Genomic DNA, 57671 nt, shown 5'->3' on the forward strand with positions numbered 1-57671 from the left:
CGGTCGAAGGGCGGGCTGGAGGCATTGGTGGTGTTGCCCGTGCATCCGGCCCAGGTGTTCATTTGAAAAACAGGGAATGACAGATGATTGATTTCAACAACAAAGGCTTCTTCAAACTCAAGCAGAACGACGAGTACGCCGAACGCGTTACTGCGCTGCTACTGGATGGGGAGCAGGTGATCGACTCCTACAAATCCATGCGCGATGGCGTGGTGTTTACCAACAAGCGGATCATCGCGGTCAACGTCCAGGGCCTCACCGGTAGCAAGAAAGACTTCACCTCGTTGCCGTACAAAAACATCGTGGCGTATTCGGTGGAAACGTCGGGGACGTTTGACCTGGATTCCGAGTTAGAGATTTATTTTTCGTCGTTGGGGAAGGTGAAGTTCGAGTTCACCGGGAAGACATCGATGGTGGAAATCTCGAAACTGATTTCCAAGCACCTACTCTGAACACACAACCCCAGTGGGAGCGAGCTTGCTCGCGATGAGGGCAGTACATTCAGCATGAGTGCTGACTGGACTGACGCTATCGCGAGCAAGCTCGCCCCACAGGTTTTTTAGCCAATCTCTAGATCGTGTGAAGCTAAGCCTCCCAACCCGCGCCACTGACCGCCGCCTGCGCCAACGGGTGCAAATCCGCCCCTTGATGTTCCGTCTGCCAGGCCAGCAATTCCTTGCGCATGCCCGGCGTCCAGTACATCTGCAGATGATTACGCACACCGAGCACGGCCGCTTGCTGGTCCGGTTCGGTGGCGAAGTACTGGGCGATCTGATTGACCATCTTGATCAGGTTCTCGGTACTCATCGGCGCACCTCTGCTTTAGCGCCACGGGCATGCCGGCGTTCCTTGAGCAAACGGTCCTGTTCGTCGCTGAACTCTTGGTAGCGCTTTTGCCACTCGGAAGGGTGGTAGACGCGGCTGACTTCCACGGCGGTGACCTTGTACTCCGGACAGTTGGTGGCCCAGTCGGAGTTGTCGGTGGTGATGACGTTGGCCCCCGATTCCGGGAAGTGGAATGTCGTGTACACCACGCCTGGGGCGACCCGTTCGGTGACCCGCGCACGCAATACGGTCTGGCCGGCGCGGCTGCCGATGCCGACCCAATCGCCTTCGTTGATGCCACGGCTCTCGGCGTCGGTCGGGTGGATTTCCAGGCGATCTTCATCGTGCCAGGCGACGTTTTCGGTTCGCCGTGTCTGAGCGCCGACGTTGTACTGACTGAGGATGCGTCCGGTGGTCAGCAGCAGCGGATAACGATTGTTGACCTTCTCCTCGGTCGGCACGTACCCGGTGAGCATGAAGCGCCCCTTGCCGCGCACGAATTGATCGATGTGCATGGTCGGCGTGCCGTCCGGCGCCGCAGCGTTGCACGGCCATTGCAGGCTGCCGTGGCTGTCCAGTGCGGCGTAGCTGACGTTGGTGAAGGTCGGCGTCAGGCTGGCGATTTCATCCATGATTTGCGACGGATGCGTGTAGTTCATCGGGTAGCCCAAGGCGTTGGCCAGGGCCACCGTGCCTTCCCAGTCGGCCTTGCCGCCCAGCGGTTCCATAACCTTGCGCACCCGCGAGATGCGCCGCTCGGCGTTGGTGAAGGTGCCGTCCTTTTCCAGGAACGAGCTGCCCGGCAGGAACACGTGGGCGAACCGGGCAGTTTCGTTGAGGAAAATGTCCTGCACCACCACGCATTCCATGGCCGACAGGGCCGCGGTGACATGCTGGGTATTCGGGTCGCTCTGGGCGATGTCTTCGCCTTGGCAATACAAGCCCTTGAAACTGCCGGCCAGCGCAGACTCGAACATGTTGGGAATGCGCAGACCCGGATCGGGTTGCAAGGTCACATTCCACGCTTGTTCGAATTGCGCCCGAACGACCTCATTGGAGATGTGCCGGTAACCGGGCAACTCGTGAGGGAAGGAACCCATGTCGCAGGAGCCCTGAACGTTGTTCTGTCCACGCAGCGGATTCACACCGACGCCTTCACGGCCGATGTTGCCGGTGGCCATGGCGAGGTTGGCGATGCCCATGACCGCGGTGCTGCCCTGGCTGTGTTCGGTGATGCCCAGGCCGTAGTAGATCGCAGCATTGTCGGCGTCGGCATACAACCGGGCGGCGGCACGGATGTCGGCAGCGGCGACGCCGCAGATCGGGCCCAGGACTTCCGGCGAGTTTTCCGCACGACTGACGAACTCGCTCCAGCGGGCGAAATCGCTGCCCTCGCAACGGGCGTCGATAAAGGCCTGGTCGAGCAAGCCTTCGGTGACGATCACATGGGCCAGCGCATTGAGCATGGCGACGTTGGTGCCCGGGCGCAGGGCCAGGTGCAGTTCGGCGCGGGCATGCACCGAGTCCACCAGATCAATGCGGCGTGGGTCGATGACGATCAGCCGCGCACCTTCACGCAGGCGGCGTTTGAGTTGGGAGGCGAAAACCGGGTGGGCGTCGCTGGGGTTGGCGCCCATCACCAGGATCACGTCGGCCTGCATCACCGAATCGAAACTCTGGGTACCGGCAGACTCGCCCAGGGTTTGTTTCAGGCCATAACCCGTCGGCGAGTGGCAGACCCGCGCACAGGTGTCGACGTTGTTGTTGCCGAACGCGGCGCGCACCAGTTTCTGCACCAGGTAGGTTTCTTCGTTGGTGCAACGGCTGGAGGTGATGCCACCAATGGAATCGCGACCGTATTTTTGCTGCAATCGGCGGAATTCGCTGGCGGCATAGGTCACCGCTTCATCCCAGCTGACTTCCTGCCACGGATCGTTGATGTGCTGGCGGATCATCGGCTTGGTGATGCGATCCGGGTGAGTGGCGTAGCCCCAGGCAAAGCGCCCTTTGACGCACGAGTGACCGTGGTTGGCCTGGCCGTTCTTGTCCGGAACCATGCGCACCAACTGGTCGCCTTTCATCTCGGCGCGGAACGAGCAGCCCACGCCGCAATAGGCGCAGGTGGTGATCACGCTGCGCTCGGGCTGACCCAGTTCGACCACGCTTTTTTCCATCAGCGTCGCGGTAGGGCAGGCCTGCACGCAGGCACCGCAGGACACGCATTCCGAATCGAGGAAATTATCACCGCCAGCAGCGGCCACCCGGGATTCAAAACCGCGCCCGGTAATCGTCAGGGCAAAGGTGCCTTGGGTTTCTTCGCAGGCGCGCACGCAGCGGTTGCAGACGATGCACTTGCTCGGGTCATAGTCGAAATACGGGTTGGAGGTGTCCTTCACGTCGGCCAGATGGTTTTCGCCTTCATAGCCGTAACGCACTTCCCGCAGACCAACTTGGCCAGCGACGGTTTGCAGCTCGCAGTTGCCGTTGGCCGAGCAGGTCAGGCAGTCCAGCGGGTGATCGGAGATGTACAACTCCATGACATTGCGGCGCAGGGTCGCGAGCTTCGGCGTCTGGGTGTGCACGGTCATGCCTTCGGTGACCGGCGTGGTGCAAGACGCGGGGTAGCCGCGCATTCCGTCGATTTCTACAAGGCACATGCGGCACGAGCCGAAGGCTTCGAGGCTGTCGGTGGCACACAGTTTGGGAATGGTGGTGCCCAGCAGCGCAGCGGCGCGCATCACCGAGGTGCCTTCGGGCACGCTGATGCTGCGGCCGTCGATGTTCAGGGTCACCTGCACGTCGCTGTCCCGGGCCGGCGTTCCAAGATCAATATCGGTTTTCGGGTCGAAGAGGGTGATCATTGGTCGGCCTCCGAGGCTTGCAGACCGAAGTCGGCGGGGAAGTACTTGAGGGCGCTGGCCACCGGAAAGGGGGCCATGCCGCCCAACGCGCACAGCGAACCGTATTGCATCGTGTCGCACAGGTCCTTGAGGATGATGACCTGCTCATCGCGACCGCTCTGGTCCGGCGCGGCCAACAGGCGGTCGATCACCTCCACACCCCGGGTCGAGCCGATGCGGCAGGGCGTGCATTTGCCGCAGGATTCCTCGGCGCAGAACTGCAGCGCGAAACGCGCCATTTGCGCCATGTCCAGGCTGTCGTCCGCGACCACCACGCCACCATGACCGAGCATCGCGCCGATGCCGGCAAAGGCCTCGTAATCCAGCGGCGTGTCGAATTGCGACGGCGGTACCCAAGCGCCGAGCGGGCCGCCCACCTGCGCGGCTTTCAGCGGCCGGCCACTGGCGGTCCCGCCGCCGTAGTCTTCCACCAGTTCGCGCAGGGTCAGGCCAAAGGCCCGTTCCACCAGACCTCCGTGACGAATATTGCCCGCCAGTTGGAAAGGCATCGTGCCCAACGAGCGGCCCATGCCGTAATCGCGATAGAACTGCGCGCCCTTGGCCAGAATCAGCGGCACCGAGGCCAGGGTCAAAACGTTGTGCACCAAGGTCGGCAGACCGAACAGCCCCTTCAGCGCCGGGATCGGCGGCTTGGCGCGCACGACCCCGCGTTTGCCTTCAAGCGAGTCCAGCAACGCGGTTTCTTCACCGCAGATGTAAGCGCCGGCACCGACTCGCACTTCCATATCGAAAGCTTGGCCGCTGCCGCCGACATTGGCGCCAAGGTAACCGGCAGCCCGAGCCAGATTCAGCGCCTGGCGCAGCGTGGCCACGGCGTCTGGATATTCCGAGCGCACATAGATGTAGCCGTAAGTGGCACCGACGGTGATGCCGGCAATGGCCATGCCTTCGATCAGCAGGAAGGGGTCGCCTTCCATCAACATGCGGTCGGCAAAGGTGCCGGAGTCGCCTTCGTCGGCGTTGCACACAATGTACTTCTGCGCCGCCTCGGTAGCGCGCACCGTGCGCCATTTGATCCCCGCCGGGAACGCCGCGCCGCCACGGCCACGCAGGCCTGAATCGAACACTTCCGTCGCCGTCTGCTCACCACCCACTGCGACGGCGCGGGTCAAACCCTCGAAACCGCCATGGGCCCGGTAATCATCCAGCGACAGCGGCCGGGTAATACCGGCGCGGGCAAACAGCAAGCGTTGTTGAGTCTTCAGATACGGCAATTCCTCCACCAGCCCAAAAGCCAGTGGATGCGCGGACGGATCACCTTGCAGGGCTTCGAGCACGGACGGCACATCGGCAGCGGTCAACGGCCCGAAGCCGATCCGGCCTTGCGGGCTGTCCACTTCCAGCAGAGGTTCCAGCCAGTACAGGCCGCGCGAACTGGTGCGCTGCAACTCCAGCGGCAGATTGCGTTCCCGGGCCTGAGTGATAAGCGCCACCGCCACCTCATCGGCCCCCACCGCACGGGCCAGCGAATCACTGGGCAAATAGAGCGACGGCATCATGCGTCCTCCCGGCAAGCGTCGAGCAAGGCATCGAGACGCTCAGCGCTGAGCCGCGCATGCACCCGGCCATCCAGCTCCAGAGCGGGCGAACAGGCGCAGGCACCAAGGCAATACACCGGACGCAAACTGATGCTGCCGTCGGCGCTACTGCCGTGATCGTCCAGTTGCAGACGTTCGCGCAACTGCGCCGCAAGCTCCTCGGCGCCGCGACTCTTGCACGACTCGGCGCGGCACAGCCGCAGAATATGCCGGGCCGGCGGCGCGGTACGGAAGTCATGGTAAAAGCTGATCACCCCGCGAATCTCCGCCTGACTCTGATTGAGGGCGTGGGCAATCTCGGGGATAGCCGCATCGGGGATGTAACCGATGCGTTCCTGAATATCATGAAGAATGGGCAACAGAGCACCCGCAGAGCCCTTGTGGCGCTCCAGCAGGCTGTTGACCAACGGCAGTTGCAACATCTCATCAGGCATTCAGCAATCCTCACGGTCACGGACAAACCAGAAGGTTGTCGGTCGTCCGAAAGTGTCGGCTGCGGCACTCACACCACGTCACGGAATCGTGGCAATTTCAGGCCGTTGGCCAGGGCACCCTTGGCGGGCATCTTGTTGTGCCCGACGCGGTCTTCGCCGCACCTGTACTGGGCATAAAGGGCAGCTTGCCACGCCGCTATTGATCGAACTGCACCAAAGCGACGTGTTCGGTTCTGCCTACGACTATCCATTAAGTCTAGATGAGAGCCGCACGGGGCGTTTACTCACCGGCCTAATGCCCTGAGGGCTTGTCGATGGGGGATGTATAGCAAGCATTACGGGGAAGAAACAGCATCAGATTCGTGGGCAATTCAGGGAGCAGATGGTTGATCTATCCCGCTGTAAACCTACGGCCATTCACCCTGAGCCAAACAATAAAAAGCCCCGAAAACCCTCGAGGCAAATCCAATATCCCAACCACCCCACAAAACCCCTGTAGGAGCGAGCTTGCTCGCGATAGCGCCAGACCAGCCACCACAAATGCTGAAGATGCACCGCAATGACAACCCAACCGGCTAGTCGGGCAAAACAATGCCCTTAAGCTCACCACAATCCCTGTGGGAGCGGGCTTGCCCGCGAAGGCGTCAGCCCAACCAACATAAATGCTGAATCAGCTACCACCCTCGCAAGCCACCCACACCCCCCCAGGTCTCAAAGACTAAACGTCAGCCTTTGCCGCCGCCCGCTTAGACGCCTGCTCATTATCCCGATCCCGATTCAGCACCTTCGCCACATCATCAACCACCGCCTTACCCATCGCCGTCAAATAATGCGCAGCCCAGGCATGGCGGTCAGTGTCTGTGGCATAGGCAGCATCTTCATTCAGCTTCTTGGCGAGAAACAGAAAGTCAGAAGCCATGGATAACGCATCGCCGAGGGGAACGCCGCGAGTGACGTGGAAGAGTGGTTGATCCGCGCAGTAGATGGCGGGTGTCAGGCCAATGGTTTGGAGTTCTGGTTGATCAGTCATTTGCCACCTCCGATGACGGAGAGGCGGTGGGAGAGGGTGGACAGTGGGGCATTACGCAACTGGGAGTCGCGTTGAGGGAAAAGCCAGATTTTGTACGTATCCATACAGCGCATTGAGAAGCTCCTTAATTTTTAAGAGCTGCCACAATTCGTTACCAAGCGAATGGGTGGCAGCTGTGCGCAGGTTGGTAAACCGGGAAATCAAGGAAACCGGCACGTCCGAAGACGTCCCACGCACAGCCGCCATAACGCAGATCGCAGGCGAAAAAAAAGCGCCTGCGAACGCATGGCACTGTTGCGCAGTGATTTACCTCGGGTTACCAAGCCCGGTCGCTGAATTGGCAGCGACGGCGGAAGGGTAACGCTCAAATCCCTTCCTTGCAACCTCTCCAAAAGCCCTTGGTTAAGGCCCTTTCCGCCTACTTTGTAGCGTAAACCGTTAGCGAAAATATTCTTACCGTCATTTCGGTACCGTCTGACTTTCATTCCACCCTTAAAGGCTCGTTGCACCCAGCAAAGATGCGACACAATCCCTCCGACGGCATCACATGAGGCGAGCATGTCGCGCACTCTATCGGAGCGAGACGGAGGCGCTGATGGTAGTCGTTTGTGAGGTGCGGTAGCGCGACTCTGATACTTGCTTCGCTGCTGCTAGGTTCCCTTGTCTTTCTGATCAATGCGGTTTACGATCAGTTCATGTCAGTGACTAGGAGTATCTCCAGTCGCAAGCTGACCTCTAAAGGCCTGTATCCGATTTACTTTTGTGTGAAGCCCCCTCTGTCTAGCTTTGGCTAACGGTTGGGGGACACACAAATAGTAAACTTAAGTCTTAATCCGAAATCTCTTGTCTGAAATATATCTGTCTAGTGGTCGATCAGCTATTCTGCTGATGAGGCTGTTTTTCTGTGCGCTGTAATAAAAGCTATTATCTGGTTTTAGAGAGTGGCGTATATTTAGTTTTTTGCAGTAAGACAGGATAATATGTTTAAGCATTGAATGGCGTGCTGGATTTAGATAGTGATGCCAGAAGGGATTTGCTTAGTGCTGTCGGTGTGGTGAGGGTGGGTTATGGCGAAGAAAAGTCTGAGTTTGTTGTTTGATGCGATGTATCATGGTAAGCATGATTTTTTGGATTTTATTGAAGGAGATGTCGCTGATAAGTACAAAGTGGCAATAGTCAAAGGGATGGAAGTGTGCAAGCCTGATGATAAGTTAAAGGTTTATCATAAGTTTTTAATTTTGTTTGTTTTTGAGTTTTTGCGTGTCAATCAAGACGTTGTATTTTCATATCGCAAAGGGGTCAACGTTGCAAGTGCTGTTCAAAAGCACGCTGGCAGTCGCCACTTTTTTCAAACCGACTTAAGAAGTTTTTTTCGAAGTATTAGTCGTTCGCTCGTCAAACAGACGCTGCTGAACAATTTGGATAGTATTCCTGTTGCCGATTTGCAAGAGAATCTAGAACGTATATTAGATCTGGTTACGGTAAATGGTGGCGTTCCTATTGGGTTTTCTACATCTCCAATTATTAGTAATGCATGTCTGTATGATTTTGATAATCAGCTGGAGTTATATTGTAAAGCGCATGATTTGGTTTATACGCGTTACTCTGATGATATTATAATTTCGGGAGTGGAGAATAAGCTTTATGGGGTTGATGGTGTAGTAGGGGAAGTGCTTGGGAAATGTTTTGGTGAGATGTTGAGTGTTAATGTTAGCAAAACTAAATTTTCGTCCGTTGGTAATAAGATTAAGATTTTGGGAATGGTGATTCTTCCCAATGGTGTTATTACAATAGACTCGAAGTTAAAAAACACGATAGAGGTGTTGCTTCATTTTTATTCTAGCGACAAAGTCAAATTTAACGATAGGCTTGAAACAGAAAGTGCGAAACTCAAGGGTGATAATTCTCTAGGTCTTCTACAGATTTCTGGTTATCTGAATTACGTAAATACTACGGATCCTGCATATTTGAATAAGCTTCGGAAGAAGTATGGGGCTGCGGTGGTTGATTCCTTTATTCGTGGCTCGGTAAAATAATTATGAAGCTTGAAGTTCAGATTTTAAATATTCAGCATATAAAAAGGATGGTTGTTGATTTGGATCTGGACTCATGTAAGTTGACATGTGTCGTCGGTAGGAATGGTGTAGGTAAAACCACCCTTGTCAAGGCAATGCAGAATCTTCAATTTGCAGATACGTTTGCTCAAACATCTCCTGCAAGCATCTTTAATGAGCAGAGTTCTTTGGTGTATCTCACGGAGGATGCGGAGTATAAATTTTATTATGAGCCATCCATTCGTGCGCTTAACTCAAAAGATATCATTCCTGATAGTGTGAAAAGAAATATCGATGTTGAATTGCCGATGCCTCACGGACAGCGTTTTAATTTTTATCAGAACATTGTTTTGGCTGACTTGGATATTCGTCGCTCGATTGTTTTGGAGCATTACGAATGCCCCCAAGAACTTATCGATATGCTTAATGATATTTACGCGACATCTAGGTTTGATAATTTGGTGAAAATTAAGGTTAAGAAAACGGATTATTATTGTGTGCTACTTGATGATAGTAAGTATATTCGTGAAGATTATTTAAGTTCAGGTGAGTTTTTTCTTATAAGTTTGTATCGTAAGATAAAGCGCGGTGCGAAGTTAATTGTTATTGATGAAATTGATATATCGTTGGATGCTGCTGCGCAAACAAAGCTGGCTGCTAAACTGCGTGGGTTTTGCGATAACTATAGAGTGAATATTTTGTTTACTACCCATTCTCTTCCTTTGATGAAGACGCTCAATTACGGGGAGTTGTTTCATTTGCAAGAGGTGGATGGGGTTGTCAGCCCGTACCCGGTTTCTTACAATTTTATTAAAAGTTTGCTGTTTGGATTTGAGGGGTGGGATAAATATATTCTAACCGAGGATGATGTGCTTCAAAGGTTTTTAGAGTTTATTATTGCTAGATTTTGTGTGGGTGTTTTCTTCAAATATAAAATTATTTATATTGGTGGTGCGACAAATGTCGTTAATCTCATGTGCCGGAATGTAGTGGAAGAGTTTCTTTCCAGCGAGAAGAATGTAATATCAGTGTTAGATGGGGATCAGATTGGGCAAAAGCACGTAGTTAATTTCAAGAATGTTCATTGCATTCCATTGGATAGTGTTGAAAAGAAAATTTATCAAGATTACAGGGCTGGTGTGCCTGAGTTAGTTGATGTTGTGGGTGATCTTCAGGTGAATGACGATAAAGACATGTATAAAAAGCTGACCGGAAGGAAGCTGATGTCTGAAGATCAGATGTTTGATTATCTTTGTCGGGTATATCATGGCGAGTTGTTGCAATTTTCAGAGGTTTTAAAGGTATTCTTGGATGATCCTGTTTGAAAATGTAAAAAATTTATAGAACAGCACACATCTATCTGCATGGTGGATAAAGCTGCCATCCCCAATCATCACAACGATTTATTTAGATTTTGTGGATGTAACGTGAAAAGGTGACAGATTCATTTTCGACAAAACTAGTCGGCCAGGCGTGGTGCATGGATGAGATGTTCCCCTCTTCGGGCAGCATCATTACTCACTGAATATCCTTCAGGTAATCCCTAAGCGCAACAAGCGGCGCATCAAGCTGCTCCATCGTCCGCGCATTACCAAACTCAACAGACAACCTATGCAACTCCCGCCCCAGTGGCGTCTCAACCCCACCCAAAGCCTCCATCGCCAAACCCATACAATGCGCCACTCGCAACTGAATCCCCTCAACATCCCCTCTACGCACCAGCAAGCCAAATACCTCCCGCTCATAATCACTCATGATCGGATCATCCCGCAGGATCGGACTTTCCCCCTCCCTCTCATAAGCCAGCTTGAGGGCGAAAAGGGCAATGGTTTCCAGTGGCAATTCCATTATGTGAATCCTTGATTCGTTGCTGGGCGGGTTTGGGGTTTGACGCCTTGAAAGCAAGATCAAAAGATCGCAGCCTTCGGCAGCTCCTACAGGTTGGTGGGGTGACGGTCACTTTTCTGTAGGCGAAAAAAAAGGCCTTGCAAAGCAAGACCTTTCTTAATTTTGGTGCCCGAGGGAGACTCGAACTTTGGCTTGCAGGCGCCATATTAAGCTGTGAGAGGGGTGGTGTTGCTAAAATCTACTCACATTTCTACTCACAACAGTTGCCGCTGCTTTCTAACCTATGGAGGGTATTCTCTGTTCGTTTACACAACAGCGGCCGATCAGCGCCTGGTTTTTAGCCTAAACAAGCTTGGTCAGCTCATAACCAAGCAGTCCGCCGATGCATATCAGGCCGATGGCCAATGCAAGGGGATAAAACAAAATCATGATCCTGCTCCGTGGGGGAGGATTGTACGCAGAGTTTAAACCTTCATGGCCGTTCCGGCTGGAGGAATAAGCGATGGGAGCGGTTGACCTCTTTCGACCCAGGCTATGTGAAAACGTTTTTGAACAAGTTTGACAGTCGAGTTCGGGGCGAAAATTCCATTTCTACGTAAATTGCGGGTCTGTTGACCAAACAAACGCAAATTTTACGTAGCAACGCAGACTTCAAAACGGTGCCTGCGTTTTCACACAGCCTGGACCCAAAGCTGCCTTTCAGGTGACTAGATCCCATTTTGCAAGTATGGCATTTCCTAAACATTTCGATCTTCGAGCCGCAGGTCTCTTCGCCGTACCAACGGCAAAATGAGCTTTTGAATCGAGGCTTCTGTGAGGCCATGCGTTTATCCCGATTCAAACGCCCAGCCGTGTGATCATATGGCAGATTGCCACGCGACGGGCCAGCGCGTTGGGGATGCATCCGCTAGACTGCGGCTCCGGCCCTCGGATACTGAAGTGAATAATGGGTGAGCGTAGATCAGGAAAAACCTCCAGCGATCGCTTATAAATTCTAATAGAGAGAAAAAATGGATAGCGTACAGCCAAATGAACAAGTTTCAGAAGATAACTTATTTTATTGCAAAGTTGATACATTTCGGGCTAGCAAGGATTATTTGCAGGGAGGATTATGCATAAGATTTGTAGGTATAGAAGCTAAAAACAAGAAATCGAAAGGCGAAGATGAAGGCATTGAAACTTTTATCATTGATATTGATCTCTGGAAGTTCGCGGAGTTACTTTACAATCGGCCACCTAATAGAGATACTCGAAATTTTATTTATCGCTTTGAGGATGACTTTGAGCAAAGCAATCAGTGGTATGCATTGCGCATAAAGCCGCGCCATCATGAGCTTAACTACTTTTATCCTACTTTTTCAGAAAATCCGCCTAGCTTTTTCGAAATAAAAGATATTAGCAAGGTTGATAGCCGAGATCTAGAAAGTCAACCGCCTAGTCCCGTAGTTTCTTTCATGCAAAAATCTTTGGTTTCTTCCGGAGATTGGTTCCAGGAAAGCAATAGTGCTGCGCAATTTACACTCTGTTTAGAAGACACCTATTTCGGCGGTAATTTTGTATTAGAGTCATTCCATGTAGGACAAGGTATGTGCTCAATTGTGCATAACGGAACTTGGGGGGTGCTTCTAGATATGGGCGCTGGTAAACCGGTGGTTCGACCAAGATACCCAACACTGAATAATGATCTGCATACCGTGACTGACACCTTGAAGTCACTACATCTGATAATTTCTCACTTCGATTCGGATCACTGGAGGATCCTGGCATGGGATAGAAAACTGAGGACAAAAATTAAAAATATTTACGTCCCGTCAGGAGTTCGGCCGCCTGCATTTAATGACAAAAGTATAAAAAATAAGATTGTTGAAATAAGTGATACTGTTATAAATCTGGCTGCCAATACTTCGCTCCGAATATATCGCAGTGCTCCTAGTAAGCCCGACAGTAATGGTCAGTGTTTAGTGACTACGTTTCATAAGAGCGGCAAAATTGCGTTAGCGCCTGGCGACTACGCCTATCAACGATTCGCCACTGACTCAAACACCAGTATAAGTAACTTACTCAGCGAGACTTATAGCGCAGTCATTGTTCCACATCATGGGGACTATGCAAGTTCGAAGTCTATTGTGGACTGCGCGCCAGATTCTCCGGCTTTTTTCTCAGCAGGAACACACCAAGGGTACAATCATCCGACAATTGAGTCTGTAGATGAGCACCGTGCAAAAAAATTTCATGCTATTGAGAATAGGACGGAGGAAAACATTGTAAGGAAACTCTTGATGTAAAGGGCAATTGACTGAATGCCTCCGTGCAATAAGTGCCTACTATCCTGACAAGTCTGCTTGAATTGACCTTGTTTTAATATACAGGTACCAGTAACCGCTTTTGGACGTTTCTTACCCGTCGCGACCGGCTGGGACCGATCCACAGCTGTTCATCACTTATTGTCCATTGCAGCTTATGTAAGCGACGGCCTATGGAGATGGCGAGCCTGGTGTGGGTTTACATTCATTCACTATGACTATCGGGTATGTCAATGTGTCTGGTTATTGCGGGCCGTCACTGGTGAGGCGTCTTGCGCCGGTCTTCAAACTGCTAGAAGACCGTCAGTCGGAGACTAAAGCGCTCGGGGATGTGCCGCCGAGCTGCTCCGGGGGTATGGCCTCCAAACCACACCGATAGGCATCGGTAGATCATCGCAAGAGACCAGTCGCCGCAACGATTGTCAGTGGGATTTAAAAATATGTCGTAGAGATCTAAAAATTATCTGCCAACGGACTGTAGTTTTTGAGATTTTTTCTCATTTTAGCACGTGCATGAAACTCTACTTCCAGATTGCACACTATCAAATTTATAGTTCTTTGTTTAGTAGCAAATTTCTCCCCTCTGTTCTCAGTATAAGAAAATCGAATACCGTTCTCACTCCTTTCTAACAGATCGTAAACTAGACTGTTGCGTCGCGCGTACCCTTCAAGAGATTCAGAAACCGATTCCGCTATAGACCTGAAATCTTTGTCGTGAGAAAAAAGGATGAAATAGAGTTGAATGCCTGCTCCAGCATCCGCATACTCATTTTCACTATATCTGGCATATAGTTGGTCGATAGCGTCAACGACTTTATCTGAGACGTTGGCGCCAGCCCTAGCCAGTTTGCACTCTATGACAGCAACTGCCATCGAACCTTGGATGATTTTTATATCGGACCGGCCATTGCCGACAAGCGCCTCACAAGAAACCGAAATATTATTGGCTCGAGAATGCATGCACTTCAGATTGCTGGCCAGCATGGCTGAAAGATTTTCCTCGCCGAAAGCATACTCAATTTTCTTTCCTCTCATGCCTGAGGCCACATAAAGTGTATTGTTTCTTTTTATCTCTCCTAAAGAAAAGAATATGTCTCGATGCAACTCAAGGCGCTGTACCATAGACTTGAATGCCAATTTTAGAGTTCTCTCAATCGAGTATAATTGAGTCGAAATTTCGGGCGTAACAAAACTCAGACTAAGCTTCTGAGTGTAAGCGGCACAATTCAATATTTTTGATCTGACCTTTTTTAAATCATCCAAAGCAAGTCTGTCTTCTTGGTAGTATGAATAGGCCGATTTATCGCGCCTCAAAAAATCTAATCCCTCCTTGCACTCAGACAACTCCGCCAGCAACCGATCCTTACAAGTAGTTTCTTCACGTGAGTTGTTAATTTGATAAATTAATTTGTCGAATTTGCTTCCGCACCAATCAAGAGGGTCTGAAGTGCGGACTCGCTCAAAGCGTCCTTTCTCGTTTTTTACAGAGATGCTATAAATGTTTACCTGGCGAGCAATGTCTTTGTGTAATGGAGCGATATCAGAATAATTAACGACTATCGACACTAAGCAATCATTGAAATTTTGTTTGTAATCGCCAATTTCATCCGCTATGTAAATTACGTGCTGATGCCCAGGTAGATAAAAAATTAACGCATCTCGTGTCTCAAAGACCTGAAACCCAATCCCTCGAAACGATTCTAGCTTCTTTACTACCGAATTTTTTATCACCTCGCGAGTCGACCGATGACAACATGTCTCCTCCACCACATCTAGCATGTGATAAATAAAATCCCATCGTCCATAGGTTCGCCCTGATAAAGTTTCTCTTATTGTCGATCGAGTAGCTTCAAATGTTTCTAAGTAGTGGAGTTCTTCTTGCGATAGTGCCTTTTTCAACCACTCCTGCATCCTTAGTTTGTCATACTTTACAAAATCGGCTAATGCTCGCCCAGAGGGAGCATCACCGGACTTCGAGTAGTTACTCAGAAACTCTTCTAGTACATCCAAATAGGCGCGTAAACTTTCAGCAGAGATCCCCAGTGTTATGTTTTTTCTATCAATGGATTTTTCAACTTCTAGGTTTCGCTCAAAACCAAACTCACTCAGCGACTGCATAATTAATCCTTAACAAACTAAAAATTCTAAGAGCACTGTAACAAAGACGCTATCAGGTTGCGAAGCGGCTCTACCTCTGTCCAGTTGCTGCCGAAGGGCTGCAGTTGGCCGAGGGTGTGTAAAAACGTTTTCAGCGCGACAGGTATTCAAAACCGGACAGGAAATCGCGCTTCTACGCAAATCCACATCCTACTGACATGCAGATAAATTTCAGATTTGACGTAGGCGCACACACTTCAATTTTGGCGAAGCGCTTTTACATTCTCTGGGCCGAAAGCGGCGCAGTCCTTTAGCCTGAGCCTACTAGGCATGATTTGCTCGATAACGTTCACGTCAATTTATAAACGTATCGCCGCTAGTAACGGCGTCGGCAGGAGTGTTGCCTGAAGCTTGGAAACTATGACGGCTGCAGACGGCGTTCTAGCGTGGCGTTGGCATGATGCGGAGGCTGTTAGCCTCCGATCTGCCTTATTGCCTCTTATTTTTCATAGTGTGCGGCGATCAGCCCGAGCATTTCGTTTTCATGTACTCGGATCTGGTGCTCTCCCCAGTCGTCGCCACGACCCAACACATGAAACATATGGGCGAGTTTCAAGGAGTCAAAGTGCGGTTTCGCGCGGAAAGACGCCTGTTTTTTGATGACCGCCAAGTTGCTGTACGACGAATTCTCGCCCGGGCTGAGCAGCACAAGGTTGCCGAAGCTATGCAGCAAACCCTCCGGCAGTTCGTTCATGAACTCTTCGTTTTGCGGGTGTACGTGCTCCACAGAATTTTTTGATGCGATCCTATAGCTGAGTACCTTATCTCCGTTGAAGCATGCAAGCTGCAGCTTCTCACGCCAAAGGATGTATTCCAGTTTTTGGAACCAGTAATGCTCGAACCCTGTACCTAAAGCTTTGCGAAGGTAGTCCAGCTTTGCTGATACTGGCATCGGGTAAGCGGTTTCACTCGACAGCAATAAGTAACTTGCCGCCTTCTGCGTTACCGGATGACTGGTAAGAGAGAGCTGGTTGTCGATACCCTCAAGCAGGGCCAATACCTGCTTCTCGCTCAGATTTGGTTGTTCTACAAGTGCTCCTAAAAATGGTGTGAGCCAATACTGGGCGCTGCGCTCGCCGGTAAAATAACGCACGCTTTGAAGCTGGCTCAAACTAGAGGCTGTGTCCGCGAACGTCCGGTCGTACCGCCACTGCCCTTTGCTTTGTCTTACGACGGAGGCGACTCGCAGCAGTCGAGTATCATCCTCTCCCAGACGCACCCATTTCACCACCCATCGGTCAAATTGATAGCGAACCTGCCACAGGCATTCGAGGAAATCTTTGGCCTGCGCTGCATCAGCATGCTTTACAAACTCCTCAAAAGACTTGTTGAGACGGCTGTCGTTCAGGCGCTCATAGATATCGTTAGCCTGGCGCCGATGCTGATAGATGCGAAACGCATGCATCAATAGCAAGCCAAAGCTCACTATCGACTGATAACGCTCTTGGTTGTCGTCCCTCTGCTTGGGAGAGTGCTCGTCTTCTGTCAGTCTTTGAGCCGCGATTTCACTGATTGAGCGGCCTACATCGCGGCCACCAGCAGGGCGACTAATGAAAAAGTTATCCCGTGAATACTCGCTGAGTTCTGTAAATTTTAACTGCCCCCAATTGGCGTCTTTGAAAACGCCCCGTAGGTTTCGCTCAAAGTAATCGGTCATGTCCTCGCAAGCCTGCCAGATACCTTCATAGCAGGCCTTGTTTTGGATGATCTTGTCCATGAGGCGCGCTTTCAGAATGTCCGTCTGCTCCAGTTGCAGCCCGCTCGTGTTCAGGGTTGCAAATAACCTGTTCAGATCCATGCCTGTGGGCATGATGTTATTCACCCATTTAACGCGCTCGAATATGAAGCTGCCCACGGCTGAAAGGGTTTGCTCGCCTTGCTCTTTTAGGAGCTTTTGCAATCGGTCGGTTGCTGATTTTTTGGCCGCGCGCAGGTGGGTGAGGTAAGGGTTTGGCTTCAGGGGTTCATCCTGCTCGGTGTCTGGCTGCAAGCCCGCCCACACGCTAAGTTGAGCCTGCACTTCTTCACGAATTTTAAACGTCAGCCGTGGCGCTGCGCCTAGCACCGTAAGTGCTTTGAGCGGTGTAGAGGGTGAGACTTCAATGAAAGCCAGCGCCAAAACCATCAATGTGGTCATCCGTTGCTGGCCATCGATCAACTCATAAGTAATCACCGCTTTTGAGTGGGTGTTGGGGGTTGAGTGGCTGGTGATTACTGTTCCGATGTAATAGTGCGGCTCACCGGCCAGGCAGGCATCGATGATCTGGTTCAGCAGGCCTACGACGTCATCACTAGGCCACACGTATGGGCGTTGATAGCTAGGGATCACCAAGGCAGTGTGGTCGCGACAAAGCGTTGCCGGCGTTTGAACCTTGGATTGGACGCGGGCGCTCATGGGTTGTTTCCTTGAAGTGCGGTGGTCTTCAGGCAGAAGCGATCAATTGCTTCACGTAGCCGTGCGTCATATACGGCAGGGATGTCGGAGACATTTTCCCATGGCAGTTCCAGGCCCATTGTGATCTCCACCGATTTGATAAACCGCTTTTTGATACTATTTCGATCAAGGCCTTCAGGGCTTGCTACGTACTTGTAAGCGCGGAGGTATTCCATCAGTTGCTCGTGGCTATGGCTGGTGGCGATCCAGTCGAGCACAGGTTGTTGGCGTACCAATGATTGGGCGCCGTCTTCTCGCACACTGACGTCATTGATCAAGCGCAGCGAAAAAACCATCCGGAACAGCCACAAACTGGCCTCAAGTATCCTGGCCTTGCCGAACTGATTGACGTAAAGCAGCATGGCGCAGTCATAGATTCTGCTCAAGAACACGCTCCCGCCTGCGTCGACCGATAGCCGGTTGTAGAGAGATTCGAAGGATCCTGGTGCTGCATTCTTCATCGGCCCGAGTATCGATTCGCGCAGATCATGAAAGTATTCGATGTAGCGAATGGCGTTTACGCCCGTACTCAGCGGTTGACGCATGTCATAGCCGGGTTCCGTCACTTGACTGACTGCACCATCCGCGCCGGTTTCAATCCGCGCGGTTCGGTAGGCGACGTCTGGGCCCCCGGCCTGGGTTCGCTCTGCCAGTTCATGGACGATTTCATTGCGCTCTGCCAAAGGGTCGCGATCACTGGCGACGTTTCTCCAACGTAGCTTTTGCCAGTGGCGGGACTTCATCAGTGTGGCAACTAAGGGTTTCAAATCATGGAGCGACTCCCAGGCTCTCGCATAGTCGTCCTGGTTAGCATTGGGAATAGTGCGCAGGTGGTGAGCTTTGATGATGTCCGCGCCGCCTAGCCGCACCCCACTGGTGTTCTGAGTTTCAAAGAAGCGGTAGGCATCGTCTTCCGAGCGTGTAACGACCAGACTGATGTTGACTCGAGTGAAGTCAATCCAAGGCAGCGTCTGTTGTTCTAGCCATGCCAGGTTACGGCGGATGCGCTTCTGGCTTTCCGGGGATGAGTAGCGCAAGTCCGGTGCGCCTTTGTTGCCATGTTGCATGTAGTGCAGCAATGCCAAGCTGGTGAGCCGTTGTTGGCCATCGATGATGTTCAGTCTCCCGCGCTGGCGGGCATTGCCACCCTCTTGATGCAAGATGATGCTGCCAAGATAGAAATCATGGGGCTGCTGGAAATCTGGAAGGTCACCATTTGAGAAGAAGGTTCGTAAATCATCGAGCAGTCGAGCCAACTGCGTTGGCTCCCACCGATAGGGCCGCTGGTACTCCGGCAAATGTAAGCGGCCGAATATTTCACTGCCATCAATGGCAGGAATTCGTTGCGCCTTGAACAAAGCGTCGAGCGTTGTGCTGGTTACAGCAAGCCTTTCCGTAGCCAGGGAGGGTATAGCGAGCAGATTTTCGAGGTGAGCTATTTCATTCATGCAGATATCCTTGCGCATGCCGTCGCGTGAAGGCTCGTTCGTCCTTGATGCATCAGGAAGTCTGAGATAACAGGTGTGATGTTTCGATGATTTCGGTCTGTATGAAACCTAGCGAATAGTCCGAGGGGAGGCAAGAGACAGCGCGCTGAATGGGAAAGGAAGTTGGTCACGACGTTAAGATGCCCGCAACCGTCCGTTTTCGGACACGCATCATCTCCGGTGCTTTGTTCAGTCGAAGCTGCATTTCCTCCAATACGGCTTCATGTTCCCAGCGTCGAACTCATCATTCCGTGCTCGGTGTGCTCTGCGATTTCAAGGCACAGCCTTGGCATTTCGAACTCCAGTAGGTGACGAACCATCATAACTGTAAACCGTGACTTATCGGGCCCAGTTCCGCGCGCAATACTGTCGCAACCTGGCCAATATCGTGTGCCTCCCCCTCGACGTAGCAGTAACTGTCAGCACCTCAAATCTTGGAAGATCCGCAAACCTCACAATGTGGAAGAAAAGTTTGAGGCTTGTTTTAGGCAGCCTTAGGTGTAGGCTCACAGGCATCGGTGGTAATGGATTTTATTGAGCCCGGTCAGGGTGGTGTGAGCTTTCCTCCCAATGCTTATGGAGAAGAAAATGACGATGCCAAGTGAGCGTACGCGATCGCTAATTCAAATCCGAGATTTTTTAGTCGAGCTACCTTCTGACGAAGCGGTTTCTGAGACGCTTCGCACTCAGGCTCGCCGTCTTTTACGTCATTACCAAAGTTCGACTGAGATACTGCTTGCCGGTAAACTAGTGGAACGAAGAACAGGACGTCTTGCTTCGCCGTTCCTGAGTTCCATAATCGAGTAGTAGACTATTTATATATGGTTTTTTCAAATCACGAATGGCAGGCTGAGATCCATATCGATGTTAGATAGTAAGGAAAATATTGGCGATAAATTTAGTTTTTTCGAGTTTTTCGCAGGTGGGGGCATGGCCAGGTCCGGGCTTGGTGATGAATGGAATTGCTTATTTGCTAACGATATGGATCGTATTAAAGCTACGGCGTATATTACGAATTGGGGTGAAGATCATTTTGATGGGCGCGACATTCACGATGTGAAAATAGAAGATTTGAAAGGCCATGGTGACTTAGCTTGGGCATCATTTCCTTGTCAAGATCTGTCTGTAGCCGGGAATGGTTTGGGGATAGGAAACTCTAATAGCGAAGGATTTACAAGGTCGGGTGCCTTGTGGCCTTTTCTTGAGTTAATTGATGAGTTGCGCCAAGAGTCGCGACAACCCCCTCTATTAGTCCTGGAAAATGTTGTAGGCTTACTCTCTCTCGAAGGAGGGCGTGATTTCGCCGCGATCTGCTTACGCTTGGGCGAAATTGGCTATCGTTACGGTGCTGTAATTATTGATACCAAGCACTTCTTGCCTCAGTCTCGCCCTCGCGTGTTCATCATAGCTGTCCTACGTGAAATCGATATTCCGCATAACCTTGATCATGGTATGGCAACGGAGTCTTGGCACACACCGACTTTAATGCGGGCGTACAGATCATTATCCCAACAGGCACATGCAGATTGGATCTGGTGGGATTTAGGATCGGTACCAATGCTAAAACCAAATGCCCTACAAAACCTTATTCAATTTGAAGGAGTTGAGTGGCATACACCTGAAGAAACCCAGCAAATAATCAGTAGGATGACTCCTATCCATGTAGCCCGTCTTGAGCAGGCGAAGGCCGCTGATATTGTCAGTGTTGGAAGCCTTTATTATCGAATGCGTCGAGAAGGAAGTATCAATAAGCAGCGCGCGGAGATAACTTTCTCTGATGTTTTGGGCTGTCTAAGAACACCTAGAGGGGGGGGCTCTCGTTCAAGAATAATTGTGGCAGGGAATGGTGAGGTTAAAACTCGCCTGCTTTCAATCCAGGAGGCCGCCGCATTGATGGGATTGGAAGATACCTACGTACTACCTCAAGCTTATCAACATGCATTTAAGGTCATAGGAGATGGTGTAGCAGTTCCCCCTGTGCGTTTTCTTGCCGAACGACTTCTTGAACCGTTAATTCTAGCTGCGCGGGAAAACACGGCGAGCTATTTTGAAGAAACTCTACCACAGTTGGTCGCAATCGCTTGACTGGTTCACTCGAGAATCTGAGGTCAGTGAGGGGGCGTTAAATCCGCCACGGTCATTTCGGTGCTAGGTTACCCAGCTACCTTTATTCGAAATCCGAGTAACTGGCGTTTTTAAATCGAGACTAATGGCGTAAAGTTTGTACGTCATTTTACGGGCGCGATTACGGCGATCTCAGGCCGTAGCAGTTCGCATTACGAAAAAAAATTCCGCAGCCTTATGGAAATGCGGTTGGCGGTCAGGCTGAGGGGCGTCACGTTGTCGACAAGGATGAAATAGAGTGGATTTGCCGCGCACTTTTGACGCATGGGAGAAACGGCTCGTCGATTATTTTCTGGCGATTGGTCCAGATGGCGATGCCAGCCCCATCCGGGCCTTCGAAGTCACTCCCAGCACGCTGACACTTGCCTGCGGTGCCGCGCGTGGAAGCGAAGCAGAGGTAGAAGAGCTTTTCCGTAAAATGCTATCGCGCGATCTGCTATTGATGGGGTCGCTTCGCGACGGCTCTCAGCGTTATGAAAATCAAAATGTGCCCAACTGCTTTTCTTACCTCGCATTCACGTTGTTGATCGACAATCTGCTAGAGGGTAATGCACCTCAGAGTGGAGAGTATCGCCATAAACTTGTGAAATGGTTGGGAGCTAACACTACTGCTTCCAACCTACGCGGGATTGCGCTGATGTGGGAGAGTTTGGTTCGATGGCTGGACAAGCGCATTCAAGCTGGCGAGCCATTTCGTCGCCTTATTTTGCCAAATCCCGGCAATTGGACACACATAGGTTATACACGGCATCTGTCCTTTCCGAGTAAGGCTGATCTGAAGCTCGTAGCCAACTTCTGTCAGGAACACCCGGGAGCACATCGAGACCTGCACATCAGCATTGCAGCGTTTCCGAGAGAACTGGTCGATGATCGCGTCTCCTGGGGACTTCGAAATGCGTTCGAAGAGTTCCGAGGCGCTTACTACTTGCAACGCCGCGCGTTGGGCGACCTTCGCTTCTGGCGCCTCCTGGAACGTGCTTCCACTCTGATTGGCCGTCCGAAACGCAGTAGTGTCACGATCGAGATGCTATTCGACGCAGATAAGTGCGCGTTGTTTTTTTCCTACTGCGGTGAGCAAAGCGAGGCTGAGCCTTTCACCTCTCTTGATAAAGCGTTGGTTGCAGTCGGAGCTGAACACAGCGAAAACTTGGCGACCGCCGCCTCGTTGGGAATTGTATTCTTCCGCTTGGTTGGTGCGGGCCGCTGGCGAGCAGAACCGGAGGCCTGCGATTCCGCTTTCGGCCTGCATGTCGCTGTTGCTGATAGGCATAAGCGAAGAATTGGTGATCGACTGGGGCCGCTTGCAGGCAGCGGTGATTGGGCGGTCACAACCATTCCTCTGACCTTTGAAGTGGTCAAGGATGCGCTTAAACAAGCAAAACTATTTCCTTCCAAACAGGAGTTGATCGTACGTCCGTATCTCTCCGGTGGCGTTCGCAGCGACGGGGTCTGGCTGGGCCGGCCACTCTTTTTTCCAAGTCTCGATTCCGATACCTCTGACTATGTGATACGTGATGCATTGCCACGCGAATCGGACTGTTTGCTGACAATCAAGGAGGGGCAGCTCAAAGCCCTTCAATCGATTGAAGGTGCCTTCTTCATTCATCCTTTAACGCTTCGTGGCGAAGAGCACGCTCCGTGGAACATTCGCCTGCAATTCGTCCGCAATGCTTTCGTACATTCGATGCTCGCAGGCGCACGCTACAAATTGGCGCCATTGAGAGACTGGATTGTGGGGGAGAAACTCCCTGTTGAAGTTAGTACCCAGGACACGTTGGACTGGGAGTTGGGTGAACCCGCCTGTGGAGATCTTTTGGAGGCAGTCTATGCAAGCGGACAAAGTGGGTGGGAGGAGGCGCAGATCATTGCGCTACTCAGATGTGCCGACGAGGTTATGAGTCCTTGGCTGCTTTTGCGTAGCCTGCGAGATGCAGGCATCGTTGAGCCGCGTCTACGCAGCGGTTGGAAAGGACGCGTTTGGACATTGAGGGAGCCGGTTATCATCGAAGCTCATCGCGATGGGCGGGCTTTAGTGTTGGTGGAAGGCGCGCTTTGTGAGCGAATGGTTGAAGATTTCAAGCTGGCTGTTGAAGGCCTGGGAGGGATTCCCTTCCGACGTCTAGGCATCACTGACTGGGCCGCGCCCCTGTTCGGTGCTCATGACGTTCAAGGTAAAGCCATTGCCGAACGTCTCGGCTGGCGCTTCGAGAACGAACCCTTATCGCCATCCGAGAAACCGCTAGCGTTTGTTGAAACGCCGCATCAGGCCCTGCACTACGAACAGACTAGAGCCTGGTCTTGGGCGAAAGGACGTTTTGTATCTGCTGATGTTACCCAAGAGTACGTACGATTAGTGCGCCTGACTCACACCGGCGAGCGTGATCACGATGTCTACAGCATCGAACAGAGCAGCCTCATACATCACTATTTCTCACATACTGCCGCCATTGTCTCGGCCTATGCCCTAGCTCGAAAGCCGTTGTTTGAATGGAGTTCTGAACAAAATTTAATGGTCCTCACGGCGTGCGAAGGTGGACTTCCTGACGCACTGGCTACAGAAACGCGCCGGCGAATGCTACGCAATGGCGGGCCCTGTGGCCGGGAATATATTTATCCTGCCAATGGCGAGATGGCTCGCTGGCTAGATAGGCGACTTCCTGGTTGCATCGCCGGGCCGTTCCACGAGGCGCAGCAGCAGGATGCACTGAGTCTTATTGGCATTGCTCGCCGCTCCTCAGGTCGCTTACGCCTACAGTGGCGTAACGGCTCAACCACTCTTTAGTATTTATTTGGAATCAGGTTAACCATGGCGGCAAACTTGGCGTGGTATATCGGGCAATGTGTAAAACGACATGATGTCAACATGGCTGTGAAAGTCGTTGCCATCCGGTCAGAGGAAGGATGGTCGCTACTCGATAATCCACAAAAGATTTTTCCAAAGATGGGCGAGGTGGAAGTTCGGTTACAGAACATCTCAGCATATCATCCGAACGATTGGGTTAGCTTCCAGGTTGCTCAAAAAGAGCCTCGCGGGAAATGGAAGGCATCGACCTATCGCCACCTAACGCCTTTCCTTGACCTCCAGGATGCGGGAAGTCTTGAAGTGCTGCGCAGCCGTTTGACCGTAGATGGTTTGGATGGGCCGAGTCATAGCGGCAATTGGGTGATTCGCTACAGCGAAGACCGCATCCTCATGCTCGGACTCGTGCGTTCATCAGACAATCGGTACCGTATGGCGACTGGTGGCAACTTCAACGTGTATGCCTACGACCCCGAGTTGTTGCATAGCGTACTGTCAGATGATGCCGACGTTTTTCTCTATGAGTTAAAACGGGGGGGAGAATGTCTTGAGGAATTAGATTGGTCACCTGACGAGGATTACATCAAGCGCATTGTGCGTGCTATGGCGGGTGCTCACGACCCACGTGCTGACACAGTTATAGATTGGTTGAAACGCTATGCTGACGAGGCGACCGGCCAGGTAGGGGCGAGTCTAGTAGATAGCCTTGCGGCGCAGCAAAACGCGAGATCAGGTGAGTTAGCTAAGCGCTTGATGGCTGACAAAGAACTGCTAGGGGAATTGACTGAAGCGCTTTTGGCAGACTCGAGGTTGCGCTCTCGTCTCGAAAGCGAAACTCAAGCGATCGCCGAGCAGGAGCGAAAATCCATCTTTGTCTCGCTTTCGGGTGAGCTGGAGCGGGAGTTTACGACGCTACGCGAACAGCGTTTGTTGGCGATTGATTCTGAATTAAAGTTGCTGGAGGCCGCGCAGCGCGAAGCATTGAGTCTTCAATTTAATCAAGATGAGACGTCCAATTTACTGGTGATGAACGACCGTATTGCCGCTCGCAAAGTGGAAATGGAGGGTGAGCTTGAGACGCAGCGCGATATCCTGCAGCGGGGCCTGGATATGCTTGCGGCGCAACGTGAGTCGATCATCGTCGAACTGGGAACCCTCAACGCACAAATGGAGGGCTGCCAATCTGACCTGTCGGACCTTCGATCGCTTGAGTCTCAAGCTGTCCAGGAGATTACTAGGCTCCAAGAGGAAGCTGCCTCTATCCACGTGCCGAAGAGCGTTAAGCTTGAGTCCGTGCTGCGTTTCAATCCGCCGCAGATCGTTCCAGTCCTTAGCGTTGGGGACATGCAACAAGCCATCATGAACTGCATGCTGCTTACGCCAGAAGGTAAGGAGCGAATGTCCCAGTTTCTTGCATTGATGCTGGCCGGTGAAGTACCGGTAATTCATGGGCTGGAAGCGCAGGATTTTCTTCTTACTGCTGAGACCCTGTTGTCTTCCGGGCGGTCAATGCGCTTGGAGGCCGACCCAACTGTCATTACCTTCGAAGATCTTTGGCTTCGTGCAGGCACGCAACTCCCGACATCCCTTACTCACGGACTGGAGATCGCCTGCGGACAATCCCCCACAACTGTACTCGCCGTTATCGAACATGCTGAGCGATCTGGGGCCCGTTTCTGGCTGCCTGCGCTTGCGGATCGTACGCGCAGGGGGGAGCTGCCTAGACGCTTTCTTGTCTGCGCAACTGTCGAAGACGAAAACTGTGAAGAAGCTCTGGCGATTCGAAGCCAAGTTCCCTGGATCGATGTCAGTGGGACTATCACACCAGCGGGATCCGCCTTGGCGCTCATTGTTTTCGCACCGGCTAATGTTCGACAGCTTGATCCGGGAGAACGTATCGAGGACGTCTCCCCGGCGGTGGTGGCGGTGGCGCGGGTTGCCAACCAACTCACGTTAGTGAACTCATTGCGGCTAGCCCGAGCGGCAACGGAGTGGATCCGCTTGAACCCAGGGAATCAATACGAGCAAACTCCGGCGGCGCTTGCCGAGTTTTTCATTAATCAGTCTGGTCAGGCTGGGCGCATGAAATCAAAGTCATAAGGAGATGAATCCGTGCTAGACCCAATTGGTGGTTTCCGTCGAATCCAAAACTTTGTCATCAACTATGTTGAGACCAGTTTCCGCATTTCTAATAAAGAGGCAGCGGAGGCGCGTCGGGAGCTTCTGAAGACGGTCGACGTATTAGCTACTGAGCCGTTTATCGAGCCTGTACTGCGCTATGAGTCCCACTCAGAGAATCTCGAGCAACTAGCGCAGCGAGAGGACGGTCCGCTCGCACCGATGAGTAAGGAAGGCAGGCGCGCCTTCGTCGAGCTAGCGCTTTCCGGGCTGTTCGAAGGCACGCGTTGTGAGGGCGAGATTCGTCGGAAATCCATTTTTGCGCCATACGACCACCAAGTCGAAATGCTAAAACGCGGATTGCTGCCGGGCAAGCCGGGTATCGTTACATCTCGTACCGGCAGCGGCAAAACAGAAAGCTTCATGTTGCCGGTGCTAGCCGCGATTACCAATGAAGCGGTGACTTGGGCAGCCCCCGGCAGCGACTATCTAAAGAAAAATTGGTGGCTAGAAGACAAGGGGCAGTGGTCCGCTCGGAGACAGGGTGAAAATCGTCCAAGTGCGGTCAGATCATTGGTGATCTACCCAATGAACGCCTTGGTCGAGGACCAAATGCAGCGCCTCCGCAAGACACTAGACTCTGACGATGCAAGGGAGGTGATGCAAGAGCGCTTCAAAGGCAATCGAATTTACTTTGGCCAGTACACCAGCTCCACACCTGTTACCGGCTTCGAATGTCATCCGCGCATTGCTGACAATAAAGAGGAGAAACAGCGTCGTACCCGACGCGTCACGCGGTTGCGAGAGGCAATGCGGGGCTTCAAGCGTGATCAGGATGCTGCGCTTGCTTTCGACCGCCAGACAGAGTTAACCGCACACGACGAGGGTAAGAGGGCTTCAGATAAGACGCGTTACATCTTCCCAGCCTTGGACGGTGGTGAAATGCTTTCGCGCTGGGACATGCAGGCGGATCCACCAGACATCCTGGTTACGAACGCCTCGATGCTTGGCACCATGCTCTCGCGAGAGGTAGAGGAGTCGGTCTTCACTAAAACGCGTGACTGGCTGTTAAGCAACCATGATGCATATTTTTATCTCGTCTTCGATGAGTTGCATCTAATTCGTGGCTCGGCTGGCACCGAGACAGCATTTTTGGTTAAAACGCTCATCCAAAGGTTGGGGCTCGATCAGCCGGCACATCGATACAAGTTGCGACTACTCGCTTCCTCCGCTTCTATGCCAATAGATGGGAGTCTGGGAGCACAGTCGCTTGCTTACCTGCGTGATCTCTTCGCACCCTATGGTACTAGCCAGAACGCTAATGATCCGGGCGTCATAGATCCGGAGTTTTGGCGAGACTGCATTGTTGTGGGTACTCCACACCTACCGGAGTTTTCCGGAGGACTAATCGAGGCTCAGCCCTTTGTAGATCTGCTCGAAGCCGCACTAGATGGCAAAGATGGTTTTGTCGCTAAAATTGTTAATGCAGAAGCGCTAAATCCTGCTGTGGAGCACGCGGCTAGAGCATTGGGGCGTTCCGCAGGCGGAGCTGCCGAACGAGTCAAAGCGCTAGCGGAGTCGGCCGCCGCTGTGTTGACGCAAGCCTGCCGCGAAGGAAGCGACGTTCGCGCTACGTCGACGACAGATTTGGCCGAACGTATCTTCCTCCCCGATTCCGGTAATCATGACAAGGCTCTGCGTGGACTGCTATTGGCACGAGCACTCCCCGAGTCAGATGCGTGGGATTCGAGCGTTTCGATTACCACGACAGCCTTTCGCGTCCACACTTTCATCCGCAATATTGAAGGGCTTTTTGCCTCAGTCGCACTGGAAGGCATTATCCCGGTATTCGAGGATTTCACCGTGGAGCGTGGAGTAACCCACGCGAAGCCTCGAATTTGCGGAGGGCGAGGCCGTCGACTATTTGAGTTGCTGTACTGCGAGGCCTGCGGTGATTTGTTGATCGGCGGACAACGAGGTCAGAAAGTTGCGGACGGTACAGAGACCGAACTTCTACCTTCTGCTGCCGATCTCGACAACATGCCCGAGAAAATCGGCTCCGAATACTACGACAAAATGACACTTGATGAGTTTGCCGTATTTTGGCCGCGCCGGGTGCAATGGGCGGCGTCAGATCGAGATTATGATGATTGGGAGGCCGCCAGCTTAAATCCAGAAACAGGACTGGTGTCTATTCAATCTGCAGTGCCCTCCGGACATGTCGGTGGCTATTTATATCGGCAGCAGGAGGCAGCAGTGAAAGGCCGTAACGGCAAGATGACGGGGCCTCTGATGGCCCAGCCGTTCTGCTGCCCGAAGTGTGGCACGGATTACTCTAACCGACCTGTTTTCAGTCGTTCACGCTCACCAATTCGCGCGTTTCGAACCGGTGTCACTAAAACCTCTCAACTCGTTGCTACTGAACTTTTTGAACTGTTGCACGCGATAGGTGCGGAGCCAAAGGGGATTGTTTTTTCTGACAGCAGACAAGATGCAGCTAATCAGGCGTTAGAGATAGAAACGTTACACCTGCGCGATTTGCGACGTGAAGTCTTAGTAACTGCCGCACGTGAATTGGTTAAAAAGTCGAGGGAGGAATGGATCGATCCACTCGAATTCGGGCCGCTTATAGCGTCTCTCGCAACGAGCCCGTCAGAAATGGCCTTGCTTGTCGAAAAAATCAACAAACAACTGACCTCGGGAACGCAGAAAAACAGCGACAGAATCTCCCTCGCCAAGCTCCTTCAGTGCAGCGCTGACTCAAGCATTGGCGCACTTACTTCCGACTTTGTCTCTCTGGGAGTTCACCCATTTGATCGTCTTGGCAAAAAACATTTTGAGGGGAAAATTTGGCATGATTTGTTCGTCCAGAATGCGGGGCGGTCGGCTTATTCCCACAAGTTAAATGATGTTCAAAAAGCAGGGCTCAACAAGGAGATACTGAAGGGACAATACGAGCTTATTGATGATGTAATTTTTGCAAACACTTTTTTTGCATTAGAAGAAACTGGTTTGGCATATCCGTCCATTATGGACGGAAACGATGAAAAAGCAGACCGCTTGGATACCTGGTTACGCGTTTTCGCTGGAGCCTATCGTGTCTTGGACAATAAGTTTGTCGAGGGCGATGACGTAATAGAATGGCTGTCAGGATCGGATATCAAGAATAAGCGGGTGCATCGTTTCGCCCAAGTTGTGTTCCCAGGAGGGGGGGCCATCGACGGTCTTAGCGGCATTCTTGACGAGCTTTCGTCGTTAGGTCATCCGAGCGGTATAATCCACATCGGCAAGCTATATCTCAAGATGGCGAGAGAAAGCGATCCGTATTGGCGCTGTGAAAACTGTGAGCGAGTGCACCTTCACCGGGGGCCTGGGAGGTGCACTCGTTGCGGAGAGATACTCGGCGAGCAAGCGACTGGACAAGCTGGAGAGTTGTGGCGCAATAATTTTTTGGGTAGCCGTATCGTTCGTGGTCAAGAAGAAGGCGTTGGTCGATTCCGTCTGCGTGTGGAAGAGTTGACTGGACAGACGGATGATTTTTCGGATCGTTTACGCAAGTTCAAAGGCATCTTTGTCGACGGCGAAAGTGAAATACAAAAGCGTGCCCAAGAAATTGATATGTTATCTGTCACCACCACCATGGAGGTGGGAATCGACATCGGGGCCTTGCAAAGTGTATATCAGGCCAACATGCCTCCTCAGAGATTCAATTACCAACAGCGAGTCGGTCGAGCCGGCCGCCGAGGTCAGGCGTTCTCACTGGTCATTACTTTCTGTCGCGGTCGAAGTCATGATGCATATTATTTCGCGCATCCGCGTGCGATTACTGGCGACCCACCACCTCCACCTTTCCTCGCTATCGGTCACGACCCCATTCCGTTGCGTTTAGTGCGTAAGAACTGGTTGCGTGCAGCATTCAAGTATTTACGTGACCAGTGCGCGAAAGCTGGCGATGTGTATCCAGGTGATCTATTGGTGCCACCTGATGTTCACGGTGAGTATATATCCACTCAAGATTACTTTCATAACACCCTAGCGAAATGGCCTGACCGTTTGCACGATGCGCTTATCAAAACCCTCGCTGAGCGCGATAGCTTCATTGCAGCGGCATCCTTCGACCCACAACAACGAAATCGGCTTAAGGAAAAGTCTGACGTCGATCATTTGATTAAAGAAGTCGACGGCCTTAAAACATATGCACCCAATTCGGAAATGGGGCTTGCACGATTTTTGGCCGAATGGGGATTGTTGCCAATGTACGGTATGCCTACCCGTGTTCGTAACCTGTATCTAGGTCTTCGCTCTGTGAAAGTAGGGGGCACTGAAGACTACGAATGGTCCACTATGGACCGTGATCTTGATCTTGCCGTCTTCGAATATGCACCAGGTGCGCTTCTGGTCAAAGACAAACAGAAGCATCGCGTTGTTGGCTTTACTGGGAGTCTATCTACCCCTCAAGGCTTCAAAAAAGATGATCTTTCGATAAGGGCGTTATCCCGCTGGTATGAAACCGAAACTTGGGTAGCTGTTTGTAAAAGTTGCGGTTCAGCGACCAGGACAGATTTGATACCGCTAACATCACTGAAATGTGACGACTGTAAGGCAGAGATTCTTCCTGAAGAGCTAAAGCGATATGTAACTCCTGCTGGATTTCGAACTGACTTTAATCCAAAGGACGGCGAAGAAGATGTTGGGCGGATGTCCGTTCGCAGTATGGCGACCTTGGTGAGTCCGGGGGCCCGGCTGGAGCATGGAAATGTGACTGTAATGCACGGTGCCGGAGTAACCATCATGCAGATGAATGATGGCGTCGCCAATATTGAGGGAGAAGGGGAGGGGTTTCTCGTTCAGGAGGCCTCGGATCTGAGGGTTACTATGCCGTCGGGCACCAAAAAGCCCCCTAAGATTGATGGCGAGCCTCAGGCTTATGAATCAGGCTGGCTCAGGAATGCTCGCAGCACAAGTTGGGGATTGGCGCGTTGGGGAAATATTGGAAACCCATTACCTCCATTCGGCTTAATCTCATGCAAGCAGACAGAATCTGTTCAGCTGGAGTTAGGAAAGTTTGATCCTCGACTTGATCTGGCACACGTAGCACGACGAGGTAAATATGATCGCCTGTCGACACGAGCGGCTGCAATCAGTGCGACGCAAATCCTAGTCCAAAAGGCAGCTCTGGAGCTGGATGTATCTGCCGATGAGTTCGAGGCGCTTGAACCGCGAGTGCGCTCCGGAAAACCGCTGCTGCAGATCGCCGACGCGCTCATCAATGGGTCTGGCCTCTGCCGTCGTCTAGGGGAAACCGTTCCAGGCGGTTCGCGACCGAAAATTCTGGATATCCTGTACGACGTCTTGGAAAACCACGATCAATGGCCGCTTGTAGATTTTCTCAATGTGTCGGCAGATGGGGATCACTTAGCTCAATGCCATACATCCTGCTACCGCTGCATTCAGCGATATGGTAACCGTCGATATCATGGTCTTCTCGATTGGCGCTTGGGATTAGCCTATTTGCGTTCAATGACTACGCCGAACTATGCATGTGGTCTGGAAGCGCAGGACGCGGCCTATCCCGAAATCATAGGTTGGCGTGAGCGAGCCGAAGGGTTGGCGGAAAACATTGCTCAGATGCGCCCTGGAGTCTTAACTCCCGGCAACCTTCCGCATTCGGGAATGCCCTTTCTGCTTGAGCGTAAAGGCGGCCGCGAAACCCGATATGTGATTGTTCACCCACTCTGGAGTTTGGAAGCTAGCGCGCTGTCTGATTTACTGGGAAATGACTGGTCGCCGGAGCTGCGCTTTGTAGATACTTTCAATTTGGAGCGTCGCCCGCTCAAAACAATGGCCCATTGGCTGCAGGCTCGCTGACGCTTCGTACCCTCCCTGGTGAGGCCGCCAGGGGGGGCGTAATTGCATAACTTGACGACCACTTTGCATTGCCTCTGGCCAGGCGTTTGCATCGGATCTGACCAGCACGTTTCGGGGCAATGACTGGCAGAAAACGGCAAAAAACGACCCACCCGAATAAGTCCTAAGGCAAACTTCAATTACCTGTAACTTCCTGGATCATCATCTAATCGGGATCAATGATGCGATATAGCTATGCGTCGGTCTACTTGATAAATGACAATGGCCGACGTCGGAGTTTCCCGCGCTGAATAAGTGAAACGGGCGATTTTCTCTAGCTCCGCTCCACGTGTAGCACTGATCACACACTGTTTGTTGGCTTTGTGTATCCTGGCGCAAACATTGCGCTCTCTACACCATAAAGAGCCAGCGGATCGCTCAACCATAAACGATAAGCATAATCTTTGATGCTGTGATCAGGTGAGCAGTCGATATGGTATTGCTGCAGCACGTAGCCAGCCATCGCGGCACGTACACGAAGCCGCATAAGTCCGTCGCGCATCCCGTAATCCAGTACGACTAGTTCAGTGGAGTCTTTGTCTGGGTGAGGAACGATGGGGAGATCCAGCATACGATTCCACTGATCATCCTGCTCCCAGCTCTCCTCAGCCCTAGGTTTCTCACCGACAGAAATCTCGGCATTGCTCATGCGAGTGAACACAAAGTCTGAGAAACGTTTGCCTTTTCGATCAAATGCCCGGACATGCCAACGAAGGCCATCACAGCCGATAGCAAAGGGAATAATCTCTCGCGTTGAATGCCCAGATTTCGACATGTAGTCGATTTTTACCACCTGCCTAAGGTGAATTGCGCGCGTCACTGGTGCAAGGATTTCGATCTTAGGACGGCTCAGTAACGACACAGACTCGTGTCGGATGAGCGAGCCCTCCCCAGAGTCGACGCCATCGCCGAACCCTTGCGAAAGCGTAACTAGCACGCGCTCGGAAGCATGCGTTACCTGGGGGACGAACTGCTCACGAATAACGTAATGCTTGGTAACCGGATCAAGCTCAGTGTTTTCGGGGGCTAACTCACGGTAAAGCGCAAAATCCCGCGTGGCGGCCGCTGAAGCCACGCCAAAACGCTCCATTAAATCCATGCGCGATACAACCCCCAAAAAAAACAATCGGAAGTCTATGAAGGCGAGGCGCTCCTGCTGCGCCTTGCTGTAATCGCTGAGGTCAATCATGTTTTCTCCGTTTGGCCGACCATTGGCTGAACCCAATCACTCATCAAGGATAACACATGATTGGTTGACGTGATCAAAATGATGATGATAGTATGCTGTTGTGGATGGGCTAATGCTCACCTTGAGCAGGTAAGCAATCTCCAAAAGAGGTTGGCGAGAGGTATAGCGTGACCCGGAAATAGAAAAGCCGACCAAGGTACGAACTTGGTCGGCTTTTGAAAAAAGACGTCTGAACAGGCTCCAGATGTCTCTCGCGCTTCAGGAAAAGCGTTGTGATGGTAGCCCCTATAGGGTCCATTCGCAAGGGAGCGAGTTCTGTGTTCGAGCCTATCTCAGTGAGAGACGAATCATGTCCCAGCTAGAGATGTTCGAAAAACCGGACGAGGAAGGGCAGGTCATCTATCGCATGACCATCCGCACCAAGTCTGGGAAGGTGATACGACGTGCGAACGGCCAGCCGTTTCGCATCGTTCTTCGCCCCAAATCGGCCTAACAAGCCGCCCCGCTTAACCCAGGGCATCAGTTGATGCCCTGCACCCCCTTTAGAATGGAGCAACCCCATGAGTCAGGATTTTTACGATCGTAGCGGCACCCCTATCGCCTATACCGATGACGGTGTTCATATCTTTACCTTCGGTGGATCCCCAGTTGGGTATTTTCATGATGACTCCCTGTACTCGTACACGGGACAACATCTCGGCCGAATTACTAATGGGTTGATACGTGACAACTGCGGTCAGGTAGTGTTTTTCTCAAACAATGCTACTGGCGGCCCCATGAGACCTTTGTGCCAGTTGAAGCCCCTGAAAGGTCTCAAGCAGCTTAAGCCTCTCAAGAGCTTACGGCAGCTCCAGCCCCTGCGCCCAATGCTTGGCAGCAGCTGGTCGCAGCTTTCCGGGCAACAATTATTTTTCTGACAATTACACCGGCTTAATGGTGCCCGTATGGGCACCATGTCAGGTGACATGAGGTTAAGAGACAGAACTGAGTCTCCCAACAGAAGTGAATATCCGTCGCCAAACCGGTGCGGTATCGATGTTCGGACTATTTTCTCCAAGGATGCTCCATGTTTCTTATTGCTTCTTCCTTCATCCAGCTATTGCCTGAGTCGCTCGTTTTCACAACGCGAAAGACAACTTCAGATTTGGTGAGGGCGCAACAGTGATCGTTGCGCCGTCTACTCCGTCAATACCAGAAGTTGCAAAACAGCCTCAAACAACTGACGAAACTCCTATGGAAAAATTAGACAACACGAATACTGAAGGTGGATGGGGCACGGAGGTGTGGCAGAAAACAGTAGTAGACCTACTTTCCATTCCGTTCTTTGCATTGTGGTCGGTTCTTCTCTGTATGGGGGTAGAGTACTCATCGAATACCAATCTGAATCAATTTTTCACTGATGCATTGGGTGAAGGTGAACCGCCCCGGACTTTCTAGACATTCGTTCGATGAGATAAACGGTACAGGACAGTGAGCGAGGCGTGCCTCCTCAGCCGATTGCGCGGGATCGGGTAACCGCCTGAGCGACGATGATAGAAAAGGCTGAACCTTGCAGTTCAGCCTTTTCCTTGAGTTAAAGACTGCTGTCTATCGCAGCGGCGATGGTGTCCAGCAGCCGATGAGATTTGATCTGGTCAGGATCGCCCATTAGATACTTCAGGAGCTCGCGGCTGGTCAGGGTCTCCCAATCCGAAACCGAGAGTCGTTCAATCAGCGACTCACTGTCCTCCAGGAGTTTCTTCAGCGGTTGGCTTTCATGCGTGTGGATCAGCGCTGCGATTCGACGGGCGAGGGCGTAAAGCCAGAGGTTGACCTCATGCGCACGGATGTACGATGTCCAATCGACCTGCGCGCTCAGTGGCTGGCGGACAGTCCGAGCAAGATTGTTAAAGATCTTGGAGAGCTCACCTACGATGTACTGCTGATCTGCTGGCGCAAGGTGCGCACTCAACGTAGCGAGCTCGTCGGTGAAGGCACCATCGCCATCAAATTTGAAGTAAAGCGAACCGCCTTTAAGTGCAGATTTCCACTGAGTGGTAAGGTCTCCCAGCCACTCGCGGGAAACTTGTGCAGCGTCGATGACCTCAAGCCCTAGCATCGGGATCAAAAGTGACTCCAGGATCCAAGGCGTGAGGTGATGAAGCTTTCCAAGGCGGCCCCGTACAGGATGGAGGATGTCTCTCAGCTGTGCGTCGCTGAGCTGACTCTCGATCGAGGCAATAAGCCTGGCAACTAGGTAATGTTTGGCTGAAGAGTCGACGTAGTTGGCCTCATTGATCAGCCAGCACAACGTGGTTCGCTGATCATCGGATTTGATCAGGTCGAGCATGCCAAGAATATCGACGGTGAAGGTGTCGGCGTTGATCGCATGTTTGAAGGTATGGACGCCCACCCAGACCAGGATGCTCGCCTTACATCCCAACAGTGCAGCGATTTGCGATGGATCTTTTTCGAATCCAAGCGACGGGCAAATTAGCCGCAGAGCCTGGACAACTAACGCACGCCTGCGAGGATTCTCATCCATCGAGCTGGAGCATTCCTGATCCAGCCAATTAACAAGTGCTTGAGGCGCCTTCAACCACAAAATCTTGATGGCGTAATAGTCGCTCCAAGCGGTATCGGTGGTTGAATATCCAAAAACTCGTTCAGGAAGGTCGTTTGAAAGTAGGATTTCTTCGAGGTTTTTACGTTGGTAATAATCAAAGTCTAGGTAGCTTTTCTTGACCTGTGGCGCCAATGCGTCTGTTCGCGTTGAACTCAGCTGCGCGAGTAGATTGCCCGTTAGCTGATCAGGCAGTGACGTCTGGTCATCGTTGTAAATCTGACCGGCCTGCGAATGAGCCAATACAAATCCTATCGCGTCCCATGCAGAGTGGAAGTCTGGGAGTACAAGCCCGTCGTTCCAAAGTTTTGCGGGAAGGTCCTCGAAACGCTGTGGGTCGAGTTTGCCCTCTTTTAGGTTCCCCTTGGCTTGCATAAGATCTTGCAATTCCGATCCTGAGCGACCGGCCAGCTCTGGATCGTCCAGCCACCATGCAAATACATCCCCTGACCGCTTCTGATCGGTAAAGGACGAGCGGTGGCTCAGCCGTATTGGATCGTTCTCTGCCTCTGGGCTTTCAGTGCTGGAGTCGAAAATGAGCTTTGCAGGAGACGCATCCCTGCCGTCTGTGTGCATAGTGCTCTGGATAATCCCGTCTGCTAATTTGAAAACGTTCGGCAACACATCAAGCGGGATCGGGGTGGCCAACAGTGGATGGTCAATGTTGGCTCGCTGTATAGAGTTGGACAAGTGGTAGCCGGCAATAGGTCTTCCGTTAGCCGCTCGGATTAAGATCATCCGGTCGTGAAGTTTAGTTTCCGGTACAGCGAGTACCCTCAGCTGGACGTTACCGTAGTAGCCCTTACCCCAAGCAGCACAGCTCGCCAGCAACTTCTGGATGCGGTTTGGCTCACCTGGCGCGGCCTTGGAGTCTTCAGTGGACAGTTTCTCGGTGGTGATGATGAGATACTCGCTGGTCGCAGTGCCAAGCGTGTTGAGTAGATCGATGCCCACGTTTTCCATGTACGGATCGATCCAAGCAACCTGAGCGTCATGGTGCTGCTCAAAGATTTTTCGCAGCCAATCGGTCAACTGCAGACGGCTCGTTCCGCCACTCACCGACAGTGTCTGGAAAAAGCGTCCGTTGGAGGGCTTAGGCAACAGCGAACCTACATCGTCCTCAATCAGCCGATTCTGAGTGACCCAAGGATCATCGGTGTGTCCGCCGATTTCGGAGCGGTTGGGCCTGTGAGCTCGGCTAATACGACCCGCTGCGTCAAGCTTGGCTTTCTCCTTATTCGGTACTTGCCTCGCGAGCCAATCCATGCGGCCGGTTGAGCGAATGGATTCGACGACTTGCATATTCATGCTCATGCTACGAATGAAATAGGAGCCAGTCTGCAGTAATAGGTTCGATTCCCCGCCTTCAGTACCGATAGCATATATTTCCAGGCTGTATGCGGTAGCTACCTGATTCTGGAAGGTGTCGATGGCAAAGATATGGTCGACGGGATATGCGACATCCCTAGACAGGCTAGTGATGTACGACGTTTGCAAGCCACCGTCGCTGTAGGAGTTCACTATCACCAGAAGCTCCGCAGGATCCCGCGTTAGCGGCTCGAACAGCTTGAACGACGAGTTTTCCCCTTTGAGCTTCAGCTCGAACTTCCGGCATTCGCTTTTGGTCAGGCCGGGCACGCAGACGAACTCGAAATCCCCAAGACGCCAAGCGTCCAAGGTCCCGAACTTCATGCCCGTATCGGCGTCCAGAGCGTCACACGCAGCTCTGGCAAGCTTGCTTTCAAACTCTTCAGCGGTAGCGAAAATGGACGTTTTGCTCGGCGACGAGATAGCGCCAGTATTGGCACTAGCTAAGCTCGTCGGACTCAATCGTTTGATGTGGTAGAAATATAAGTCATGTGATGGAAAATGCATCACCGGCCGAAAAGTGGGTTTTCCGCCAAAGTTGACGTCTACGACGGCTCCAACCAGTTTCGCATCTAGTGCGATATCCGCCTGGAGGCTCGCTTCCCGAAGAGAAGCGCCATCAAGGAAGCTTCTGACGAAAGCCTTTAGCTTGTCGGCCGACGTATGAAGCGTCAGTGCGTGGGTTTTTACAGTGCTGTTTGAGCCCAGAGGTGTCTTGCTGCTGGTCGTCCCCGTCCATTTATCTGCACGGAAGGTGCCTGGCAGAGACCGTCCATATAGAAATTTGACCTCGCTCGTGTTTTCGCGCTCGATCTCCAGTACCCACAGTTGAGTGGCGCTGAGATTGTCGGTGTCGCCGAAGAGATCGTGTAGCCTGAAGTCAGATGCTAAGGAATCGAAGTTGATAGTCATCTTACTGCCTTTTAGTGAGAGACAAGGCGGCCATCGGCTACCCGATATCGGAGCTGAGAGCTGAGAGTTGAGAGCGAGTGAGAGTGCGAGTGCGAGTGCGAGCGGAGACGGCAGGTGCGTAAGGTGGACGGGCAGATACTTCTAGAGTACACACGCCTAGCGCAAACTGGAGTACCACCCACCCTTATGGTGAATAGGGCGCGTGCAGATTGGAAGCCCAGACTACGAAGATTCTTTGGCCGAGATAATCCCTGGTGAGTGTCAGCTTTGGGTCCAGGCTGTGTGAAAACGCAGGACCGTTTTGAAGTCTGCGTTGCTACGTAAAATCTGCCAGCATTTGGTTGGTCAGCCAGACCTGCAATTTACGTAGAAACGGAATTTTCGCCCCGAATTCGACTGTCAAACTTGTTCTAAAACGTTTTCACCCAACCTGGGTCGAAAGCGGCTTCGTAAATGGTCGAATCAAGGATCCACATGATGAGCGGGTTCGGCCGAAGGCGAAGACTCGAGTGCGGTTGGGGTAGCGCGGGATCTACTGCCCAATCCAGTCAGGGCAACCACGCAGGTTGGCATTCTGCTGTGGTAGATTCTTGAGATCCTCTTCTCAATGGGAATCGACATGAGCGAAGTGGCGAACCAAACCGACAGACTCAGTCTGCTCAAACAAAAAGTGGATGAGTTCTCTAAAGCTCGAGACTGGGAGAAATTCCATACACCAAAAAATCTGGCCATGGCGCTGACAGTTGAGGCGGCTGAGCTGATGGAGATTTTCCAATGGCTTGAACCTCAGGAAAGCGTCCAGAGTCTTCCCTCCAAAAAACAGAGGGACGTGGAGCATGAGGTTGCGGATATCTTCATCTACCTACTGCGTTTTTGCTCTGTCAGCGGCATTGATCTGATCAATGCAGCTGAGGAAAAACTGAAGCACAATGCCGAGAAGTACCCAGCGGAGCTGGTTAAAGGACAATCCAAGAAATACACGGAGTATTGATGACTCAGTTGTTTGTTTTTACAGCAGGGATGGCTGCTGCTCGTGCTCACATCAAAGATTCGATTTCGGCGCCGGTCCCATTTTCCAAGCTCGAGGCTGCTCTCCCTCCCCATGAGGCTGCTTACGTAAAGTCACTGTTGCCGGATGACCGGGGCTTCTTCGCCTGGGGAGCCATTCCAGGGGAAAAAAACATCCCTACCTGGGAAGCCATGAGCGAAGGAGACATCGTTCTCACCGCCTATGACAACCACTACCGATATGTGTCGTCTGTCCTGTTCAAACTGCACAACCGCACTTTGGCGGCGAGCATCTGGGACGAGGACTCCGATGGGAATACTTGGGAGTACATGTACATCCTGAGTGAGCCAAAGCCTGTCAATGCGCATGTGGCAGCGGAGCCGGCAATCAACTACCTCTATAACGGCTACCGGGGTTTCACTCAAATAAAGGGTGATCGTCTCTCTCGAATCAACGATGATTTTGGTGACCTCAATGGCTTTGTTTCCGCTGCCTTCGGAATAGATGTGCCGAAGCCGACGGCTCCAATCGAGGTGCTTAAAGCAGAGGAAGAGGCTGAGTCCGCGGGTACCTTTGACCCCGACAATCTGGTCGATGAGCGTAAAAAAGTATTTGCGGCGATTGTTCGGCGCCGAGGTCAGCCGAAATTCAGGAAAGCGCTTTTGGACGCTTACGACGGTAAGTGTGCCGTGACCGGTTGCACGGTTGAGGCAGTCCTTGAAGCGGCTCACATCAAGCCATACGCAGGCGACCAAACGAACCACGTTACCAACGGGCTACTGCTCAGAGCGGATATCCATACCCTCTTCGATTTAGGCAAACTAAAGATCGATGAAAAGGGGGTGATCCATCTCGCCAGTGGTCTTGAAGATTCAATTTACGGGGTTCATCACAGAAAGAAAATCAGCCTGCCCAAGGATGTGAAGAAGGCTCCAAATGCTACGGCGCTGAAGCAAAAATTCAGCGATAGCATGGAGTCGCCTCCCATGTTTGCAGGGGAATTCGAACGCCCTCGTTTGGCGGACAGTACCGTTTTCGCTTCGGTTTAAGCTGGGCGTTGACTCGCAGGCGAAAGAAGCAGAGCAAGTCTTTCATCGATTGCTGAATAACCCGGTGCGTCAGCCCGCGCATAGAACTTGCCGAACTATGCGCAAGGCCCCTGCGACCCTTCCGTGAATCGACCGGCTGCGAGAGCGCCGGTGTTATCACGGTTAGGTCGGCAGCTGTTATCGAGTCACTCCGGCGTCATGAGCACCGCCAGCGCCATATTAATAAATTCTTCGTTCCTGCTGATGGTATCCAAGGCACCGCGAACGTTGTCGGCGACCTCGGCAGATCCATGCTGCTCAACCCAATTGGAAAGCTCCAGAATGGCAGCCTCCAGGGCAAGCTGATTTTGGTTGATCTTGTACAACAGCGAAGGTAGCAGGTCTGAGTTGGACATCGGGTTTCCTCCATGAAGTAAGGGGCAGCGTAGCAGTGAGGGCGTGGAAGGGCGACGGGAGATCGGGGACGATTTCTGCCGGTCAGGTGAATAGCCGGTCTGTACATGGCGACCACTCGCCAGCGACCATCACGGCCCCAAAGAAGGCGATCGAGATTTTTCAGCCGCAGTTCTACACCGCTGGACGCCATCCTCGAGCCTGGCTCAAAGTGAGTCGTCGGCCAACGGCTATCATGGCCAACAACACCTTTCATTGCCCCACAGAGCGCGCTCATCCATATGCCATCTGTCACCGAATTACTTGCGACCTTGGAACGTGATCACTTTCTTAACGCATTCGAGCAGCTGGATGCCGGTGCGACGACCCGCTTCGCGGAGTCCATCAAGTTTGATGTGGTTTTTAATGGGAAGCGCTATGCGCCGAAGCAGGTCATTGGCCTCGCCCTGGAAAACGCTTACCGGCGTGTGTTCGGACCCCGTGACTTCGTGGGCGGGGGAGAGACCAGCGCATTTCGTGCCTTGCATCGCTGCGGTTTCACCATTGTCCCTAAAGCTGGGTCAGACCCCGCTGTTGCGTTGAAGAAAACAGTCGGCGAAATTCTGTTACTGCAAACCCAGTACGACTCACAGAACACCGACGCCATGGTGCGACGCGGCTACCTGGTGCGTACCGAGCTCCCGGATTTACTGAATGCCCAGGTCGAGCGATACGAACCCCAGTTCTCCGCACACGGATACGCGTTTGCGGTTGAGGGGCGCGACGGCATTGGCCGTAAGGCAATGTCCGCCTGGACTCGTATTTATGACCCGGTAATGTCGCCGTCGGCGACGCAAGGTTGGTATGTCGTCATTCACTTCTCCAGCCGCGGGGACTTTTTCTACCTCACCCTGGGGTGTGGCGCGACGATCTTTAAGGATGGCAGCCTCGCCGATGTCGACCCCAAAGAGCTGTCCGACAAAATTCGGTGGGCACAACGCTGCTTCGAGGAGCAACCTCAGTCCACGACGAATTTCGCCGATGCGGTGGTGCTCCATGGCAATCATCTTTCCTCCCAGTTTGAAAAGTCGATCGCATTCGCCAAACGCTACTCGCTGCAAGACTTTGACGAGAATGGCTTCTGGGAGGATTTAACGATCTTGACGGGTATGTTGATCGCCATTTATGAAGCCGAGCGACTCGGCAAAGCGCCTTTATCCGAAGCACCTGAAGTGCGGGAGTATCAGGCGCAACTGCCACAGGTTGTGAAGACAAAATCCAAGACCGGTAGTGGACAAGGACGATTCTTAAGCCAAGCGGAGAAAGTCGCCGTCGAACTGCATGCCATGGCGACCGCACAGCAAGCGCTGGTTGAGCATGGTTTCACCGACATTGAGGACATGTCCTCAACGGCGCCGTACGATTTTTCCGCGAAGAAAGACGGCGGCGATTGGTTCATTGAGGTGAAAGGCACCACCAGTGCTCATGCCGACTCGTTCCTGCTCACGGCGAATGAGTTGTCCCTTCATCAAGGCAATAAAGGCCAGACAGTGCTGGCGATTGTTTACGATATTGATCTCAAGCGACAGGGAGAGACACCTTCGGCAAGCGGTGGAAGCCTCTCCATTAACATTCCTTGGGATCCGGACCAGTGGCTGTTCAAGCCCACCGCTTACTCGGCCTCGCGCAAGACCTGACATTTTTTAGGTTTCACCGATGGCCTTGGTGAGGGCACTAATCGCGCCGGTAACGATTGACCTCAAAAGAGCTGCCGCGTCCAGCCGAACGCGGCATCGGCTCTACCACTGAATGGATGCCTCAGACCTGTTTTTCAAAGTACTCGTCCAAAAACGCCGGTACTCGCTCGTCGACCTCGGCGGCCAGGTTGCGTGCTACTGCAATTTCACGCTCCAGCGACTCAAGGTGCCTGGGGTCCATCTCGGGATGTTTACGCCGGAGTTTTTGCGGGATGGTTTCAAGCACCGAAGCGATATGCGAAGTGACTTTACTCAAGACGAAGGTGGCAATCTCCACGGGGATCAATTGCTGCTCCATCACTTCATTCTTTTTCTCCTGAGCGACGGCCTGCGCCTTCGTTAACCTCACCTTCTCAATCATGAGGTGGTACTCGATCAAGGGGTCGATCCCGTCCTCAACCAGATGACCCGCTTCCGCTTTGACTTGGCCGCTGCTGAGTCCTCTTAAGTAACGAAAGTACGCCTGGCGACAGTGCTGAAGATTTAAACCACCATTGCCCCGCGAGCTGGGCAGGATACCGTCTGCAAGCAAGTAGCGAACTTGCCGATCGGTCAAGTCCAAGTGTTGGGCAAGCTCTTTTTGATTCGCCATAACTTCCTCTCATGCACATAAATAAAAGCGGAACCGGGATTCGTAAAAAAACTCATACATCGTTCGACGGCGGGGCTCGAATTACCCGCAATGGGGGGTGGGGGCCAGGAGTACCTTTTCAGATTGGGGGGCCGACCCCCTGCCGGGTTGGCCTTCGCGGCCGCTTGAGACATTCGATTCACCTTTGCGTTTTGGTGACCCCTGCTCGGGATGCACCGTGAGGTTCGCCGGTCAGACCATCGGCATCCACCGTCAGGCGTTGGCCTCAAAAGGTGTGATAAACGAAAGTGCTGGCCCCTCTCGTTGAAGATCAAAACATCCTCCTCGGCAATGGATCCGGGGATTGCCCAAGAGCCTCGTACACGGCGGCGTGCAGTTCGGTTGTCGAAGTAGCCTGTCCCGGTCCTGTCCCGTGATGCAGCGCCGCAAACCCTCGCTCGTCGAGCCATGTATGCCAGTCCTCCAGCGCCTTGCGTTTCAGCGTGTCGGCGCTGGTGTGGATATAGGTGGCGGTCAGGGTGTTCATCGCATGGTTGACCAGCATCTCGCCCACCAGGTAGTCCACGCCCAGGTCCATCCAGGCGGTGCGGGCGACCTTGCGCAGGTCGTGGCTGGTCCAGTTGCCCTGACTCAAACGAACAAACACCTGGCTGGCCTTGCTCGCACTCAAGGGGTGTCGCGACTGGCCGGGAAACAGGTAGGCCCCGACGTAGCCGTGAGCGGCTTGGTGCTCGCGGTAGCGCCGCAGCAACGCACACACTTGATCGGTCAGGGGCAGGGTGAGTTCGCGCTTGGTTTTGGTGTCGTCGGCAGGGATGAACCAGTGGCGGCGGGTCAGATCGATGTGCTTCCAGCGCGCCACCCGGGTTTCACCCAAACGGGTGCCGTGGCACAGCATCATCAGCACCAGTACGCACCCGGTGGGTGAAGTGCCAAACTCGGTGCTGAGGTTCGCCAAGACCTCTTCCAGGTCTTCAGCGCGCAAATGCGCCGGCTTGGGCTTGATCCGGGTCTGCACAAAATCGTTGAATTTCAAGCTGGCCATGGGATTGACCACGATCAGACCCAGTCGCGCGGCTTGACGGAAGGCCACGGTCAACACGCCGTACACCGAGCGAACAAACGACAGGGCGTACTGTTCCTGCATCGGCCACAGCAACAGTTGGTCCAGGGAGGCGCGGTCCAGGCCGGTCAACGGCAAGGTGTGCAGTCGGTGTTGTAATTGGCAGCGCACGGCCGACTTGGCGCTGGCTTTGCGTTTGGCCGATAAGCCGCGATCACGGGACATGCGTTCCAGGTACCACGTCAGCAGATCACCGACCGTTTGAAAGCGGTTGACCGTCGAGCGTGCACCCGGCTCGGCAGCCCGTCGTAGCAGAATAGCCGGCAGTGTGGCCTGCATGGCCTTCGCGTTGATATCGGGATAGTTACCGGCCTTGCCCCATTTGTCACCCACCACGACAAACCACGAGCCGTTGGCGCGGTTGATGGAGGAGTAGCGAAAACGTAAAGCAGGGAAACGCGGGTCACGTAATTGGCGGACAGTTGAGTCAGCCTGGCGACGAATTTCCGTGTCGGTCACGATCACGTGCAGCGTCTTGGAAGCGGTCATTAGGAGGAACTCCCGTGGTCCAACAACAGTCGATGGATCCTGGCGGCCCAGGCATTTGTGCGCATTCAAGTTGTAGGCCTGAACCGCTACGGGAGGTCGGCATCTGGCCATCGCCACCGAACCTCGCTCAGTGCCTCATCCCTGGACAGGGGCTCACCAAGCATGATGCACAGGGGCTTGCCTGCTCGGATCACCTGCCAGTGACATCGCCGTTCCACGCCATCGTCAGCAATCAGTTCGGCAATCAAGGCCAAGCGGTTGCGTTTCACATATCGCCGAACCTCATCGGTCAGTTTCGAGAGGGGGGATACACGGATACGCATGCCGGTTCGGCGGGCGGTTAAGCCCCGATCCTTGAGGTAATCGAGAGCGGCCATCAGAGGTCCTCCCAATCGTTATCAAGGTGATTGCGGGCACAACCTGGCTTTGAGCGATCTGCGTTGACGGGGCTCATCAACTCTTGAAGGGGCTCATTGTTATGACTGAGCGCCTTCGAGGAACAACTAGGTTTATCCCAGTCATGCCCTTTTTCATCAGTCGTGCCCATGTCCTGGCGTGGGCATGATTGTTGTTTTGAGGGCGCGACGGCAGGGTAGGGGCGAGTCTCCTCTTCCGCTTGGGGCAATGACCAGTGGGTCACCGTCTCGCTTCCGAAGCCGGATCGAACCGTGACGACAGAGAGTCGCTCGCGGGCAGTCCTAATTTGTTTTTGGGTATAGCCGTTGCCCAGCATCAGCCTCTTGGCTTCCTTTCCGGACAGTGATCCGGAGCTGAGAATACGGCGCAGCGCTTCGGCGGGGTCGTCACTGTCGTTGAGTGACTCATCATCCACCGACTCAACATCACGAAGAATGTCCCGAGCAGATCCTTGTATGAGGTCACCCCAGAGAACGTGGGTGGTCTCAATACCTCCGGCAATGGTGCAAGGTTCGATCGTGTAGGAGACGCCGCCCTCGTCGGTGCCAATATTGGACTTGGCGCGCGCCAGGACTCGGGCATCGGAGTCCTGCTGTTTGGCGGCAACCAGCACCGTCCGAGCCAATGCGGAAAAGGCCTGTGAACCGATCACCCGATCGGCGGGTGTTGAGCCAGCTCCACCTTTGGCGAAGTGACTGATACCAATCACCGCACACAGGTGCTGTTCGGCAAAGTCCACCACGCCTTGCAGGCCGCGGCGAACGTCGTTGGCCTTGTGCATATCGCCTTTAACTGCGCTGACCACCGGGTCGAGCATCAGCAGGGACACCCCGCCGATCTCACGGGCTGTCTCTCGCAACAAGCCAATGTCGTTGGACGGATCAAAAGGGTCGGCCTCGCCCCTGATGTTGATTCGACCTTGGATAATGTAAATACGCGACCGATCGGCGCCAGCGGCAACCAGGCGTGGCACTAGCGTATCCGCCGGGTCATCTTCGCTCGACCAGATCAGCACATTACCGGCTTCTTCACACTGCTCGCCGTCCGGCCAACGTCCACCGGTGGTGATGGTCGAGATCAGGCTCAGTAGTAACGTGGTTTTCCCGGTGCCGCCGGCACCTGCGAGGATGTGCAACTTGCCTTTGGCCAACCAACCCGGCCAAAGCCAGCGGATGGCCACCGGTTTGATACTGGCGGCGCTGACGGCATTGACCCTCCACAGTTGCGGTTTGGCAGCCGGTCGCAGTGGAACCGTCATGCTGTTGTCTGCTGGCTTCATTGGGCGGCCCTCCAGGTGTGAAGGTCGTTGAAGTCAGTAAGGTCATCCGGTGAGCCCGCGGGCCAGTCGGGGAAACTCACCCGCGCCCCAGATGCGTTAGCGGCATCAGTTGCCGCCGCGCGGCCAGGGTTACCCCGCGTCTGTCGATCGTCGTCGCCAGCGATGATGATTTCGATATCGGGGTACTTGGACCGCAGTAACAGCGCCACCGATTTGAGGTTGCCGGCGTTCATGGCCACGGCGACGGTACGCCCCCTCTGATGGAGAGTCGCTCCGGTTGCCCACCCCTCGCAGATATACAGCGGCCGACCCGGTGCGACGCGGCCCAGCGGCGAGTAGCTGGCACTGATCCGTCCACCGAAGAGGAACCGCTTGGAGCCGTCAGGGGCGATGCGTTGCAAGTTGACCAGTTGCCCATTGACATACAGCGGTACCAGCAAATGGTCGCCGCGCTGGCGCAGACCGTATGGCCGTACAGCTTTGACGATTAGATAACGGTGGTCTGGATCGGCGTGAGGGGCATTCACCCACCACCGCTGTGCGACTTCAGCGGTAGCCTGCTGGCGGCTGAACTGCGCGGTTGTTCGCTGTTGACGGGACTGCTCAATATGCTGACGCAGGCGCTCAACGCTACGAGGCTCGGCAGAATCACGGCTATTCCAAGTGCTTTTCCCCCCCGCTTTCCAGCTACCGAATGCGGCCGAGGCGATGCCATCCCAATACAGCACATACCAACCGTTCGCTGTGCCGGGTTTGTCGTTCGGAACGTGAAATCGATGGATTGCGCCGTCCGCCACCGGTAACCAGTCGAGCTGCCCATAAACCCTTTGCAGGGCGTTACGAAAAAGGATCGAGGCGTCGGTCATACGGCCTCCTGAAGTGGTTCCAGTCTCGCTCGAACCGCGCGCTGTTTGGTGGTGCTTATAGATAGCTGACTCGCGGGCAAACGCTTGTGCTCTCGACCGTGTAACGCCGTCAGCCCGTCGAAATTGCCGATCCGCCGCATGAGCAGGAAGTCGTCAATGCCGGAGGGCTGGCCGTCGTGAACCCACAGTCCACGTGATGCCCGAGTGGTTTTTTTCGGGCAAGCCTTCAGCGTCACCGCCATTTGGCAGCGTTGAAAAATCGTCATGATTAAGCCCTTTTCTTAATGGCGTTGCACCAAAAGGAGAATGCTGGTCCAGCGTCGATCAGGGGGGATGGCTCACCCAGGCTTGCTGTGGGGCGGGCCATTTTCCTGATGATTCGTTGAGCTGGAGATGGCGCTCATCAGGCGCGCCCTCCAGTGTCCTGGCCAGTTGATGGCGGACAGAGCTCAGGTGTTTCGAGGTCTTCATTGGGTGCCACTGTCAGTGCCAGACTGCGGGCAATTGCCATATGGTTGTTATAGCGGGCGAGGCGGGCAGACATTGATGCGTTGGCGCGAAGGGCGACGATGGCCATTGTGCGGTGCATGGCTACTTCACTCATGTTTGCCGATGGATTTTGGACGTGGAAGATCTGCATCGCTGAGACTCCTCGGTTCAAGGAGGCGCTAGCGGCCTTCCTACGGGATTGGATGACGGCGTGGTGTGGGCTTGGAATACTGGTGGTTAAGCAAACCGGCGGGGCCGAAACTTTCTCCGGCACCGCCCGACGTCGAATGATGTACTTCAGTGATATCACTCGGTCCATTTCGGCCAGTCGAGCCTCTGCGCTTTCAGTCGTGCCCAGTCCGGGGCATGGGCATAACTGGACCAAAAGGGCACGAGTGATCGATTGGGTAATCATCACGCCGCCTCGGTGCGTGATGCGGCGATGCGCTCGGTCACCCACGTGTCAACCTCGGACTGCACCCAAGCCGAATGGCCTGGCGCCAACTTCACTTGGGCCGGAAAAGTGCCGGTCTTGATTCGGCGATAGAGTTCCGACTGACTCAATGAGGTGATCGACAGGACTTCTTTGATGCGGATAAAGCGGCGGGGTTCTTGAGTAGCCATTCCGAGCACCTCCTGAGGTTGGCTGGGCATGGCTACGATTACACACGTTGCTAATTATTTGTGGCAGGTTTCAGTGGTCGAAAATTACCAGAAAATTAGTGCGCGTTCAGTTTTCCAGATTTGGGTGTATTTGCGGTGTACTCAGTGGCGGCCTTTGCCAGAAGATCGCCTAAGCCGTTATCCATTAATTTTTTGGCCCATTTAATAGTGGTACGAAGACGGTCACTGGTGCAGTTCTGGCTAATTGCGAGCATTATTAGGTCGTGAGGGATTTTTATGCCTGTTTCCAGTTGCCAGATCCACAAATCCAAATATTGCAAAACGCCATAGCGCGCCAGGCTCTCCAAACTAGGACTGTAAAATTGTATTTCCTTTTTAACGTGTTTTGTTGCGGCTCGGATCTCGGGAAGTCTTACCGCGAAACCCGCCTTCAATTGCACGTCAGGTACTATTTTATCTACGAGGAGTGGGACAAATCGTTCACGGCTATTTTCCCCCCAGCGGGACATTAGCAGCGGAGGATCATCATACATGCCCATAGGGAGGTTTTCTGACAAGAATTTAAAGCTGTCAACAAACAGTTTTTCGGGTTGGTGTTCGTAGCCTGGTGTGTTTCTAGCGTGGTTATACAAATCTCTCATTGTCATGAAAGCGACACCGCGCTTTTCATTTGCCAGATATTGCTCATATCCGGCAAAACCGTAAAAAGCAGGAATGAGTGCGTGTTTTACATCTACTCCCCTTACGCATTTAACCATTTCAGAAAATCTCTCGGCGTATGCCTCCGCCTGCACATTATTTTTATCTTTGCTCGTTTTCAAAACGAATAACATGCGTTCTTTTTGATGAAGTTGTCTGTGCATCTCCGCAGTATTCAATGTTTTGGCAGATAAGTAGTGATCGGGATTGAACCACGGTGCGAAGTCTCCTATTTTGTGGATTTTAGCCATTGTTGTGTGCTCCTTAGTCGCTCCGGTATTGAATGGATCGGCCAACCAGGCGGATGGGAAGTCCGCTTTTCACCATTTAGGCGAGGCCAGCCAAAGCTGTCATGCCTTGCGCTTGATGCTCACCACGTTCAAGCCAGCACAAAGTGCATCTATCGAATCAGCCCAGGCTTGCATCATGTGCCGGCGCTGCTCGAGATAGTGGGCGTGGTTGTAGGTGTCGCGTATCTCATCTTGGTCGCCATGGGCCAGTTGGCGCTCGATCCAGTCCCGATTGAAGCCGCGGCTGTTTAGCTCGGTACTGAGCAGATGGCGAAATCCGTGGCCGGTCTGCCGACCTTCATAGCCAATCTGGTGCAGTGCCTTGTTAACGGTGTTTTCGGACTGAGGGCGTTCCCGGTTGTTCCGGCCCGGGAATGCGATGGGGTAACTCCCGGTGATCTCCTTGAGCTCGAGCAGACTGGCGACCGCCTGACGGGGGAGTGGGACGACATGCGGTCGACGTGCCTTCATTCGGGCCGCCGGTATCGTCCAGGTGGCTGACTCCAGATCAATCTCGCTCCAGGGTGCGTGGCGCAGTTCTCCGGGGCGTACGCCCGTCAATAGAAGCAAGCGCACGGCGATGCGGGTCATTACATCGCATTTGGCCGCATCGAGCTTGCCCAGAAGAATGGGGATTTCCGAGAGGGGAACGTGTGGGTGATTTTTGGTTCGCGGCGCGATTGCTGCGACCACATCCAAGTCGGTGGCAGGGTTCGACTCCACTGACCCCTTGGCGAGACCGTAGCGAAAAATCTGACTTAACTACTGGCGAATTTTTCCGGCGACGTTAAGCGCACCGCGCTTCTCGACCTTGCGCACCAAGGCGACCAGTTCGGGGCGCGTGACTTCTTGTACCGGGCGCTGGCCGATAACGGGGAGAATGTCAGCCTCCATATATTGCAGCGCCTTGGCTGCTGTTGAGGTGGCCCAGCGTGGTGAGTTGTAGGCGTACCACTCGCGTGCCAACGCCTCGAAAGTGTGAGCGAGGGCGGATTGGGCGGTTTTTTCAGCTTGTTTGTGGGCGGTGGGATCTATGCCTTCGGCCAGTAGGCGACGGGCATCTTCGCGGCGCTCCCTGGCCTTGGCGAGGGTGATGGTGGGATAAGCGCCCAGTCCCATCATTTTAGCTTTGCCGCCGAAGCGATATCGGAATCGCCACAGCTTTGAGCCGCTAGGCGTTACTTCGAGGCACAGGCCCGCCGCATCTGCCATGCGGTAAAGCGTTTGGCGCGGTTTCGCTGTTCGAGCGGCTGTATCGGTGAGTGCCACGGCAATCCCCTCAGCGCTAGCGCTGGCGGGAGTGAGTACCCGTCGATGTGTGAGTAGATTTCTAGACCAAACTCATCTACTCACGAATCTACTCACATAACGTTGGGCTTGCAAGGGAGTGCTCGGGAATCGCAGGCACAAAAAAACCGGCGTAAGGGCCGGTTTATCTGCTTTCCAGGGTCTGGTAGGGACCGCTGGATATATGTACATGGTGCCCCGAGGGAGACTCGAACTCCCACTTCTTGCGAAAACGGATTTTGAATCCGCCGCGTCTACCAATTCCGCCATCAGGGCTCAATGGCGGCGAAGTATAGAGATGAGATTACCGTCGGTCAATCAGGTACATAGAGAATTTTCACTATTTCGGCTAGACTTCCGGCCCCTGCTAGACGAACCCCATCATGCGCGTTGCTGACTTTACTTTCGAACTCCCTGATTCGCTGATTGCTCGCCACCCTTTGGCTGAGCGTCGCAACAGTCGCCTGTTGACCCTTGATGGGGTCAGCGGCGCCCTGGCACATCGTCAATTCACTGATTTGCTCGAGCATTTGCGCCCGGGCGATTTGATGGTGTTCAACAATACCCGGGTGATTCCGGCGCGGCTGTTTGGCCAGAAGGCTTCCGGCGGCAAGCTGGAAATCCTGGTGGAGCGGGTGCTCGACAGTCATCGCGTGCTGGCCCATGTACGGTCCAGCAAGTCGCCGAAGCCGGGTTCGAAGATTCTCATCGACGGCGGTGGCGAGGCTGAAATGCTGGCGCGTCATGATGCGTTGTTTGAGCTGGGGTTTGCCGAAGAGGTGTTGCCGCTGCTCGACCGTGTTGGGCATATGCCGCTGCCACCTTATATAGACCGCCCGGATGAAGGCTCGGACCGCGAGCGTTATCAGACGGTGTACGCCGAGCGCCTGGGCGCGGTGGCGGCGCCGACGGCGGGGCTGCATTTTGATCAGCCGTTGATGGAGGCGATTGCCGCCAAGGGCGTCGAGACGGCGTTTGTGACCTTGCACGTGGGCGCGGGCACGTTCCAGACGGTGCGGGTCGAGAAGATCGAAGATCACCACATGCACAGCGAATGGCTGGAAGTCGGCCAGGACGTGGTCGATGCCGTCGCGGCTTGCCGCGCTCGCGGTGGTCGGGTGATTGCCGTGGGGACCACCAGCGTTCGTTCCCTGGAAAGTGCCGCGCGCGATGGCGTGCTCAAGCCGTTCAGCGGCGATACAGACATATTTATCTATCCTGGCCGGCCGTTTCATGTGGTCGATGCCCTGGTCACCAACTTTCATTTGCCCGAATCCACGCTGTTGATGCTGGTTTCGGCGTTCGCCGGTTATCCCGAAGCCATGGCCGCTTATAAAGCCGCCGTGGAGCATGAATACCGCTTTTTCAGCTACGGTGATGCGATGTTTATCACCCGTAACCCCGCACCACGTGGCCCTGAGGACAAAGAATGAGTCGCCAAAGTCGTATGTCGTTTGAGTTGCTTGCTACTGACGGCAAGGCTCGACGCGGTCGTTTGACCTTCCCGCGCGGTACCGTCGAGACCCCGGCCTTCATGCCGGTGGGCACGTATGGCACCGTCAAGGGCATGCTGCCGCGGGATATCACCGCGACCGGCGCGGAAATCATTCTGGGCAACACCTTCCACTTGTGGCTGCGTCCTGGCACTGAAGTGATCAAGAAGCACGGCGACCTGCACGATTTCATGCAGTGGAAAGGCCCGATTCTGACTGACTCCGGTGGTTTTCAGGTGTTCAGCCTGGGGGCGATGCGCAAGATCAAGGAGGAGGGCGTGACCTTCGCTTCTCCGGTCGACGGCGCCAAAGTGTTCATGGGGCCGGAAGAGTCGATGCAGGTCCAGCGTGACCTGGGCTCGGACATCGTGATGATTTTCGACGAATGCACGCCATACCCGGCCGACGAAGACGTCGCGCGGATTTCCATGGAGCTGTCGTTGCGTTGGGCCAAGCGTTCGAAAGAAGCCCATGGCGACAACACGGCGGCGCTGTTCGGCATCGTTCAGGGCGGCATGCACCAAGATTTGCGCATGCGCTCGCTGGAAGGCCTCGACCAGATCGGCTTTGATGGCCTGGCCATCGGCGGTCTGTCGGTGGGCGAGCCGAAACACGAGATGATCAAGGTGCTGGATTACCTGCCGGGCCAGATGCCGGCTGACAAACCTCGTTACCTTATGGGCGTTGGCAAACCGGAAGATCTGGTTGAGGGTGTGCGCCGCGGTGTGGACATGTTCGATTGCGTGATGCCAACCCGTAATGCCCGCAATGGGCATCTGTTCATTGATACCGGCGTGCTGAAGATCCGAAACGCGTTCCATCGCCATGATGATTCGCCGCTCGATCCGACCTGCGATTGCTATACCTGCCAGAACTTCTCCCGCGCTTATCTGCATCACCTGGACAAGTGCGGCGAAATGCTGGGGAGCATGCTCAATACCATCCATAACTTGCGTCATTATCAAGTGCTTATGGCTGGTTTGCGCGAGGCTATTCAACAGGGTACATTGGCCGCCTTTGTCGATGCCTTCTACGCCAAACGCGGGTTACCTGTTCCGCCTTTGGACTGAGTTTTCTGACCCCAAGATTCAACATTTGCAACTGGAGTGCTAAATGAGCTTTTTTATCTCTAATGCCATGGCTGACGCTGCTGCACCGGCAGCTGCCGGCCCAATGGGTGGCGGTTTTGAGTGGATTTTCCTGGTCGGTTTCCTGGTCATCTTCTACCTGATGATCTGGCGTCCACAGGCCAAGCGCGCCAAAGAGCAGAAGAACCTGCTGAGCAGCCTGCAGAAAGGCGACGAAGTTGTGACCACCGGTGGTATCGCCGGCAAGATCACTAAAGTGGCTGATGATTTCGTGGTTCTGGAAGTTTCCGACACCGTCGAAATGAAGTTCCAGAAAGGCGCCATTGCCGCCACGCTGCCAAAAGGCACGCTGAAAGCGATCTAAGTTTCAACTTCTACTCAATCGACGGGGCGCGCAAGGCGCCCCGCGTCATAAGCGGGCGGCGTGATGCTGAACAAATACCCTCTGTGGAAATACATTCTGATCCTGGCGGTGCTGGCGGTCGGTCTGATTTATTCCGCTCCCAATTTATATCCTGATGACCCGGCCATTCAGGTCAGCGGCGCAAGCACTTCGCTGCAAGTCAATCAGGCTGATCTGGATCGCGTGAGCACTGCGCTCAAGGAATCCGGGATCAACGTCAAGGCGACTTCGCTGACGGCGGGTGGCAAGGGCGGTCTGATTCGCCTGGTCAAGGCTGAAGATCAGCTGCCGGCCAAAGACGTCGTGCGCAAGGCATTGGGTGATGACTACGTCGTCGCGCTGAACCTGGCACAAACCACCCCGCAATGGCTGCGCAGCCTGGGCGCGCACCCGATGAAGCTGGGTCTGGACTTGTCCGGTGGTGTGCACTTCCTGCTCGAAGTGGACATGGACAAAGCCCTCGACGCTCGCTTGAAAGTGTACGAAGGCGATGTAAAGAGCCTGTTGCGTAAAGAGAAACTGCGCTATCGCAGCCTGCCGCAACTCAACGGTGCCATTCAGCTGGGTTTCAGTGATGAAGCGTCCCGCGAACAGGCCCGCGCACTGATCCGCAAGAACTTCAACGATTTCGACATTGTTCCGGCCGACCTCAATGGTCAGGCGGTGCTGCGTCTGGCGATGACCCCGGCCAAGCTGGCGGAAATCCGCGAATACTCCATCAAGCAGAACTTGACCACGGTACGTAACCGCGTCAACGAGCTGGGTGTTGCCGAACCGATCGTTCAGCGTCAGGGCGCCAACCGCATCGTGGTTGAGCTGCCGGGCGTGCAGGACACCGCAGAAGCCAAGCGTATCCTCGGCAAGACGGCCAACCTTGAATTCCGTCTGGCCGCTGAGCCGGGCGCTTCGAAAGCCACTTCCGAAAGCTTCGAGTTCCGTGAAGGCAATCGTCCACCGGCACAGATCGAGCGTGGCCTGATCATCACCGGTGACCAGGTGACTGACGCCAAGGCTGGCTTCGGCGAGCACGGCACGCCAGAAGTGAACATCCGTCTGGATGGTCACGGTGGCGAGCTGATGAGCCGTGCGACCCGCAGCAACGTTGGTCGCAGCATGGCGGTGATCTTCATCGAGCAGCGTCCAGTCACCACGTACACCAAGCAAATGGTGAACGGTGTCGAGAAAGACGTAGCGGTTCAAACGTTTAAAGAAGAGAAGAAGATCATCAGCCTGGCGACCATTCAGTCGCCGCTGGGTGCTCAATTCCGCATCACTGGCCTGAACGGTCAGGGCGAGTCGTCCGAGCTGGCGCTGCTGTTGCGTGCCGGTGGTCTGGCTGCACCGATGTACTTCGCTGAAGAGCGCACCATTGGCCCGAGCCTGGGTGCCGACAACATCACCAAAGGTATCGATGCATCGCTGTGGGGCATGCTGTTTGTCTCGCTGTTCATCATCGCCATCTACCGCTTCTTCGGCATCATCGCCACCGTCGCACTGTCGGTGAACATGGTGCTGCTGCTGGCCTTGATGTCGCTGCTGGGTGCAACGCTGACCCTGCCGGGTATCGCCGGTATCGTATTGACCATGGGTATGGCGGTCGACGCCAACGTTCTGATCTTCTCGCGGATTCGTGAAGAGATCGCGGCGGGCATGACCGTACAACGGGCAATCAACGAAGGCTTCGGCCGGGCATTTACTGCGATCCTCGACGCCAACCTGACAACGTTGCTGGTCGGCGGGATTCTCTTTGCGATGGGCACCGGTCCCGTCAAAGGTTTCGCAGTGACCATGTCCCTCGGGATCTTTACCTCGATGTTCACGGCCATCATGGTGACCCGCGCGATGGTCAACCTGATCTTCGGCGGTCGTGACTTCAAGAAGTTGTGGATTTAAGGGGCTGCCATGTTACGTACAATCAACTTCATGGGCGTTCGCAACTTTGCGTTCGGCGTCACATTGTTCCTTACCGTGCTGGCTTTGTTCAGCGTCGCGACCAAGGGCATGAACTGGGGCCTGGACTTCACCGGCGGTACGCTCATCGAGCTGACCTACGAGCGTCCGGCGGATGTCACCAAGGTGCGCGAGCAACTGGCTACTTCGGGTTATCACGAGGCAATCGTGCAGAGCTTCGGTGCGACTACCGATTTGCTGGTGCGTATGCCGGGTGAAGACCCGCAGCTGGGCCATCAAGTGGCAGAAGCGCTGCTGAAAGTCGGCGGCGACAACCCGGCGACGGTCAAGCGCGTCGAGTTCGTCGGCCCGCAGGTGGGTGAAGAGCTGCGCGACCAGGGCGGCCTCGGCATGCTGATGGCGCTGGGCGGCATCCTGATCTACCTGGCTTTCCGCTTTCAGTGGAAGTTCGCGGTCGGTGCCATCGTTTCGCTGATCCACGACGTGATCGTGACCATCGGTATCCTGTCGTTCTTCCAGATCACCTTCGACCTGACGGTGCTGGCGGCGGTACTGGCGATCATTGGTTACTCGCTCAACGACACCATCGTGGTATTCGACCGGGTTCGTGAGAACTTCCGTGTACTGCGCAAGGCCAGCCTGATCGAGAACATCAACATCTCGACCACGCAAACCCTGCTGCGGACCATGGCGACGTCGATCTCCACCTTGCTGGCGATCGCGGCCCTGCTGTTCTTCGGTGGCGACAACCTGTTTGGCTTCTCCATTGCCCTGTTCATCGGTGTTCTGGCGGGTACTTACTCGTCGATCTACATCGCGAACGTGGTGCTGATCTGGCTGAACCTGAGCAGCGAGGATCTGATTCCTCCTGCGGCTGCTGACAAGGAAGTCGACGACCGTCCATAACGGCCATCGCTCCTCCAGCTGTCAGCCCAAAAAGGCGCGAGTTGAACTCGCGCCTTTTTTTATGCTCCAAGGCTGGGAGAAGCGCGGGCTTTGCCCGCATGTGATGGTCAGGAGGTTCATGTGAACAAGTCGTTGCTGGTTGGTGCGGTATTGGGTGCTGTCGGTGTAACTGCCGGGGGTGCTGTTGCCACCTACAGCCTGGTTAAAAGCGGCCCTGAGTATGCGCAAGTGCTAGCCGTTGAACCGGTCAAGACACAAATCAAGACGCCACGTGAAGTGTGCAAGGATGTAGCAGTGACCCGGCAAGCGCCGGTGAAAGATCAACACCAGATCGCCGGTACGGTGGTCGGTGCATTAGCCGGTGGTTTGCTGGGTAACCAGATCGGCGGCGGCACCGGCAAGAAGATTGCCACGGTCGCAGGCGCTGTTGGTGGTGGTTATGCGGGCAACAAGGTTCAGGAAGGCATGCAAGAGCGTGACACCTACACCACGACGCAGACTCGCTGTAACACAGTGAATGACATCAGCGACAAGGTCGTAGGCTACGACGTTCGTTATTCGCTGGATGGCAAGGAAGGCAAGGTGCGGATGGATCGTGATCCGGGCAACCAGATTCCGGTCGACAAGGAAGGCAAACTGGTCCTGTCGCAGAACGAACAGGCTCACTAAAAAAGCTGAAATTCAGATTCAGAAAGAAGCACCCGGAAGGGTGCTTTTTTTGTGCCTACAACTTCTGCATCCCCACAGATCCCCTTGTGGGAGCGGGCTTGCTCGCGAAGGCGGCTTCACATTCCACATTAATGGTGGCTGATACACCGCTTTCGCGAGCAAGCCCGCTCCCACATTGGATTTGTGGTGTTTTCGGGGGCAAACTCCAGGCATAAAAAAAGCACCCCGAAGGGTGCTTTTTTTGTGGGCGTTCGCTTAGCGTTTCAGCGAAGCCGGCAGGTGCGGCTGGATCGCCGTCAATACTGCCTTGAAGCACTTGGTGTTACCGGCAACGACGTGGCCTTTCTCAAGGAAGTCGTGACCGCCGGTGAAGTCGCTCACCAAACCGCCGGCTTCCTGAATCAGCAGGGCGCCTGCAGCCATGTCCCACTCGGACAGGCCCGACTCCCAGAAGGCGTCAAAACGACCGGCAGCCACGTAGGCCAGGTCCAGGCTAGCCGAGCCAGCGCGGCGGATGCCGGCGGTCTGGCCTACCAGGGCGCGGAACATACCCAGGTAGTTGTCGAGGTTGTCCATCTGGTCGTCACGGAACGGGAAGCCGGTACCCAGCAGGGCGCCGTCCAGGCTGGTGCGACCGCTGACGCGCAGGCGACGACCGTTCAGTTGAGCGCCGCGACCACGGCTGGCGGTGAATTCTTCCTGGCGAACCGGGTCCAGAACAACAGCGTGTTCCAGGCGACCGCGGTATTTGCAGGCGATGCTGACAGCGAAGTGAGGAATGCCGCGCAGGAAGTTGGTGGTGCCGTCC

43 protein-coding genes, 1 tRNA gene and 2 pseudogenes (2 of these 46 cut by a window edge) are annotated in these 57671 nt (G+C 53.8%); 21 read left to right on the plus strand and 25 right to left on the minus strand.

Annotated elements, in window-relative coordinates; translation table 11 throughout:
* Positions 1-66 carry the final stretch of an ATP-binding protein gene (locus tag K0F88_RS05475; protein WP_094470783.1) on the plus strand. It extends 1287 nt beyond the left edge of the window, so 66 of the gene's 1353 nt are visible here — the last part of the coding sequence; its start codon lies beyond the left edge, outside the window; its stop codon occupies positions 64-66.
* A gap of 17 nt (positions 67-83) precedes the next feature.
* On the plus strand, positions 84-452 hold the full coding sequence (locus tag K0F88_RS05480; protein ID WP_083375797.1) for a PH domain-containing protein: 369 nt from the start codon (positions 84-86) through the stop codon (positions 450-452).
* Positions 453-585: 133 nt separating this feature from the next.
* On the opposite strand, the gene K0F88_RS05485 is transcribed toward K0F88_RS05480, so the two are convergent.
* From K0F88_RS05485 to K0F88_RS05505, 5 genes are all read right to left on the minus strand, one after another.
* Entirely contained in the window at positions 586-807 is a 222-nt protein-coding gene (locus tag K0F88_RS05485; protein WP_094470784.1) for a formate dehydrogenase subunit delta, read from the minus strand.
* Entirely contained in the window at positions 804-3686 is a 2883-nt protein-coding gene (fdhF, locus tag K0F88_RS05490) for a formate dehydrogenase subunit alpha (RefSeq protein WP_094470785.1), read from the minus strand. Before fdhF ends, K0F88_RS05485 begins: the two co-directional genes overlap by 4 nt.
* On the minus strand, positions 3683-5245 hold the full coding sequence (locus K0F88_RS05495) for an NADH-quinone oxidoreductase subunit NuoF (protein WP_219094480.1): 1563 nt from the start codon (positions 5243-5245) through the stop codon (positions 3683-3685). The genes fdhF and K0F88_RS05495 overlap by 4 nt, the downstream gene beginning before the upstream one ends.
* Positions 5242-5718 (minus strand): formate dehydrogenase subunit gamma, encoded by a 477-nt coding sequence (locus K0F88_RS05500; protein WP_094470786.1) that lies wholly within the window; start codon positions 5716-5718, stop codon positions 5242-5244. Before K0F88_RS05500 ends, K0F88_RS05495 begins: the two co-directional genes overlap by 4 nt.
* Before the next feature lie 718 nt (positions 5719-6436).
* The gene (locus K0F88_RS05505; protein WP_094470787.1) at positions 6437-6748 is read right to left on the minus strand and encodes a DUF3077 domain-containing protein; all 312 of its coding nucleotides are present in this window, start codon (positions 6746-6748) and stop codon (positions 6437-6439) included.
* Between the two features lie 1067 nt (positions 6749-7815).
* Between K0F88_RS05505 and K0F88_RS05510 the strand changes: the two genes are divergently transcribed.
* Together K0F88_RS05510 and K0F88_RS05515 are read left to right on the plus strand one after the other, a co-directional pair.
* Entirely contained in the window at positions 7816-8784 is a 969-nt protein-coding gene (locus K0F88_RS05510) for a reverse transcriptase family protein (protein WP_219094482.1), read from the plus strand.
* Positions 8785-8786: 2 nt separating this feature from the next.
* A complete protein-coding gene (locus tag K0F88_RS05515; protein WP_219094484.1) occupies positions 8787-10127 on the plus strand; it encodes an AAA family ATPase in 1341 nt (446 codons plus the stop codon).
* A 193-nt stretch (positions 10128-10320) separates the two neighbouring features.
* On the opposite strand, the gene K0F88_RS05520 is transcribed toward K0F88_RS05515, so the two are convergent.
* The gene (locus K0F88_RS05520) at positions 10321-10650 is read right to left on the minus strand and encodes a hypothetical protein (protein ID WP_219094486.1); all 330 of its coding nucleotides are present in this window, start codon (positions 10648-10650) and stop codon (positions 10321-10323) included.
* A 1010-nt stretch (positions 10651-11660) separates the two neighbouring features.
* Between K0F88_RS05520 and K0F88_RS05525 the strand changes: the two genes are divergently transcribed.
* The gene (locus tag K0F88_RS05525; protein ID WP_219094488.1) at positions 11661-12935 is read left to right on the plus strand and encodes a hypothetical protein; all 1275 of its coding nucleotides are present in this window, start codon (positions 11661-11663) and stop codon (positions 12933-12935) included.
* Positions 12936-13406: 471 nt separating this feature from the next.
* On the opposite strand, the gene K0F88_RS05530 is transcribed toward K0F88_RS05525, so the two are convergent.
* From K0F88_RS05530 to K0F88_RS05545, 4 genes and pseudogenes are all read right to left on the minus strand, one after another.
* Complete coding sequence (locus K0F88_RS05530) at positions 13407-15071, minus strand: hypothetical protein (RefSeq protein WP_219094490.1); 1665 nt, start codon at positions 15069-15071, stop codon at positions 13407-13409.
* 478 nt (positions 15072-15549) lie between these two features.
* Complete coding sequence (locus tag K0F88_RS05535; protein ID WP_219094492.1) at positions 15550-17505, minus strand: DUF262 domain-containing protein; 1956 nt, start codon at positions 17503-17505, stop codon at positions 15550-15552.
* Positions 17502-18992: a DUF262 domain-containing protein gene (locus K0F88_RS05540; RefSeq protein WP_219094494.1), complete on the minus strand. Its 1491-nt coding sequence runs from the start codon at positions 18990-18992 to the stop codon at positions 17502-17504. The genes K0F88_RS05535 and K0F88_RS05540 overlap by 4 nt, the downstream gene beginning before the upstream one ends.
* 187 nt (positions 18993-19179) lie before the next feature.
* A pseudogene (locus tag K0F88_RS05545) lies at positions 19180-19338 on the minus strand (IS5/IS1182 family transposase); the annotation flags it as partial.
* A 287-nt stretch (positions 19339-19625) separates the two neighbouring features.
* Between K0F88_RS05545 and K0F88_RS32245 the strand changes: the two are divergent.
* The 5 genes from K0F88_RS32245 to K0F88_RS05565 all read left to right on the plus strand — a co-directional run bounded on the left by K0F88_RS32245 (position 19626) and on the right by K0F88_RS05565 (position 31941).
* Positions 19626-19838, plus strand: a complete 213-nt coding sequence (locus tag K0F88_RS32245; RefSeq protein WP_306823108.1) for a BPSL0761 family protein — start codon at positions 19626-19628, stop codon at positions 19836-19838.
* Between the two features lie 57 nt (positions 19839-19895).
* Positions 19896-21116: a DNA cytosine methyltransferase gene (locus tag K0F88_RS05550; protein WP_219094496.1), complete on the plus strand. Its 1221-nt coding sequence runs from the start codon at positions 19896-19898 to the stop codon at positions 21114-21116.
* Positions 21117-21393: 277 nt separating this feature from the next.
* Positions 21394-23937, plus strand: coding sequence for a hypothetical protein (locus tag K0F88_RS05555; protein ID WP_219094498.1), 2544 nt, complete (start codon positions 21394-21396; stop codon positions 23935-23937).
* An 81-nt stretch (positions 23938-24018) separates the two neighbouring features.
* Positions 24019-26055, plus strand: coding sequence for a hypothetical protein (locus tag K0F88_RS05560; protein WP_257605190.1), 2037 nt, complete (start codon positions 24019-24021; stop codon positions 26053-26055).
* A 12-nt stretch (positions 26056-26067) separates the two neighbouring features.
* On the plus strand, positions 26068-31941 hold the full coding sequence (locus K0F88_RS05565; protein ID WP_219094502.1) for a DEAD/DEAH box helicase: 5874 nt from the start codon (positions 26068-26070) through the stop codon (positions 31939-31941).
* A gap of 340 nt (positions 31942-32281) precedes the next feature.
* Here K0F88_RS05565 and K0F88_RS05570 read toward each other — a convergent pair whose 3' ends face one another.
* Positions 32282-33169: a YafY family protein gene (locus K0F88_RS05570; protein ID WP_219094504.1), complete on the minus strand. Its 888-nt coding sequence runs from the start codon at positions 33167-33169 to the stop codon at positions 32282-32284.
* 349 nt (positions 33170-33518) lie between these two features.
* On the opposite strand from K0F88_RS05570, the gene K0F88_RS05575 reads away from it, so the two are divergent.
* Positions 33519-33662 carry a hypothetical protein gene (locus tag K0F88_RS05575; protein WP_219094506.1) on the plus strand — a complete coding sequence of 48 codons (144 nt, stop codon included), beginning with the start codon at positions 33519-33521 and terminating at the stop codon, positions 33660-33662.
* Positions 33663-33729: 67 nt separating this feature from the next.
* A complete protein-coding gene (locus tag K0F88_RS05580; protein WP_219094508.1) occupies positions 33730-34086 on the plus strand; it encodes a 4-fold beta flower protein in 357 nt (118 codons plus the stop codon).
* A gap of 656 nt (positions 34087-34742) precedes the next feature.
* Here K0F88_RS05580 and K0F88_RS05585 read toward each other — a convergent pair.
* Positions 34743-38051, minus strand: a complete 3309-nt coding sequence (locus tag K0F88_RS05585) for a VPA1262 family protein (protein WP_219094510.1) — start codon at positions 38049-38051, stop codon at positions 34743-34745.
* A gap of 619 nt (positions 38052-38670) precedes the next feature.
* Here K0F88_RS05585 and K0F88_RS05590 point away from each other — a divergent pair.
* Both K0F88_RS05590 and K0F88_RS05595 read left to right on the plus strand, forming a co-directional pair.
* Positions 38671-39042 (plus strand): nucleotide pyrophosphohydrolase, encoded by a 372-nt coding sequence (locus K0F88_RS05590; protein ID WP_219094512.1) that lies wholly within the window; start codon positions 38671-38673, stop codon positions 39040-39042.
* Positions 39042-40109, plus strand: coding sequence for an HNH endonuclease (locus K0F88_RS05595; protein ID WP_257605191.1), 1068 nt, complete (start codon positions 39042-39044; stop codon positions 40107-40109). The genes K0F88_RS05590 and K0F88_RS05595 overlap by 1 nt, the downstream gene beginning before the upstream one ends.
* 185 nt (positions 40110-40294) lie before the next feature.
* Here the strand turns inward: K0F88_RS05595 and K0F88_RS05600 are convergent, their stop codons facing one another.
* Positions 40295-40504: a hypothetical protein gene (locus tag K0F88_RS05600; protein WP_219094514.1), complete on the minus strand. Its 210-nt coding sequence runs from the start codon at positions 40502-40504 to the stop codon at positions 40295-40297.
* A gap of 279 nt (positions 40505-40783) precedes the next feature.
* On the opposite strand from K0F88_RS05600, the gene K0F88_RS05605 reads away from it, so the two are divergent.
* Positions 40784-42178 carry an MrcB family domain-containing protein gene (locus tag K0F88_RS05605; protein ID WP_219094515.1) on the plus strand — a complete coding sequence of 465 codons (1395 nt, stop codon included), beginning with the start codon at positions 40784-40786 and terminating at the stop codon, positions 42176-42178.
* 121 nt (positions 42179-42299) lie between these two features.
* Here K0F88_RS05605 and K0F88_RS05610 read toward each other — a convergent pair whose 3' ends face one another.
* The 11 genes and pseudogenes from K0F88_RS05610 to K0F88_RS05660 form a co-directional block, all read right to left on the minus strand.
* Positions 42300-42830, minus strand: coding sequence for a terminase small subunit (locus K0F88_RS05610; RefSeq protein WP_219094516.1), 531 nt, complete (start codon positions 42828-42830; stop codon positions 42300-42302).
* A 310-nt stretch (positions 42831-43140) separates the two neighbouring features.
* Positions 43141-44442, minus strand: a complete 1302-nt coding sequence (locus tag K0F88_RS05615) for a site-specific integrase (RefSeq protein WP_219094517.1) — start codon at positions 44440-44442, stop codon at positions 43141-43143.
* Positions 44443-44528: 86 nt separating this feature from the next.
* Positions 44529-44819, minus strand: coding sequence for a hypothetical protein (locus K0F88_RS05620; RefSeq protein WP_219094518.1), 291 nt, complete (start codon positions 44817-44819; stop codon positions 44529-44531).
* Positions 44819-46138, minus strand: a complete 1320-nt coding sequence (locus tag K0F88_RS05625) for an AAA family ATPase (protein WP_219094519.1) — start codon at positions 46136-46138, stop codon at positions 44819-44821. Before K0F88_RS05625 ends, K0F88_RS05620 begins: the two co-directional genes overlap by 1 nt.
* A complete protein-coding gene (locus K0F88_RS05630) occupies positions 46135-47004 on the minus strand; it encodes a toprim domain-containing protein (protein ID WP_219094520.1) in 870 nt (289 codons plus the stop codon). Before K0F88_RS05630 ends, K0F88_RS05625 begins: the two co-directional genes overlap by 4 nt.
* Positions 47001-47270 (minus strand): hypothetical protein, encoded by a 270-nt coding sequence (locus K0F88_RS05635; RefSeq protein ID WP_219094521.1) that lies wholly within the window; start codon positions 47268-47270, stop codon positions 47001-47003. The genes K0F88_RS05630 and K0F88_RS05635 overlap by 4 nt, the downstream gene beginning before the upstream one ends.
* Before the next feature lie 137 nt (positions 47271-47407).
* Entirely contained in the window at positions 47408-47644 is a 237-nt protein-coding gene (locus K0F88_RS05640; protein ID WP_219094618.1) for a hypothetical protein, read from the minus strand.
* 263 nt (positions 47645-47907) lie between these two features.
* Entirely contained in the window at positions 47908-48117 is a 210-nt protein-coding gene (locus K0F88_RS05645) for an AlpA family transcriptional regulator (RefSeq protein ID WP_150616285.1), read from the minus strand.
* A gap of 95 nt (positions 48118-48212) precedes the next feature.
* Complete coding sequence (locus tag K0F88_RS05650) at positions 48213-49067, minus strand: DUF6387 family protein (protein WP_219094522.1); 855 nt, start codon at positions 49065-49067, stop codon at positions 48213-48215.
* A gap of 99 nt (positions 49068-49166) precedes the next feature.
* Positions 49167-50375 (minus strand): annotated as a pseudogene (locus tag K0F88_RS05655) (tyrosine-type recombinase/integrase).
* Positions 50376-50584: 209 nt separating this feature from the next.
* Positions 50585-50669: transfer RNA gene (locus K0F88_RS05660), tRNA-Leu, on the minus strand.
* A 107-nt stretch (positions 50670-50776) separates the two neighbouring features.
* On the opposite strand from K0F88_RS05660, the gene queA reads away from it, so the two are divergent.
* From queA to K0F88_RS05690, 6 genes are all read left to right on the plus strand, one after another.
* Positions 50777-51826 carry a tRNA preQ1(34) S-adenosylmethionine ribosyltransferase-isomerase QueA gene (gene queA, locus K0F88_RS05665; protein WP_219094523.1) on the plus strand — a complete coding sequence of 350 codons (1050 nt, stop codon included), beginning with the start codon at positions 50777-50779 and terminating at the stop codon, positions 51824-51826.
* Positions 51827-51840: 14 nt separating this feature from the next.
* Positions 51841-52956 (plus strand): tRNA guanosine(34) transglycosylase Tgt, encoded by a 1116-nt coding sequence (gene tgt, locus K0F88_RS05670; RefSeq protein WP_170219133.1) that lies wholly within the window; start codon positions 51841-51843, stop codon positions 52954-52956.
* A gap of 43 nt (positions 52957-52999) precedes the next feature.
* The gene (gene yajC, locus K0F88_RS05675) at positions 53000-53338 is read left to right on the plus strand and encodes a preprotein translocase subunit YajC (RefSeq protein WP_007916913.1); all 339 of its coding nucleotides are present in this window, start codon (positions 53000-53002) and stop codon (positions 53336-53338) included.
* Between the two features lie 63 nt (positions 53339-53401).
* A complete protein-coding gene (gene secD / locus K0F88_RS05680; RefSeq protein WP_219094524.1) occupies positions 53402-55270 on the plus strand; it encodes a protein translocase subunit SecD in 1869 nt (622 codons plus the stop codon).
* A 9-nt stretch (positions 55271-55279) separates the two neighbouring features.
* Positions 55280-56194: a protein translocase subunit SecF gene (gene secF, locus K0F88_RS05685; protein ID WP_219094525.1), complete on the plus strand. Its 915-nt coding sequence runs from the start codon at positions 55280-55282 to the stop codon at positions 56192-56194.
* Positions 56195-56314: 120 nt separating this feature from the next.
* The gene (locus tag K0F88_RS05690) at positions 56315-56863 is read left to right on the plus strand and encodes a glycine zipper 2TM domain-containing protein (protein WP_010457893.1); all 549 of its coding nucleotides are present in this window, start codon (positions 56315-56317) and stop codon (positions 56861-56863) included.
* A gap of 255 nt (positions 56864-57118) precedes the next feature.
* Here K0F88_RS05690 and suhB read toward each other — a convergent pair whose 3' ends face one another.
* Positions 57119-57671, minus strand: the 3' portion of a protein-coding gene (suhB, locus tag K0F88_RS05695) for an inositol-phosphate phosphatase (protein WP_008053258.1). Its footprint extends 266 nt past the window's final position; the window shows 553 of its 819 coding nt (coding positions 267-819); its start codon lies off the right edge, out of view; its stop codon occupies positions 57119-57121.

The organism is Pseudomonas sp. UMAB-40 (assembly GCF_900095275.1).
In the GTDB taxonomy this organism is placed as follows: domain Bacteria; phylum Pseudomonadota; class Gammaproteobacteria; order Pseudomonadales; family Pseudomonadaceae; genus Aquipseudomonas; species Aquipseudomonas mandelii_B.

Excerpts from the sequence above, each read along its gene's own strand:
- K0F88_RS05480 (WP_083375797.1), top strand. The coding sequence starts at position 84 with ATGATTGATTTCAACAACAAAGGCTTCTTCAAACTCAAGCAGAACGAC.
- K0F88_RS05485 (WP_094470784.1), bottom strand. The coding sequence starts at position 807 with ATGAGTACCGAGAACCTGATCAAGATGGTCAATCAGATCGCCCAGTAC.
- fdhF (WP_094470785.1), bottom strand. The coding sequence starts at position 3,686 with ATGATCACCCTCTTCGACCCGAAAACCGATATTGATCTTGGAACGCCG.
- K0F88_RS05495 (WP_219094480.1), bottom strand. The coding sequence starts at position 5,245 with ATGATGCCGTCGCTCTATTTGCCCAGTGATTCGCTGGCCCGTGCGGTG.
- K0F88_RS05500 (WP_094470786.1), bottom strand. The coding sequence starts at position 5,718 with ATGCCTGATGAGATGTTGCAACTGCCGTTGGTCAACAGCCTGCTGGAG.
- K0F88_RS05505 (WP_094470787.1), bottom strand. The coding sequence starts at position 6,748 with ATGACTGATCAACCAGAACTCCAAACCATTGGCCTGACACCCGCCATC.
- K0F88_RS05510 (WP_219094482.1), top strand. The coding sequence starts at position 7,816 with ATGGCGAAGAAAAGTCTGAGTTTGTTGTTTGATGCGATGTATCATGGT.
- K0F88_RS05515 (WP_219094484.1), top strand. The coding sequence starts at position 8,787 with ATGAAGCTTGAAGTTCAGATTTTAAATATTCAGCATATAAAAAGGATG.
- K0F88_RS05520 (WP_219094486.1), bottom strand. The coding sequence starts at position 10,650 with ATGGAATTGCCACTGGAAACCATTGCCCTTTTCGCCCTCAAGCTGGCT.
- K0F88_RS05525 (WP_219094488.1), top strand. The coding sequence starts at position 11,661 with ATGGATAGCGTACAGCCAAATGAACAAGTTTCAGAAGATAACTTATTT.
- K0F88_RS05530 (WP_219094490.1), bottom strand. The coding sequence starts at position 15,071 with ATGCAGTCGCTGAGTGAGTTTGGTTTTGAGCGAAACCTAGAAGTTGAA.
- K0F88_RS05535 (WP_219094492.1), bottom strand. The coding sequence starts at position 17,505 with ATGAGCGCCCGCGTCCAATCCAAGGTTCAAACGCCGGCAACGCTTTGT.
- K0F88_RS05540 (WP_219094494.1), bottom strand. The coding sequence starts at position 18,992 with ATGAATGAAATAGCTCACCTCGAAAATCTGCTCGCTATACCCTCCCTG.
- K0F88_RS32245 (WP_306823108.1), top strand. The coding sequence starts at position 19,626 with ATGCCAAGTGAGCGTACGCGATCGCTAATTCAAATCCGAGATTTTTTA.
- K0F88_RS05550 (WP_219094496.1), top strand. The coding sequence starts at position 19,896 with ATGTTAGATAGTAAGGAAAATATTGGCGATAAATTTAGTTTTTTCGAG.
- K0F88_RS05560 (WP_257605190.1), top strand. The coding sequence starts at position 24,019 with ATGGCTGTGAAAGTCGTTGCCATCCGGTCAGAGGAAGGATGGTCGCTA.
- K0F88_RS05570 (WP_219094504.1), bottom strand. The coding sequence starts at position 33,169 with ATGATTGACCTCAGCGATTACAGCAAGGCGCAGCAGGAGCGCCTCGCC.
- K0F88_RS05575 (WP_219094506.1), top strand. The coding sequence starts at position 33,519 with ATGTCCCAGCTAGAGATGTTCGAAAAACCGGACGAGGAAGGGCAGGTC.
- K0F88_RS05580 (WP_219094508.1), top strand. The coding sequence starts at position 33,730 with ATGAGTCAGGATTTTTACGATCGTAGCGGCACCCCTATCGCCTATACC.
- K0F88_RS05585 (WP_219094510.1), bottom strand. The coding sequence starts at position 38,051 with ATGACTATCAACTTCGATTCCTTAGCATCTGACTTCAGGCTACACGAT.
- K0F88_RS05590 (WP_219094512.1), top strand. The coding sequence starts at position 38,671 with ATGAGCGAAGTGGCGAACCAAACCGACAGACTCAGTCTGCTCAAACAA.
- K0F88_RS05595 (WP_257605191.1), top strand. The coding sequence starts at position 39,042 with ATGACTCAGTTGTTTGTTTTTACAGCAGGGATGGCTGCTGCTCGTGCT.
- K0F88_RS05600 (WP_219094514.1), bottom strand. The coding sequence starts at position 40,504 with ATGTCCAACTCAGACCTGCTACCTTCGCTGTTGTACAAGATCAACCAA.
- K0F88_RS05605 (WP_219094515.1), top strand. The coding sequence starts at position 40,784 with ATGCCATCTGTCACCGAATTACTTGCGACCTTGGAACGTGATCACTTT.
- K0F88_RS05610 (WP_219094516.1), bottom strand. The coding sequence starts at position 42,830 with ATGGCGAATCAAAAAGAGCTTGCCCAACACTTGGACTTGACCGATCGG.
- K0F88_RS05615 (WP_219094517.1), bottom strand. The coding sequence starts at position 44,442 with ATGACCGCTTCCAAGACGCTGCACGTGATCGTGACCGACACGGAAATT.
- K0F88_RS05620 (WP_219094518.1), bottom strand. The coding sequence starts at position 44,819 with ATGGCCGCTCTCGATTACCTCAAGGATCGGGGCTTAACCGCCCGCCGA.
- K0F88_RS05625 (WP_219094519.1), bottom strand. The coding sequence starts at position 46,138 with ATGAAGCCAGCAGACAACAGCATGACGGTTCCACTGCGACCGGCTGCC.
- K0F88_RS05630 (WP_219094520.1), bottom strand. The coding sequence starts at position 47,004 with ATGACCGACGCCTCGATCCTTTTTCGTAACGCCCTGCAAAGGGTTTAT.
- K0F88_RS05635 (WP_219094521.1), bottom strand. The coding sequence starts at position 47,270 with ATGACGATTTTTCAACGCTGCCAAATGGCGGTGACGCTGAAGGCTTGC.
- K0F88_RS05640 (WP_219094618.1), bottom strand. The coding sequence starts at position 47,644 with ATGCAGATCTTCCACGTCCAAAATCCATCGGCAAACATGAGTGAAGTA.
- K0F88_RS05645 (WP_150616285.1), bottom strand. The coding sequence starts at position 48,117 with ATGGCTACTCAAGAACCCCGCCGCTTTATCCGCATCAAAGAAGTCCTG.
- K0F88_RS05650 (WP_219094522.1), bottom strand. The coding sequence starts at position 49,067 with ATGGCTAAAATCCACAAAATAGGAGACTTCGCACCGTGGTTCAATCCC.
- queA (WP_219094523.1), top strand. The coding sequence starts at position 50,777 with ATGCGCGTTGCTGACTTTACTTTCGAACTCCCTGATTCGCTGATTGCT.
- tgt (WP_170219133.1), top strand. The coding sequence starts at position 51,841 with ATGTCGTTTGAGTTGCTTGCTACTGACGGCAAGGCTCGACGCGGTCGT.
- yajC (WP_007916913.1), top strand. The coding sequence starts at position 53,000 with ATGAGCTTTTTTATCTCTAATGCCATGGCTGACGCTGCTGCACCGGCA.
- secD (WP_219094524.1), top strand. The coding sequence starts at position 53,402 with ATGCTGAACAAATACCCTCTGTGGAAATACATTCTGATCCTGGCGGTG.
- secF (WP_219094525.1), top strand. The coding sequence starts at position 55,280 with ATGTTACGTACAATCAACTTCATGGGCGTTCGCAACTTTGCGTTCGGC.